The sequence below is a fragment of the Hutsoniella sourekii ATCC 700629 genome, from assembly GCF_000518205.1.
GTDB lineage: Bacteria > Bacillota > Bacilli > Lactobacillales > Aerococcaceae > Hutsoniella > Hutsoniella sourekii.
Window position 1 is genome coordinate 57,672 of record NZ_JADD01000005.1, and the last position, 52,620, is coordinate 110,291.

Below are 52,620 nucleotides of genomic sequence, written 5' to 3' on the forward strand. Positions count from 1 at the left end.
AAATTCCCCTGACATCAGCCCAGAAGCCACCGCTTTCGCCTCGTTGGTTTAAATCTACCATATCTTGCATTAATTGGTCGCGGTCTGCCTGAGAGATATTTGCCAGAGCTTGATTGATAACAGGTGTAAGAGGAGATCCCTTACGTAAGCCCACAGAGATATCAGTTGTCACATCTTCTAAGACAAAGCCTGATCCTTCAGGGAACTCAACAAAGCTTAAGTCACTGTTAGCTGCTACAGCAGCCATGGCCCCGGGCTTTTCGGAGACATAGGCATCACTCTTGTCAGAGAGAACACTAGAAATCATGGTTGGAAAACTATCCATGGCTGTTTGTTGTTGGGCATTAGGAATTTGCGGAATCAGGTCATAGTGGAAAGTGTTTAATTGACCGGTTACTCGCGCTCCGGCCATATCCTCCAAGGACTTGGCATCAGCATAGGGACCATCTGCCCGGACTACTAGGACAATATTAGAAGCATAATAGCTGTCAGAGAAGTCGATTTGTTGTCTACGCTCAGGAGTCGGAGACATACCCGCAATGATCGCATCAATTTTTCCTGATTGAAGAGCTAGTGGCAAGCCGTCCCACTCTAATTTGACGACTTCTAGTTGCAGGCCTAGCTCATCAGCTAGTTTCTTAGCTATTTGCAGGTCATAGCCATTGGCATACTCCCCATTGGAGTTAGTAATCGGTTCGGCCCCATCACTATGACTAGCTTGAGTCCAATTGTAAGGGGCGTAATTGGCTTCCATCCCAACTCTTAAGACGCCAGGACTTTCGATACCTGCTTGAATCGCTTCTTGATTATAACTTGTTTCTTGAGCAAGACCAGTTCCTGCAGGACTGATCATCAAGAGGGCCAGCAGGATAAAAATTATTTTTTTAATGTGTGATAACATCGTTAAACCTCCTTTAGTAACTTCTTCATTCTACTGGAATTAGGGTCAGCATTCAACAGCAAAACTCAGTTGATGAGAAAATGATGAGATAGCGACTTTACTTAATTACAGATTGCTTTTAAAAGGGGAACAGGCTATAATGAATGAGAGTGTAGATCAGTAAATTGTTCTTCCTGTTTTAGAGAGTATTCGGTAGCTGAAAGAATATACAGGAGCCAGTTGAACCTGCTACAGAAACCAGTGGAGTAGCTTCCTTAACAGCTAAGAGTTGGCCGAGCTAAGTGGCAGGCAATCAAGGTGGTACCGCGGAGTAGACTGTTCTTCGTCCTTATGGATGAGAACAGTCTATTATTTTTTGGAGGGATTAGATGACAACTCGTAAGGAAAACTTTTCTAAGTGGTACTTAGAAACAATTCAAAAGGCAGACTTGATGGATTATGCGCCAGTTCGTGGGAATATTATCTTCAAGCCTGATGGCTTTGCAATCTGGGAGCAGATTCAAGATGCAATGGACCAACGGTTCAAGGAAGAAGGAGTTAGAAATGCCTACTTCCCAATGTTGATTCCAGAGTCCTTTTTTACCAAGGAAAAAGACCATATCGAAGGCTTTGCTCCTGAGCTACCATGGGTAACGGAAGCAGCTGGCGAGAAATTAGAAGAAAGATTGGCGCTGCGCCCAACTTCTGAAACAGTTATTGGGGATGCTTATTCAAGATGGATTAATTCTTATCGTGATTTACCACTTATGCTGAACCAATGGGCTAACGTCTTTCGTTGGGAAAAAAGAACCCTACCTTTCCTAAGAACTTCCGAGTTCTTGTGGCAAGAAGGACATACCGCTCACTCGACTGCCCAAGAGGCCCAAGAGAGAACTCAGACGATGTTAAGAATTTACCGGGATGTCGTCGAAAACACTTTGGCTATGCCGGTCTTCATGGGTGAAAAGACCCCATCTGAACGATTTGCCGGTGCGGAACGCACTTATTCAATTGAATCGATGATGCAGGATGGTAAGGCTGTTCAAGCGGGAACCTCTCATTATATGGGAACAAAATTTGCTGAAGCCTTTGATATCAAATTCTTGAATGAAGACAATGAACACGTCTACGCTTATACGACTTCTTGGGGAACCTCTACTCGTTTAATAGGGGCTTTAATTATGACACATGGGGATGACCAAGGATTGGTTCTACCACCAGCTGTTGCTGCCACTCAAGTGATCTTCATTCCAGTTGGCCCATGGCAAAAGAATCCTGAAATCATGGAGAAAATCAAAGAACTTCAAGATCAACTGCATGCTAAGGGCATTCGTACAACAATTGATGATACAGATAACCGTCCAGGCTTCAAATTTGCTGAAGCAGAATTACGCGGGGTACCTCTTCGGGTTGAAGTGGGACCACGAGACTTAGAAAATGGGCAAGCTATGTACAAGTTACGTGATCTAGATGACAAAGATAGCGTGGGATTTGAAGATTTTGCGGCAAGGATCCAAGATGAGTTACAAGCCATGCAAAGTCGCTTGTTAGAAACGGCTCGTGCCCGTCAAGCTGAGCATATTTACACAGATATTAATACGCTAGATGAATTAGAAGCTCATATTGAAGCCAAGACTGAAGCAGGAGAAATACCTGGCTGGGTATTAGCCGGTTGGGATGGAACTGAAGAATCAGAAGCTTTAATTAAGGAACGGACTGGCTTTACCACCCGTAATATTCCGTTTGAAGGAATGGTTGAGCCTAAGACAACTTGTATTGTCACTGGTAAACCAGCCAAAGAAACCGTATGGTTGGCTCGCGCCTACTAAGAAAAATTCAAAAAGGACATCCAACTGGGTGTCCTTTTTTTGCTGTTGAGGAGTAAATACTAGCATTTGAGGATGGAATCAGTCATGAAAGTGGGATTAAGTGATAAGATATTATAGAAAATAAGATCAGATGAGCTGGCCAACAGCTGGATCGCTTTATAAAGGAGTATAAATATGAATAAACATAAGTTACATCAAGGTCTAATAAGGATTCAGAAGAAAGTCTGGCAAATGATTGAGGAAGAATGTCTCAAGACACAAGTCTTGAAACCTCTGGGCATTGCTTCCTGTGTATCTTTAGCTTCTATTGTACTAATGAATATTTCAGGGGTAGAGGGTTCAACCGTTGAAGCCTTTTTTACTCCAAAGGTTGCTCAAGCGGAAGAAACCTGGAATAACCTGTCTAATGATCCTAATCTTCCTGGTCCTCTTTCTATAAATGACCCGTTGTTTGATACTTATTGGTATGAACTTCTCTCTAACCTTCCTGAAGATCCTAAAGAATTAGGACTAAATGACGAGAATGTTCAGGAAGCATTGAATGATTTAATCCAAAATCCTCAGATCAATCCAATTATTCCAAGGATGGCCACAGCCGTGCAACAAGCCGACACTAATTTTAATAAATTAGCTACTATATATGATCATACTTTTTTGTTAGTGGATCAATATGATTTAACTGAACAGGATCAACGGGCGCGGGAGTATCTTAGAGTTCTGATGTACTTCTTGATGGATGAAGCGATTAAGCTAGAGCCAGGTATTTCGAGAGGAAGCACCGTAAAACAAGAATGGATTCAGGCTATGAATATCTATGAAGATTGTTATTCTAGAGGAAATCTATGGTCGACAGGAATGGATGCGGTCAAGAAGTATACTGGCTTTAGTTTGTATGCAGCTAATCCAGACCGTGTAAATATATACACTGAAGCAGTAGTTTTAAAAGTTGATAATCCTTACCCTGTCTTTCAACAGGCAGGTCAAGCGGTATCCTACACTTATGACGGGGAATATGGTCATGTCGTGAAGACTGTACCGGGTAGTTCGGGGTATGAAATTATAGACCAGCCATTCTATTTAGAAGATGTCTATTAGCAAACGATGATCTTTTCTAATTGCTAAAGTATGACCAAATGATGTATTATCTGCTATAATTATCTTGTTAGTATATCATCAGGAGGAAATGTTTATGCGAGAAGTGAAGACTTGTGCTAATTCTAGAGTAGTGCATACCCGTTTAATCATGCCAAGCGAGTGTAATTCTCATGGCAATTTATTTGGAGGCCACTTGATGGCAGAGATTGACAAGGCGGCGGCTATTTCATTTATCCGTCATGGTAATGCGGTTGGGATGACGGCTTCAATGGATAGTTTGAATTTCTTGAAGCCCTTGCCTCAAGGACATTCTGTGACTATTGAAACGATTGTTTCAGGTGTGGGTTCCACTTCAGCAGAAGTATTTGCCGAGGTTGTTGGGGAAGATTTGAAGACAGGCGAACGTTATCTGGCTGCGACTGCTTTCTTGACTTTTGTATCAACAGAATTTGTGGATGGCGAACGAGTTCAAATGCCGGCCCTGCTTCCTGAAACAGAAGAGGAACTATATATTCATGCGGGTTATCCTAACCGTAAGAAGGCGCGTCTTAAAGAGCGAGAAATTCGTGAAGAATTTAATAACAAACTTATTAGTAAGCATCATATGTAATTAACTTTTAGGATGGCTAGGGCCATCCTTTTTTGGTGTGGAGATGATTGAAATAACTAGCCAGTTTATGCTACTATTGGAACATTGTAAGGAGGGGTTTGCATGCGTGTTCTAGGAGTTGACACTTCAGCAGAATACCTATCTATTTACTTGGGTCAAGGCTCGGCTCTTGACCAATTCAACCTAGTCAAACAAGTTCACAGCAAGGAAGGTCGCCAGCACGGTGTGAGCTTATTGCCAAATGTAGCCCAACTATTAGAAGAAGTAGCCTGGACCAGAGATTCAATTACTGACATAGTTGTGGGTGTAGGTCCTGGTTCTTATACGGGCTTGCGTATTGGGGTAACGATGGCTAAGGTATGGGCAGATACGGCCAGTATTTGTCTATATGGGATTTCAAGTTTGGGTCTAATGGCGGCTAATGGACCTGTTGATGAACCAGCTAAGACAGCTATTATTCCAATCATGGATGCGCGTCGCTTAAGTGCTTATTTAGGCGTTTATCAGTGGCAAAATGGGCGCTTGGTAAACTTATTAGCTGATTGCCATGTTGATTGGTTGGCCTTTCAAGATTCACTTGATCATCTTCTGACCAAAGCAGGGATTGAACGCCTTATCTTTGTCGGAGAAGGTATTGAAGATTTTATTGATTGCTTTGATTTGAACTATAGCTATGAGTACCTAAGTGGTAATCAATCGCTGGCTAATTTTGACCAAGGCTTAGCAAGCGGACTCGCTCAACTGGCTGATCAACCTGGTTACTTGAATCCGAATTATGCCCATGCGACATTAGCCGAACAAGAATGGGCCCAAAAACACAACAAAGAAATAGCGGACGATAAGACTAATGAAGCATTTATTGACAGACATTCTTAATCTACTCAGTCAACCGGCTTTGAAGGAAGAAGGTATCACTTCCCGACAAGCCATTATTAGACAATTAACTGATTTTGCCCTACCCACGATTCCCCTTGATGACTATGGTATATCTTACGCTTCTTTTGAAGATATTGAAGCCATTATGGCCCTCCAGGAGCTTGCCTACGAAGGTTTTATTGCCTGGTATCAAAAAGATTTCGAACGAGATTTCCAGCGCAATCCATATGGTGTCTACATTATCGTGAGGCATCAGGATCAGCTCATTGCCATGATTAGTGGACGGTGCCGGGCTAAGGGAAGTCATATCAGTCATCTGCTAGTTCATCCTAACTATCAAGGGCAAGGTCTAGGCAGCTTGCTTTTAAATACCTGGCTTGCTTTGAATGGTTACTTACGGATTCCTAAAGTGACCTTAGAAGTTCGACAATCCAACCTAAAAGCTCAAGCCCTATACCGTGCACACCAATTTATTAAGATTAAGACCAAGTATCATTACTATGACGATAATCTAGAGAATGCTTATGAAATGATTCATTATATTAGGGAAGGTCATGATTATCTTGCAAGTTAAGTACCGGCCAGCTATTCAATTAAGTGACTCAGAGCAAGAGACGATACTCTCCTGGCAGGCCTTGAATTGGAGTAAGAAGGTTCAAGTGGCAGATTTTGAAAATGCTAATGCTCATTATCTACTTCTGACTCATTCCACACAGATGATTGGATTTGTCTCCTACCACAATCTATTTGGAGATTGGAGCGTGAATCAAGTATTTCTATTACCTGCATTTCGCGGTCAGTCCTTGAGTTATTATTTGTTGGAAGCGTTAATTGAGCGCTTTAATGAAGAAGCTGGGGAACAAATTTATTTGGAAGTGAGAGAGTCTAATATGCCAGCCGTTCGATTGTATGAACGGTCAGGCTTTAGAGTTATATCAAGACGGCCGAATTATTATAAGGAGCCCTTGGAGGATGCCTTGGTAATGATCTATAAGAGAGGAGTTCAGTGATGGCAATTAATGAATCAAGTTTAATTCTAGCGATTGAATCGTCTTGTGATGAGACAAGTGTTGCTGTAATTGAGAATGGATCAATCATCCGCTCCAATATTGTGGCTTCACAAATTAAGAGCCACCAGCGTTTCGGTGGCGTAGTTCCAGAAGTGGCCAGTCGTCACCATGTCGAACAGATTAGTCAAGTCCTCGACTTAGCCTTAGATGAAGCGGAACTGAGTATAGAGGCTGTTGATGCGATTGCGGTGACTCAAGGACCTGGTTTGGTTGGAGCACTTCTGGTTGGTATCACAGCTGCTAAGACCTTAGCTTTTGTACACCAAAAGCCTCTCATTGGCGTCAATCACTTAGCAGGACATATCTATGCGAGTCAATTAGTCACCCCCCTCCGCTTTCCCTTGATTGCCTTGGTGGTCAGTGGTGGCCATACGGAATTAGTCTATATGCCTAAGGATGGCTGCTTTGAAGTGATTGGTGAGACCCAGGATGATGCAGTAGGGGAGGCCTATGATAAGGTGGGACGTATTCTTGACCTTCCTTATCCAGCTGGTAAATATCTAGATCAACTAGCTCAAGAAGGGCAAGATACCTATTCTATACCACGGGCTATGATCCATGAAGAGAATCTGGACTTTAGTTTTAGTGGGATGAAGTCAGCTGTCATGAATTTGGTCCATAATGCTAATCAACGAGGCGAAACGGTTAACCAGGCGGATCTTGCCACTAGCTTTCAATCAGCAGCGGTCGAAGTTCTAACGGATAAGGCGCGCCGGGCTCTGGAAGCTCATCCGGAAGTACAACAATTTATTCTTGCTGGGGGTGTAGCAGCTAACTCCGGTTTAAGAGGGAGTCTGACCGATTTATTGGCCCGCTTCCCTAAAGTTGAATTGACAATTCCTCCTCTATCCTTGTGTGGGGATAATGCAGCCATGATTGGTGCAGCTGCTGACTACTTGTACCGAGAAGGTCAGTTTAGTGATCTGGCCATGAATGCTCATCCAGGGCAAGCGATTGATGAACCCTTCAGATCTTAAAAATATCAACAAATAAGAAACCGTCTTAAGTCTACGAGAGACTTGAGACGGTTTTACTGTATATCATGATTGATTAAGATGAGGATACATATCGAGGAAAGATTCTAATTCTAGACTGGCCTCTTCCCAATCATTCAAAGCTAGTTCCTGTTGCTCCTGGGCTTTAAGTAGGTCTTGGTGATGTTTAGAAATTCCGGCCATATCATTAGTGTTTGAAGCTTCTAGTAAGGCTTGGTTTAATTGTTCAATAGTTTCTTCCAGTTGATCATTGTCCTGGAGAGCTTGATCAACCCTTTTTTGTAGTTGTTTGAAGCGCCGGTTGACTTGTTTATTTTCTTCATAGGAGAGCTGGTTGGCGGATTTTTCCTTGTCAGGGGTTGGGCTAGTAGGAAGCTCATCTACTAGGTCATTATTGGCTTGCATTTCAGCGAGTTCAGCTTTCTTGCTCGTGTAATAGTCATAATCCCCCAGATAGAGAGTCGAGCCTGTTGGGCCAATTTCTAATACGTGAGTAGCAATTCGATTGATGAAATACCGGTCGTGTGAGACAAAAAGTAAGGTACCGTTGAAGTCAATCAGAGCATCTTCAAGTACTTCCTTACTGGAGATGTCTAAGTGGTTGGTCGGCTCATCCAGAAGTAAGGTGTTGTCATGCTCTGTTGCCAGTAAAGCTAGAGCTAGACGGGCCTTCTCGCCACCGGATAACATGGATACTTTTTTCTCAACGGTCTCCCCGCTAAATAGAAAGCTTCCCAAGATAGAACGGACCTTCCATTCATCCGTTGTATCTTGTGCTTGCCATAAAGTCTCAAGCACCGTTAGATTCTCATTTAAGTGGTTGACATTTTGATCATAGTAACCAATAGAGACATTTGTTCCAATATGCACTTCACCAGCTAGCGGGGTTAGCTGACCGATTAAGGTCTTCAAAAAGGTTGATTTCCCCACACCATTGGGCCCAACAATAGCTACTGCTTGCTGCCGTCTTAAGTCCAAGTTCAAATGGCAGGCAATAGGATCTAAGTTACTTGAATAGCCGACGGCCAAGTCGTCAGCTGCAATCACTTGATCGCCAGAATCAAGCTCAGCGGAGAATTGGATACGAGGTGCTTTGTCGTCTTGGCGCGGCTTTTCAATCTTATCCATGCGTTCCAATTGTTTGCGTCGACTTTGGGCGCGCTTGGTTGTGGAAGCTCTAGCCAAGTTCCGATCAACAAAGTCTTGTAATTTATGGATTTCAACTTGTTGCTTCTCATAGGCTTGCCATTCTTGCTGCAATCGAAGGTCCCTTTCTTTTAAGAAGAAATCATAGTTGCCCTTGTAGATGTGAGAGGTTTGATTGCGTAGTTCGATGACTTGGTTGGCTACTCGGTTAAGGAAGTAGCGGTCGTGAGAGACAATTAATAGAGCTCCGCGGTAGCCTTGAAGATAACCTTCCAGCCAAGTTAAGGTCTCCATATCTAAGTGGTTAGTGGGCTCATCTAAGATTAATAAGTCATAGTCCATCAACAAGATTCGAGCTAAGGCTAGGCGGGTCTTTTGGCCACCTGATAAAGATTGGACGGGAGTATCATAATCCTCTTCATAGAAGCGGAAACCATGGAGAACCGTGCGGATATCTGATTCAACCGCATAGGCATTCCGGCGATTAAGCTCTTCTTGTAGTTGATCATAGCGGTCTAAGGCTTCTTGATAAGCCTTTGATTCAGGATCCACTGATAGATCGGCCACAGTTTGAGCGGCCTCTTCTGTTTGTTCTCTAAGGGTTAGTGCCTCTTGGAAAACTGCCAGCATCTCCTCCCAAATGGTTAGGTCAGAGTCAATGGCTACGTGTTGTTCCAAATAACCAATGCGGATGTCTTTGGCTAAGGTAATTTCTCCTTTTGAGATGGGTTCGGTCTTCATAATTTGGCTAATTAAGGTTGATTTACCGGCGCCATTACGACCGACAAGAGCAATTCGGTCATGGGTTTGAATATTGAAATTAACGTCCTGGTATAAGACTTGCTCACCAAACAAGCGAGCTAAATTATTTGCTTGCAGTAAAATCATTTACTTGCTCCTATTCTAAATCGTGCTGGTATCATTATAACATGAATCACTGAACTGCCTAGTCATTAGTAGATCTTATCAGAAGGAAATCAGGTATAATAAAAAAAGAACGGAGGGATGACATGGATCAGCTTAAGTTTCACGATATGTTAATTAGTTTCTTGCCTGCTACGCGCTTTAAAGTGGATGCTGGGTCTACATTCGGTCCAGTAGCTAAAGCGGTTTGGTCCAAATTGGTCGAAGTGGATGACCTGGACCGAATGGATTCGGTGACCAGCCCGATGCTCATCCAGTATCAAGCGGTGAATTATTTAATAGATACTGGCCATGGAACCAGTAAAATGAGTGAAAAAAGTAAAAATATTACTGGCTTAAAAGAAGAAACCCAATTATTTAATTCACTAAAGGCTTTAAACTTACAAGCTGAAGATATTGATTATATATTAATGACTCATATGCACGATGATCACGCGGGTGGCCTAACCAAGAGAGAAGGGGAACACATTGTCTCTAGCTTCCCTAATGCCAAAATTATAGTTAGTCAAAAAGAGTGGGAGGCGGTCCAGCATCCTAATTTGCGGACTAGGGGAACCTATCTAGAAGATAATTGGCGTCCTGTAAGAGACCAAGTTCATACCTTCAATGAAACAATGGAACTCGCTCCCGGTCTCAAAATGATTTGCACCGGAGGTCATTCGCCTGGACATTCTATTATTCTACTTGAGCAAGCAGGTGAGACCTTGATTCACTTGGCTGATCACCTTCAATCGCCACTTCAAGCTAAACCCCAATGGGTCACCGGCTTCGATGATTATCCTATGGATGTCCTAGAGTCCAAGAAGTATTGGTTAGACCAAGCCTTACCCAATGGGTGGGGGTGCCTTCTCTATCATGATCCAAATTACACAATGGTAAAGCTGGACCCTGATAGTTTGGCAGTGATTGATCATCAAGCCAGAACACTCAAATCGTGATGTATTCACCAATTAATTGATTTGAACATATATTTGTCTAGTTTAGCTTGTGAAATTGTGCTATAATCTACTAGATTAATAAATTAATTCTAAATAAGGAGCTAAACTATGGATAAATCGAGAGAAATACCACGCGCGACAGCCTTGCGTCTTCCGATTTACCGTCGTTATTTAAGTTATTTGCAGAACGCAGGCAAGAAGCGCGTTTCTTCAACCGAATTGAGTGATGCGGTAAAGGTGGACAGTGCAACCATTAGGCGTGACTTTTCTTATTTTGGTGCCCTAGGTAAACGGGGCTATGGTTACGATGTGGACTATTTATTGGATTTCTTAACTAAAATTCTCAATCAAGACCGTCTGACATCAGTTGGATTGATCGGGGTAGGTAATTTAGGACATGCGCTTCTCAATTACAACTTTCGCAAGAATAGTAATGTAAGAATAGGTGCAGCTTTTGACGTTAATCCTGAAATTGCAGGGACCATTCAATCTGGTATTCCTGTGTATTCGATGGATGAATTGGAAGAACAGATGGAACAACAGGCCATCGAAATTATGATTTTAACCATTCCAGAACAACATGCTGATGATGTCGTTGACCGACTCATTCAAGCAGGAATTAAAGGAATCTTGAATTTTACTCCTCTTCGATTTGAAGTTCCTCACGGCGTTCGCGTCCAAAACGTGGATTTGACCAATGAGCTTCAAACCTTAATTTATTTTATCGATTCCAACATTGATGGTGGAGATAACTAATTTTAAGCAGCTTCGGCTGCTTTTTTTGTTGGTTATTAGCGTTATCTCGCTGTTTTTTTAATCTTTTTATCAAAAGCGAGCAAAAACTCTTGCATTTTTGACCAATTTAGACTATTATAATAATCAAGGTTAGCACTCATTGAATAAGAGTGCTAATTTATAACAAATACAATAACTTTTTTAGATTATGATGGAGGGATATCATGTTAAAACCATTAGGTAAACGTGTTGTAATCAAAGTTGCTGAAGCAGAAGAAACAACAGCTAGCGGCTTTGTCTTACCAAGCTCAGCGCAAGAAAAGGAACAATTAGGAGAAATTGTTGCGGTAGGTCCAGATATTGAACCTAAAGACGGCGTTGCAGTTGGCGATACTGTTTATTATAAGTCTTATGCTGGAACAACTATTGAATACGAAGGACAAGAGTATTTAATCTCAGAGCACAAGGACTTGCTAGCAGTTGTTGAATAGTTAAATCCTGATCATCTGTTATCGACTATTATTGAAGTAAGAAGGAGAAGATAAATATATGGCTAAAGATTTAAAATTTTCTGAAGATGCTCGTGCTGCTTTATTGCGTGGGGTTGACATTCTAGCGGATACAGTTAAGACAACTATTGGTCCAAAAGGACGCAATGTCGTATTAGATCAACAATTTGGATCACCAACTATTACTAACGACGGGGTAACCATTGCGCGTGAAATTGAACTTGAAGATCGTTTCGAGAACATGGGAGCTCAATTGGTCTTAGAGGTTGCTTCTAAGACGAATGATGTGGCTGGGGACGGTACAACAACAGCAACAGTACTAACTCAAGCGATTGCTCGTGAAGGAATGAAGAACGTAACAGCAGGAGCTAATCCAGTTGGTATCCGTCGCGGGATTGAAAAGGCAACCCAAGCTGCAGTTGATGCACTTCAAGAACAGTCGCAACCTGTTGCTTCAAAAGAAGCGATTGCTCAAGTAGCAGCTGTATCATCTGGTGATGAAAATATTGGACAACTGATTGCTGATGCAATGGAAAAAGTAGGTCAAGATGGTGTAATCACAATTGAAGAGTCTCAATCCATTGAAACAGATATGTCTGTAGTAGAAGGAATGCAATTTGACCGTGGTTACTTGTCTCAATATATGGTAACTGATAATGAAAAAATGGTGGCTGAATTAGAAAATCCATTAATTTTCATTACGGATCGTAAGATCTCTAACATTCAAGATATTCTACCATTGCTTGAAAATGTCATGCAGTCTAGTCGCCCATTACTAATCATCGCTGAAGACCTAGAAGGTGAAGCCTTACCAACCTTAGTCTTGAATAAACTACGCGGAACTTTAAATGTTGTCGCTGTTAAAGCGCCTGGGTTTGGTGACCGTCGTAAAGCCATGTTAGAAGATATCGCAACTCTAACTGGTGCAACTGTTATTTCTGAAGAATTAGGCTTCGAATTAGCAGACGCTACACCTGATCATTTAGGTACTGCTGGTAAGGTAACCATTACTAAGGATGATACAACGATCATTGAAGGTGGTGGCGATAAAGAGGCGATCGATAACCGTGTGAAATTGATTCGCGCTCAAGCGGAAGATACAACTTCTGATTATGACCGTGAAAAATTACAAGAACGCTTAGCTAAATTAGCAGGTGGAGTTGCGGTGATCCGCGTTGGTGCAGCAACTGAAACTGAGCAAAAAGAGCGTCAACTACGCATTGAAGATGCCCTTAACGCGACTCGCGCTGCCGTTGAAGAAGGAATTGTACCAGGTGGTGGTACGGCTCTTGTTAATGTTCAAAAAGCAGTGGATGCTATTGAAACTGAAACAGATGATGAAGCGACAGGTGTGAAAATTGTTGTCCGTGCTTTAGAAGAGCCGGTTCGTCAAATTGCAGCCAATGCTGGTAAAGAACCTTCAGTGATTGTAGATAAATTAAGAAATTCAGGGGCTGGATTAGGATATAACGCAGCAACGGATGAATTTGAAGACATGATTGAGTCAGGTATCGTTGATCCTACTAAGGTAACACGTACTGCCTTACAAAATGCCTCATCAGTAGCTTCCCTACTCTTAACAACAGAAGCAGTGGTTGCTAATATTCCTGAAAAAGAACCTGCCATGGATCCAACCGGTGGCATGGGCGGAATGGGTATGATGTAATAAGCCAAGAAAGCACCTTCGGGTGCTTTTTTATTTAGTCAATGCCCCCTTGCTTTTCTATTCGATATGAGCTATAATCATCTTTGTAGTCTTAAGGGGGCGTAGCTCAGTTGGGAGAGCGCTACACTGGCAGTGTAGAGGTCGTCGGTTCAAGCCCGATCGTCTCCATAATTGAATCAAGCTTAATAAACGATCGCATTTAGCGATCGTTTTTTTATTTATCATTCTCTATAAAAAACGTGCCAGCAACTGAAGTGCTGGCACGTTGGAGATAAAAGATCATCATTATTTAAGATAAAATTTATCGTTTTTGTTTCCTTTATTGAAGTAGCTAAATCCTTGACCGGTGACATCTTGAATATCCATAATACTTACAAAGGCGCGTTCGTCAATCTTGTCAATCACTCGCCGGATGGCAATGACTTGGTAACGGTTGACTACACAGTAAAGGACATCAGACTGTTTTTTAGAATAATAGCCGTGAGCATGAAGAACAGTTACGCCCCGACCGATTTCATTGACAACAGCATGAGCAATTTCTTCATGTTTGCTGGAAATAATAAAGATAGCCTTACGCCGGTTTAATCCTTCAGTAAAGATATTGATGACGTTAGCTGAGACGAAGATCATCATGATGGTTACAATGGTTAATTCAACAGTTAAAGTATATAAAGAGGCAAGAATAACGAGACAGTTCAATAGGAAGACAGCTGCTGAAAAGTTCATTCCTAAGTATTTCTGCATCAACATTGCGATAATGTCACTACCAGCGGTTGTGCCATGCCCTCTTAAAACGAGTCCCATTCCAATTCCTGTTAAGACACCCCCAGCAACGGCAGTAATGATTAAATTATCTGAGTGGAAAACAGGCGGATGAACAATATCAAGGAAAAGTGATATCCAAAAAAGACTGACGATGGTTAGGATAATGGTCCGCTTATCGATAAAACGTAAGCCGATAATTAATAATACCAAGTTGATACCCAAGTTCATAATAGAAACAGGTATCTGGAAGACATAGTAGAGTAGTACTGAAATCCCGGTTACTCCACCCGTTGTGAATGAGTTTGGCAGTATAAAAGCGTTCATTCCTACACAATAAATGAGACTGCCTATTGTAATTAGGAACAAAGAGAACAGGGCCTCCTGCCAGGTCATATCCAATGCTTTAAGCAATTAATTTTACCTCTTTTCTGTTGTTTAAAAATTGATGTTGCCATTACGACTCATATTCTATTACTAACAATAAGCCTTTTCAAGAAGAATCAGTGTATTTTTTAAAGGACAATATTAAGGCTATTGACTTTTAAAATTCGTCTTGACATTCACGATCAATCAGCTATAATACAGATAATTTCAAGCAATTGTTTTAATTATGTTCCGTGAAGCATAGAAGCAATTCCAGTCGGTGGCCCTAGTAAATAATGGGGTCTATCTTGGTGTGGATTCAAGCCTTTCACGGAATGTGAGAGGCTTTTTTTGAGGGGAGAGTTTATGGATCAATCAAAACCAATCGTTGCCTTAGACTTTGAAACGGTGGATGAAGTAGTTGAATTTATGGCGAAGTTTCAAGGACAATCCTTGAATGTAAAGGTGGGGATGGAACTTTACTATCTGGCAGGTCAGACTGTGGTCGATCAATTGATCCAAGCAGGTCATGACGTCTTCCTGGATTTGAAGTTACATGATATTCCCAATACGGTGAAGCGAGCTATGACTCAATTAGCCAAGAAAAACGTAGGCATGGTGAATGTCCATGCTAATGGTGGCCATATAATGATGGAAGCCGCATTAGAAGGCTTGCAGGCGGGCGTCGAACCAGGAGAAGATCGGCCCTTGTTAATTGCAGTTACCCAATTAACATCAACCAGCCCAGCCATACTGGAGCAGGATCAGCAAGTCAAGGTAGCTTTGGCAGAGAATGTGGTCCATCTTGCTAGACTAGCCCAACAATCAGGTCTAGATGGGGTGGTCTGTTCAGCTCAAGAAGTACCAATGATTAAGGCCGCCTGTGGCAAGGACTTCCTAACAGTGACTCCCGGTATTCGACCAGCTGACAGCCAGCCTGATGATCAAGTTCGGATTACGACTCCTGGTCAAGCTAGAGAGCTCGGAAGCGACTATATTGTTGTGGGTAGACCAATCACTCAAGCTAAAGATTCAAAAAGTGCCTATCGATCAATCAACCAAGAATGGAATCAGAAAGGATAATAACCATGGATATGAAAGCAAAAGTAGCCCAAACCTTATTAGATATTCAAGCTGTAAGCTTAAGCCCAGAAAAGCCCTTTACTTGGACCAGTGGACTTAGATCGCCAATTTATTGTGACAATCGGATGATTATGTCCTTCCCCAAAGAGAGACGGACTATTGAAGAAGGACTAGCTGACTTAATCAAGCAAGAATTCCCAGATGTTGAAGTGATTGCTGGAACGGCAACAGCTGGTATTCCTCATGCCGCTTATGTCTCTGATATCCTAGGTTTGCCGATGATTTATGTTCGGTCAAGTGCCAAGGCTCACGGCAAGCAATCAGCTATTGAAGGTAAGTTAGATTCTGGAGCTAAGGTTGTGATGATTGAGGACTTAATCTCTACTGGAGGAAGTGTTATTCATGCGGCGGATCTTGTAGAGGCAGCAGGAGGGCAGGTCCTAGGTTGTGTAGCCATTTTTAATTATTTGCTTCAAGTAGGTAAGGATAACTTCGAGCGATCTGGCTACAAGTTAGCTACCTTAACAGATTACCAAGCGCTCGTAAGCTATGCCGTTGGTTTAGATGAATATAAGGCTCACCAAGAAGCCTTGGAACAGTGGCACCATGATCCTCAAGCTTGGAGCCAAGCACACGGCCAATAAGAACAAAGATCAATTAAATGAAGGCAAAAATCCTATACTCGTCAAGAGAAAAGTATTTCCAGCTTGATGAGTATAGGATTTTATTATCTATGGATAGTAACAATTATTAGCGAATAAGTTGGAAATAAGCGGTAAGGTTAGGCGTGTGGTAGACTTGATCTTGGTGGTCGATGACAATGGCTTCAATACCTGGCGTTTTGTCAGCTATCACTAGCGCTTCTTTTAATGGCTTAGCAAAAAGGATTGTAGTCCAAAGCTCACCATCGATAGACTTGTCACTAACAATGGTAATAGAGCTCATCTCGCTTTGCATAGGATAGCCTGTGTTTGAATCAAAAATATGATGATAGGTCTGACCGTCGATAGTGAGTGAGCGCTCATAAATGCCTGAAGTAACTACGGATTGGTCTTGAGTGGCTAGGACACCTACCAGGCCCCCTCTGGATTGGTCGGGGTCTTGAATCCCCACTCGCCACCAACCATCTGGACGTGTGACCGATTGGCCGATTGTTAAGACATTACCGCCTAAATCGATAATCCCACTTTGAACGCCGTGCTCTTGTAAGTACGTCTTCAGCTTATCTGCAAAGAAACCCTTGGCTACAGCTCCTAAATCAATTTCCATGCCAGCTTTTGGTAAGTAAACAGTCTTGGCCTCTGAATCCAATAATATATCATTAGGGTTAATAAGGGGTAGCTTAGCTTGAATTTCTTCTGGGCTAGGTACACGAGCATCCTTGAAACCGATCTTCCACAGTTTGATCAAGGGCCCTATGGCAATATTTAAGGCAAGCTTGGAGACAATACTGTAAGTTTTACCAAGTTCGATTAACTCGAAGAGATCATCATCTACCTTGACCTCTTCATGTCCGGCATGGTGGGCGATCTTCATCAATTGTGAATCAGGTCGATTAGCACTGAAACGATAATTATAATCTTCTAGCAGATAGCCGGCTTGTTCCAGTAGATTATCTGCCTCAGGATGGTCGATTTGTAAGGTGATGATTGTCCCCATTAAGTGATATTGTCGCTGGGTAAGAGCCATTTTTTCATTCCTTTCAATTTGCTTTAATTATTATAGCTTATCTTGAAGGCAAGAGCGAATTTGAGCGTTTACTATAGAAAAGCTCTATTGAAAGCAACGATGTTTTTACTGTTTAGTGAAAGGTGTGTATGTTATAATGGTTTATATGTTTATGCTTAGGAGGTGAACAAATGGCGATTGCAACGATGAAAAAATTGTCGGTGCTTTCACAAAAAGATCAACAATATTCTTTGATTCAATTGCTACAAGGTCTTCAAAATACGGAGATTATCGATTTGAGTCAATATGATCACTCAGATTTAGCGGATTATTTCACCCACTCGTCTAATCAAGAGCTGATTGCTAAGCTCAATCAAAAGATTAAACAAATTGAAGAAGCAATAACTTTTCTTGATCAATATCAAGTATCTTTAAATTTCTGGCAAAAATTGACTCATAAGCGTGAAGTATTTACTTTGAGTCAACTAGAGGCTAGCATTGAGCAAATCGATTATGATGAGCTCGTTAATCAGACACTAGCTAATAAGAAACGCTTGGCTGATATGGCTGGCGAAAGGTCAGATTTAGAAAGTCAAGAAGCCTTTCTTAGACGATGGTTGAAGTTGGAGATTCGTCCTCAAGATACGGGGCAGTTCCATCTATTTAAGATCGCTATTGGAAGTATTGAGACCCAACGTCAAGAAGCTTTTGAAGAAGCAGTCCATCAAATCGAAGGAGCACATCTAGATGAGCTTTATTATTCAGCCGATCAGATCAATTATATGATAACCGTTGCCAAGTCCAACCAGGAACAGCTGGATGAAGTCTTGAGAGACTATGCTTTTCAAGCTTTGTCTTATCCATATAATCTTCTACCAGAAGAGGAATTAGTCAAGAATAAAGAAGCCACCCAGTCCTTATTGGCTGAGCGACAATCCTTAATTGACCGGTTAGAATCAGATGATTTAACGATACGCTTCCTAAAGCTAGCTAAGGAATATCATTATGCTCTCATGGAACGCCATAAGGCACAGGAATTAATTGCCCAAAGTGATAACTTGAGTTTACTGACCGGTTGGATTCCTGAATCCGAGCTAGATGATACAAGGTCTTTACTGGCCGATCGTTATTCGGGGTCAGTAGCTGTCTTCACTGATGAAGTAGAACCTGAGGAAATAGAACAAGTTCCAGTTAAATTAGAAAATGCTGCTATTGTTCAGCCTTTCGAAATCTTAACAGAACAGTATGGCTTGCCACACTATTCAGGGCTGGATCCAACCCCTTATTTTTATCCTTTCCATATCGTCTTTTTTGGCTTTATGAGTGCGGATTTGGGTTATGGTTTGCTCTTATGGCTTGGCACCTTTATTCCATTAAAGTTAGCTGATTTGAATCCAGCGATGCGCAAAAATTTAAGAATGTTTAACCAAATGGCTCTCGGGACGATGGCCTTTGGCCTTATGTTTGGGTCCTTCTTTGGCTTTAATCTGCCTTTTAAGGTGATCGACCTAACTGGGCAAGTCATTAATGTCCTTATTTTATCGATTGTCCTAGGGATTATCCATTTATTATTAGCCCTAGTCTTAAAGGTCTATCTAAGTTACCGTGATAAAGATTATGCCTCACTTTACTTAGATGGTCTTCAATGGATCCTTATTTTGCTAGGAGTCGTTATCTATGGTGTGAATATGGCTTTTATCAACCAAGCTTGGTTAAGTCAGTTAGCTGTCGGTTTAATTTTAGCCAATATTGTAGGCATGTTTTTAGTAAATATTTTAGCTAGCGAAAACAAGTTTGCGGGTCTAGGAAAGGGTCTGTTTGGCTTGATGGATTTGGCCTCTTATCTAGGAGACGTCGTTTCCTATTCTCGCTTGATGGCCCTTGCCTTGTCTGGGGCGAATATTGGAATGGCTTTTAACTTGATTATTAGTCTCTTTCCACCTGTGGCTCGCTTTAGTATAGGTATCTTACTATTTATTGCCTTACATGCCTTAAATATCTTTATCACCTACCTTGGAGCCTATGTTCATGGTATGCGTTTAGAATATGTTGAATTTTTTGGAAAGTTCTATGAAGCGGGGGGCCGTCCATTTAAACCGATGGCACCACTACAAGAATACATTTGGATTGCAAAAGAAAAGAGGGAGTAGAAGAAATATGTTAGAAAATATCTTTGGACCACAGACTGGTTTGATTCTAGGTGCTCTTGGAGCAGCGATAGCTGTATTTGTCTCAGGGATTGGATCTTCTCGTGGAGTGGGCGTTGCCGGTGAAGGAGCCCAAGCCTTGATCAAGGAGAAGCCTGAACTATTTGGTTCGGCCCTAGTCATGCAACTATTACCAGCCACACAAGGTTTGTATGGGTTCGTAATTGGACTAATTATTGTCTTACGTCTAGAAGCAGGAATGCCTGCTGGAGATGGCTGGTTCTTATTGATGGCATCATTGCCAGTAGCGATTGCTGGGATGACTTCAGGTCCCTACCAGGGTCGAGTTTCACTAGCGGGAATGCAAGTATTGGCTCAACGTCCGGAGAATATGACCCAAGCCATTGCCTTTTCAGCCATGGTTGAAACCTATGCTATCTTAGGCTTTGTTGGCTCAATCTTGATGCTCTTCTTAGTCTAGAAAGGACCGGTGAAGTTCATGACACATCCAGTTGACTATGGGATGGTGAACATCACCATTCGTTACCGGGAGGCTAACTTGCTTAAGTTAGCTGATTATCAGCAATTATTGCATGCAGCTAACTTAGAAGAAGCCTTAGATATTCTAGCGAGTAAGGGCAATTACGCTCAATTCGTTGAGTTGATTCGCCAAGGCCATTCTGTAACCCAAGCTTTAATGAAGGCTTTAATTAGTGAATACAATTGGGCCTTAACAAGTGCTCCGGATCCATTCCCTGTGGAGTTATTAGCCCTGAAGTATGTCTATCACAATTTGAAATTGCTCTTCAAGGAACGTGTTACCGGTAATTCTTGGCCAGACTTATATATACCGCTGGACTTGTATCGTCGAACGGCATTGGAACAGGCCATTCAATTGCTGACCTCAGATGAATTGCCTGAACACTACCTTGAAAGCATTCGAGCGGTTAGTCGTCATTACCAAGAATATCAAAACCCGCAAATGATTGATATTATCTTTGATCAAGGCTACTATCAGCATTTGCATTACTTGGCTCAGCTGATTGATGATACGAATTTGATGAAATTTGTTGAAATTGAAATCGATCTAGAGAACTTGAAGGTCGTTGGTCGATTTATCCATCAAGAAAAGCCAGCCAACCTATTGCTTGCGATGTTAACCGAGGGTGGAAGCTTGAAACCATCTGAAATTGTTAGAGCTTACCGCCAAGGAGCACAAGGGGTAGTTAACTTCTATCAAAATACTGAATATCATAGCTTAGTTCCTCAGGTCGATGTCTTTAGTCAGCCGTTTCAATTAGAACAAGCGATTGACGATTATCAGATGAAGCAATTACAAACGATTAAGATTGTACCCTTTGGGCCAGCTCCACTCGTATCTTATCTCTTAGCTAAAGAAACAGAGAATCAGAACTTAAGGATTGTCCTACAAGGGATTGAGAATGGCTTAAATCGAGAGCTATTAGCGAACACCCTTCGTTTGACCTTTGTAGATGAAAATAAGTAAGATGAATTCCCCGTCAGAAACTATTTCTGGCGGGATTTTTGTTTCTATAGCGAATTAGGAAATATTTTACTTTTTTTCATCGTTGTATTGAAAAGTTTTGATTCAATTGAGATAATCGGTTTAAACAGTTCAGGGAGAAAAGGATGTCTGACTTTATTTCGGCTAATTTTTACGATGTGGTTTTTTCTTGTGTTTTTGTAATGATTGTATTTATTCAAGCTAAAACCTATCAAGAACGTTATTTAAATTTTTTTGAGTTAATAGCTATTTATGTTTTTATTTTTTTGGGACGTTTGAATCCACTTACTTTCTTATCAAATACCCTCAATATCATTAACCTATTTATTTTAACCTGTCTAGTTTGTCTTTACTTAACTAGACGAATTGATCAAGTGTTGATCTATTTAGCTGGTATCTATTTAGGCCTTTTTAGCCATGAGCTCTGGTATTTTTATCTCATGCCTCACTTATCGCTTGGTAAGCCTAGCTGGCGTTTAATCATCTGGTTAGTAGGCAGTCTAGTTATTAGCTGGAGTGTAGCTAAAATTTACTATTTAGTGATTGGTAAAGTGAGCAGGCAATCAGCTAGAATTCGACGTTATTTCTTTTGTGGCCTAGGTCTTTTTTTGTTGACTTTGTTAGGTCCGGCTATTTATCAAGATACTTTGATTTTGACTCAGGATCAGTTTAGCTTTATTTATTTGATTAGTCTGTACTTAATACTGTTAACAATATTCGTCTTAGCGGTAGCCATTTATTATCTGGGTCAAGAGCAAGTCCGCCAAGCTCAAGAAGAACGGAGCCAACTGCAAATGGACCAGGCTTATTATCAAATGATTCAACAACAATATTTGGAATTAAGACGGTTTAAGCATGACCATGATAACTTAATGTATGATTTAAGTAGATTGCTCCAAGCTGGAGATCTTCAAGCAGCTAAGTATTTCCTCCAAGAAGAACTTCCTGATCAATATCACTTGGAAGCTAAAGAAGACTCCCTGGGCTCTTTGTCGCGTTTGAGCTTAGTGGGGATACGACAATTATGCTATGCAAAACTCAGCTATGCTAGTAGTTTGGGCATTGTAACCACCCTGGAGATAACGGACGACTTGGCGAATTTGCAAGTATCTTCAGCGAGTCTAACGCGAATGTTAGGAATTATAATCGATAATGCAATTGAAGCTTGTCAGAGCTTATCTGAAGCGAAACTAGACTTATTAATCTGGGGCGATAGTGAAAATGCCACAATCTTGGTTGGCAATAAAGCCCATTTATCTATCACAGAATTTATTCAACGTGATCAGTTGAACTATTCAAGCAAGGGGTCCGATCACCAAGGCTTGGGATTAAGTAATTTGAATCTATTAGTTGAACGTAGCCACTGCTTACTCTATACGGGTATGCGTGAGGGAATGTTTTATCAAGAGCTTGTTATTAACAGGAAGGTTGAGGAGTAAGAATTTATGATTCCAATAATAATTTGTGAAGACAAGGAAAGTCAGCTTCAGAAAATTTCAAACTTTGTTGAAAATATTTTACTCATTGAAGACCTTCCCATGACCATTAGTCTTAAGGCCCAAACGTCTCAAGAAGTTAAAGATTATCTTGACCAGCGAGATCCAAAATTCTCAATATTTATATTAGATATTGAGCTTGAGGAAGTAGAAGGTGGATTAAAGTTAGCCAGGTATATTCGGCAACGAGATGACCAAAGTAAAATTATCTTTGTGACCGCTTATTCAGAATATTTACCTTTAACTTATCAATATCATATTGAAGCTTTCGGTTATATCGTTAAGACCCAACCAGAATTAATGAAGGAAATGTTGGCTGAGGCATTAATAACGGCTCACCAACGCAATAATAGTTATCATTACAAGCGGAATTTATTTACGATCAAGCAACAAAATCGGATCCAAACCTTCGATCTAGATGATATTTTTTATTTTACAACAGCGCCTATCTCTCATAAGGTAGTTATGGTAGCTAAAACAGGAATCTTTGAGTTTTATGATAGTTTGTCCAAGGTAGAGCAGGCCAACCATTCATTAATTCGTGTCCATAAATCTTATGTAGTGAACAGTCAACATATTCGGTCCTTAGACCGAAATACGATGACTATCATCTTGAGCGATGACCACCAAATTCCGGTCTCACGTCAATGTGTTTCAGTGGTCGAAACGATTCTTGACCACCAAAAATAATCGTTTTGAAAGGAAAAAGTATGTCAATCAAAAAAATACAATCCTTAATTAGTATAGGGCTTATTACGCAATTACTGATGCCAATCCATTTAATTCTAGCTCAAGAATCAGCTAATATTGACTCAGATTCACCCAGTAGCCTAGAAGTGGCGGAAGAAAAGGTGACAGTAGAGAGTGAAAGTCATGTTCCAGTTAGTGAAACAAGCAAAATGGAAGACTCACAGGAAAACACTGAAACGCCCCTGGCTCTAGCCAATGAGGATAAAGGAGTTAACGATAGCTCTTCAGAAGCGGTCGAAGCTTCTAATCCAGATCACTTGCCTGTTCCTGATCAGGAATCAGAGGAAGATAGTAAACTCCTTGATCCGAAATTACGGGATCAACTAGCGGATATTCACCGTCAAATTGTGGATTCTCAGTCCTCACCTGCTGATAAGTGGCGCTTGACAAGAGAAAGTTTAGCAGCCATCAAAAGGGCTCAAGCGGACCCAGTTCTCACCGGTCAATACTTAAATCGAGTCTACCCTGACTGGTATAAATCAGCTGATCTTAGACAAAGTAGCCATTATTTGATGCTGAATTGGATGAATCAAGCAGTAGCTCCCTACCGATACCAAGAAGACCATAATTTGAACGATAAATTCCATCAAACACAACTAGCAAGTGATCAATTGTTAGCTTTCTTTGAGAGTGTAGAACAAAGAAGAAAATCCTATCGCTTTGAATTAGCCAGTCAATTGTTGAGCCGAGCTAGTCAAGGGACTAGTTCCCCCTTCATTCGTCAAGAGCTAGCTTCGCAATTAATTGATGAGATTATAAAGTCTCCCGTCGATTTATCGATCAAGAATGACTATTTGAGACAAGCTAATCTTTACGGTTGGTTAGCGGATAAGGATCTGAGTCAGCAACTCAGGTTTGCAGCATTCGAAAGTTTCAGGCAAAATCAAGCAGAATCCAAGGAATATCCTGCTTCTCTTTGGTTGGCAGGTTTGGATCAATTAATCAATAGGCGGGATCTGCCCCAAGGATGGGTATCAGATTTGCCCAAGTTCTTATCGATTTACCATCCGGAAGACTTAGAAGCCCTGGAGGATTATTACAAGGACAGAGAAGCGATAGATGGTGATTCTATTCGGTCCCAACCAAATCTCGCTCAGGATCCTTGGGGTGATTTGCGTCGCAAGCTGAGGGCTGACTTGAGTCTGGATCGACTTAATCGACAATTAGAAGAAGTGGGTTACAGACAACAAGTAAGCCAATTTTCATTCAAGGAACGCTGGGATTACTTGAGTCAGCTTCCAATTTGGAAGTTAGAGGGAGTTTATGACGTTAGAGAAGGAAACTACCCGCAATTTATATTAGCCCACTTACAGAATATCGATTCAAACCTAATACCATCGAATCTGGAAGAGTTTCGTTATCTGATTGATGTGATCAATCAAATAGCAACGGAAGAAGTCAAGTATTTACAGGCAGCTATGAGTGATAGAGATTATGCCAGCCAAGTTGCCTTGAATCGATTATTAGCGGATGTTGAATCGGATTGGAATCGTTTTGGGGAAGGGGATACTAAAGACCGTCTGCAGTTTTTGCTAGGATTATTTCGTTTAAAAGATGCGCCTGGAATGAGTCAGAATGGAAGCTTCTATTCTTTAGCACAGCTATTAGCTAGAATTCAAGAAAAATTTCCCCATTTTCTCCCTTCTATTGATCGAGAGCATGTTTCTCCGGAATTAATTCTTGAATTTGCAAACAAACAAGCAACCAGTGATCAATTTAAGGTTAGAGGCTTGCTTGAGGCCCTAGATCTTCAAGTAATCAAACGTCCGCATCCTAAATTCTTGTTTGATTTCTTAAAAGACCAAAGCCATGCCCAACTTGAACAGCCAGAAGATGACTGGCAACGATTAATTGAGATCGGACAAGTGGCACAAGCCAATCAATTAAATATGTCGAACTTGGGGCAATTAATTAGTCGGCACTTTCCCGAATTATTGCCAAATGACCGTAGTCGACAGATCCTCTATGACAGGCTCCAAGCAAATAGGAATTTAATTGGCTTGCTCTATAATGCAAATTTTCTAACCACGGAAGATCTCGCCTATTACTCATCTTTACCAGTCCTAAAGATGCGTTGGCTAAAAGATCAGGAAAACTTTCCATTGACCACTCAAAATGGAGAAGAACAGCTGGCCTATTTCTACCAGCTTATTAGCCAAGGACGATTCAATATGCAGGCTGCCTTAATGAATTATTTACGTTTCATTGAAGATGCCAACCCCCAAATCTTTGTTAAAGGACATAAGCTAGAGCCTAATCAAGTTCAAGCCTACTGGGACCAGTTAGGCCAAGTTAAGTTCAGACAGCTCTTCCTGACTTATCTCCAGACAGTCGGAGCTATTGATGAAGATCAATATTGGACCTATTATGATGATTTAGAGCGTCAGCAATTAGAGCCCTTACGACAAGAATACTTGGCTTTAAAAGCGGAAGCAGCTGAAGAAGATCAGGTCTTTCAGTGGTGGTCAGGGATCGCCAATCCTAAGACACAGAACCGATTGGTGACGAGTGGCTTGTTGGACGATGAGTTATCATGGTTGTTGCCCCACGCTCTAAAAGCTCGCATTCGCTCAAGTTTCCCCTTAGGAAACATTTCAAGCGGGGGAGGTATTGCAGGTCGTGAAAATTTACGGGGAGAGCGCCGACTCTTTAATCAAGAAGTTCAAATACCAGCAAAGCCAGACCACCAAGATCGCCCCGAACTCTTACCGGAGCCACCCTCTACTGAAATCGAGGCAAAGAAACCTCAGGGAGATGAAGCTAAACCTAATCCGCCCGAAGTTCAGCCTGAAACTAATCAGCCGACTCCTGATCCTGAGCCCTATCCACCATCACTGACTCTAAAGGATACAGAAGAGACAATTATTTCGTCTACTAATAGGGATCTAGGGAATAAAGAAGGTCAGCTACCCTCTGATGGTTTATTATCTAATAGGGGTGGTTCAGAAGTTATGAACCGGAATATAGATAGTTTAGAGCCATCTTCAGCTACTGACCAACTAAGTTCTGATCGAGTAGATCCTAACCTATCATTAAGAGCTGTGACCGGTGAACGGAGTAACAGAGTAGAAGCTCGAGAGACAGATCGACAAGAAGCTAGTAAGGATAATGGGGAGTCAGCGAGTGATGCGACCCATTCACAGAAGTCAAAACTTCAATCTTCTCAAAAGAAAGATAAAGGGCGTTCGAGCGTAGAGAGTCCCTATAGTCCTTCTGGACTTCTTCTTGTTGTTTCACTTATCTTGCTATGTTTAGGGATCTATTCTTACACTAAGCGTCACCATTAATTAGCACAGGGATTTTACTATAGATATAGTGAAATCCCTTTTAGTTATGATAAATATAAAAACAATCGCGCCAGTCATGCGAATCTTTTGGGGAGATTGTCTGGCTGAGCTGAAAAGGAGTGTGTTGTTCTAAAAAATTAAGATAGTCTGGGTGTGGATAATAAAGGATTAAGTATACGGTAAGAGAATTATTATTCGAAAACCGCAAAATATCAAAGACTATTGGCCGAAATAATAGTATACTGAAAGGGTTAAAAAAGTAAAATATTCGATGATTTTGATGAAGCTGAAAAAGACGACCGTCTTGGTGATGAAGTTTGATGGGGGCATGGTGAGGAAATCGCTTGTGGTAGCTATGATAATTAGCTTCAAGTTCCTTAAAGGTTTGCTCATGGAATTCAATTCCATCTACAGGTATTTGCCAGATATGATTCAAGTAGAAGAGCACTCGACCAGAGCCGGCGCCATAATCTACAAGCTGACTTCCGGGAACTGGTCTAAAATGTTGGCTCAAGAGTTCTAAACGATCATAGGCAGTGGATTCTAAGCGATTGAAATTGTAGGCTAATTTATTGGGCCAATTTCTTAGATTGCCAGTTTCGATGCCCAGACTCTTATCATTAATCATTGCAAACCTCCCAGGGATAATTTTGATGTTTCCTACAGAATATTTTACCATTGATGTTTGATAAATAATAAGAATGGAGAATTAGATGTTACACCCAAATACCAATCAACTTATTTGGCGATTCAAGGACCAGCACTATAGCTATACGGGTGAGCTAGGCCCGGTGTTACATAGTAATGGGACTGCCTTTTTAAGACTATGGGCGCCGAGCGCTGAGTCCGTTGATGTTATATTATATGATAAGGATGACTCACAGACAGCACTGGGTCAGATACCAATGAACTACAGCGAAAAGGGTACTTGGCATGTGGATTTAAATGCCGATAATGCCTTCGGTATTGAAAATTTAGATGGTTATTATTACCATTACGAGATTCAAAGAGGAGACGAAAAGGTCTTGGCCTTGGATCCATATGCTAAGTCCATGGCTGCTTGGAATAGTCACGATAAATCACAAAAAATTGGTAAGGCTGCTATTGTTGATCCTGGAGCTAACGGTACGGTATCAGATTTTGCCAATATTCCTGGCTACACTGACCGTCAGGATGCGGTTATTTATGAACTCCACGTGCGAGATTTTACTGTGGATCCCCAGATAGCTGACGAGCTCACCCAGCCTTTTGGGACCTTTGAAGCGATGATTGAGCGCTTAGATTACATTCAAGAATTAGGAGTTACTCATATTCAGCTCTTGCCCGTACTCAACTATTACCATGCCAATGAATTGGCTAAGAATGAGCGTTGGCTAGACTATCAATCCTCCTGGACGAATTACAATTGGGGCTATGATCCGCATCACTATTTTGCCCTCACTGGTATGTATTCCAAGGATCCCGAAGATGCAGGTTCGCGTATTCGCGAATTCAAAGCCCTCGTTGAAGCCATTCATGAGCGGGGAATGGGCGTTATCCTAGATGTCGTCTATAATCATACTGCTCAAACTCATATTCTTGAAGATTTAGAGCCTAATTATTATCATTTCATGAATATTGATGGCTCTTCCAGAGAGAATTTTGGTGGCGGTAGATTGGGGACTACTCATTATATGACCCGCCGCTTGATGATTGATTCTTTGGTTTATTTGTTAGATGAATACAAGGTGGATGGTTTCCGCTTTGATATGATGGGGGATTTGGATGCTGAATCAATCCAAATGGCTTATGATGAATTGGCAGGTATCAACCCTAAGGTCTTGTTATTGGGGGAAGGTTGGTCAACTTATTGTGGGGATGAACTAGATCCAAAAGTTAGACCCGCCGACCAGTTTTGGATGCAGTATACTGAAGATGTAGGGGTCTTTAGTGATGACATTCGCAATTATCTCAAGTCTGGATTTGGCGATGAGGGCAGTCCACGCTTTTTAACTGGAGGACCTCAACATATTGCTTCAATCTTCAAAAACTTAAAGGCCCAACCGACCAACTTTATTGCCGATCAGCCCAAGGATGTGGTTCAATATATCGAAGCCCATGATAACCTGACACTTCATGATATTATTGCCCTTTCGATTGGTAAGGATCCTAAGTTTTATACACCTGAAATCCACCAACGCATTCGTTTGGGCGCTCTCTTACTGCTTACAGCTCAGGGGACAGCCTTTATCCATTCGGGTCAGGAATATGGTCGAACTAAGCAGTTCCGTCATCCAAATTTCCGTCAACCGGCTGCAGATCCTAGTCAAGCCCCCGATTCGTCAACTCTGATGCTGACTGTTAACCAGGAGCCTTTTGATTATCCTTACTTTATTCATGATTCTTATAATTCTTCTGATGCGATCAACCGCTTTGAATGGGAGAAGGTCAGAAATAAAGAGCAATATCCTGAAGAAACCCAAACAGTAGCTTATACAAAAGGACTAATTCAATTGCGCCGCTCCAGTGACGCTTTTCGCCGAGAAACGGTAGGGGAAGTTGAGGAGAGTATGATACTCTTAGATGTCCCGGAAATCGGTGAATTCGACTTGGCCATTATCTATTCCTTAGAAGCTAGCAATGGTGATCGTTTCCTTGTTGTCTACAATGGATCAGATACAGAGCGAAGCTTCACCCTCCCTTATTCATTGGACGATTGGCAAGTCATTGTCGATGGACAAAAAGCAGGAGTCGAACCGATTCAAAAACCCAAGAATTTCCAATTAGCTGATCATCAAATCAAGGTGGATAGCTTAACAGGACTAGTATTTAAGATGGAAGCCTAACTTTTCCTAATAAAAAGTAAAAGCGAGCCAATTGTATGGCTCGCTTTTTATTTGTATTTAATTAGTCTTGGGGTCTTAAGAGGCGTAAGCGTACGACTCCTTCAACTTGTTCGAGAATCTCTAAGGTCTCGCGGTCAATATCACTATCGATATCAATCATCGTATAGGCCCAGTCGCCGCGGTGGTTATTAGCAAGGGTTGCGATGTTGATGTCTCGGTCTCTCAAGAAGTCAACCAACTGTCCTAGCATATTAGGAATATTGCGGTGGTTAACGGTAATTCGAGCCTTGGCTTTTAGTTTACCTAAGTGAACATCTGGATAATTGACGGAGTTGGTGATATTACCATTTTCTAGGTAGTCTTCGAGTTGGTTGGCGACCATCTTAGCAGCGTTGATCTGACTTTCAGGTGTAGAAGCACCAAGATGCGGAATATTAATAGTATTTGGCATATTTAAGGTGGCTTCTTCAGGGAAGTCAACAACGTAGGTAGCGACCCGACCATCTTCAATGGCTGTTTTTAGTGCTTGTAGATCCACCAAGCCATCACGGGCCATATTGATTAATTTAAGTCCTGGTTTAGCATGCATGAGTAGATTCTCATTGACAAAATGATGGTTTTCTTCGGTATAAGGAATGTTTAAAGAGATAAAGTCACATTCTCTAAAGAGAGTCTCTACATCATCAGAGTAAATAACCTGACTGTTAACCCCCCAAGCACTTCTCAAGGTAACATAAGGATCATATCCATAGACAGTCATACCGAAATCCACACACATGTTGGCAATTCGTCCCCCTACAGAGCCTAAGCCAACGACACCAATTTTTTTGTTTTGTAGTTCGTGGCCGACAAACTGTTTCTTGCCTTGTTCGACCTTCTCAGTGATCTGATCTTGTCCTCGTAGCGATTCTGTCCATTGGAGAGCTTGAAAGACGTTACGTGAAGCCATAACAAGAGCCATCAAGACGAGTTCCTTAACGCCATTGGCATTAGCTCCAGGTGCGTTACAGACAACAATTCCTTGTTCACTACAGCGGTCAATCGGAATATTGTTAGTTCCAGCTCCAGCACGTCCAATATACTTCACATTTTTGTCAAATGTTGCATCATGTAGCTTAGCGCTTCGAACTAGAATAGCATCCGGTTGGTCAAAGTTTTGTCCCATATTAAAATGTTTAGGGAGGTCTTTGAGGGCTTTAGGGTCAATATTATTTAAAATTTGAATGTTTCTTTGTTTAGTCACAGTTATACTCCTCTATTTATTGTCTTTAGCGAATTGGGCCATATAATCAATCAGAGTATCGATCCCTTCGATTGGCATGGCGTTGTAGATACTGGCGCGGATACCGCCGACACTGCGGTGGCCTTTAAGATTCTCAAGGCCTCGTTTCTTAGCTCCTTCAATGAATTTAGCATCTAGTTCAGGACTAGGCGTTAAGAAGGGAACGTTCATTAGGGATCGGTCTTCCGGTCGGGCCGTTCCCTTGTAGAAGGGACTCTCGTCAATATATTGGTAAAGCTTCTGGGCTTTTTCTTTATTGATCGCTTCCATAGCTGGGATTCCTCCCAGTTCTTCCAGCCATTCCAGTACTAATTTAAGCATATAAATATTATAGGTTGGTGGTGTGTTGTATAAGGAATTACTATCAACGTGAGTTTTGTATTGTAACATGATCGGTGTTTTGTCCTGAGCCGGTCCGATTAGATCCTTACGGATAATGGCCACAGTTAGACCAGCAGGGGCCATATTTTTTTGAGTTCCAGCATAGATTAGACCAAATTTATTTACATCATATTCTTCAGATAGAATATTAGACGACATATCAGCTACCAAAGGAACGCCATCTACTTGTGGGACTTGATCCGGTTTAATACGAGTTCCATAGATCGTATTGTTGGTACAAATATGGATATAGTCGGCCTCCTTTCGGTAGTCAGCGGCGGTTGTTTTAGGGATATAGGTGAAGTTTTGGTCTTTACTACTAGCTACAATTCTAACGTCACCATATTCCTTAGCCTGCTGATAGGCCTTATTAGCCCATGAACCGGTGATGAGATAATCTGCCTTATGGTTTTTAGTCATTAAGTTTAATGGGACCATCGCAAATTGGGTAGAAGCCCCTCCTGTTAAGAAGAGTACTTCATAGTTATCAGGAATATTCATTAATTTGCGTAGGAGTGCGATCGCTTCTTGATGGATCTCATCATAGGCAGCCGACCGGTGACTCATCTCCATTACTGATAGTCCTTGATCTTGGTAGTTTACAAGTTCATTTGCAGCCTTTTCTAAGACACTCACTGGCAAGACAGATGGTCCAGCTGAAAAGTTATAAATTCGATTCATCATTCATTCCTCCAATAATCTTTACTTAAGACAAAAACACCCAGTTACTAAAGTAACTGGGCGTTTAAACGCGGTTCCACCAATTTTCGTTGACAAGTCAACCTCATCTTGCATAACGGGCAGGTCCGGACTAGCATTTCCTCTAGTCGATTAGAAAAGTAGAACGTCAGGTCTTCCAATATGCTGTTGCAGCAAACCAGCACTCTCTGAGATCGTAAATTCCAGACGCATGTCTTTTCTTAGATAAAATCTCATTAATCTTATCTCTTTCTTATCGTATCTTAAGTTAAATCAATTTAAGCACAGTTTATTACAAATTGCAAGTTAAAATGTGAAAAATATATTTGAGTACTTAAAATATAAAGTGAATCTTAATCCAATTGATAAAAATACCAGTGAATCGTATAATGGGTAGAATAAGTAGAGGAGGAATGGAAATGAAAAAACTTTCATCAACTTTATTGGCTCTTAGCCTGAGTTTTACGGCCCTACCCTTAACAAGTTTTGCTCAAGAAGCAAATCAAGCAGAAGATTTCAAGGCAGTGATTGTGACTGATGTAGGTGGAATTGATGATAAGTCTTTCAATCAAGGTGCTTGGGAGGGCTTAGTCTCTTGGGGACAAGAGCATAATAAAGAAGAAGGAGAGGGCTATAATTATTTACATTCCCAATCAGACTCAGATTATGTGACTAATTTAACAACAGCTGCTCAATCCGATTTTGACATTGTGTTTGCCATTGGTTACAAGCTGCAACCTTCGCTGGAACAAGTGGCTAAGCAATTTCCTGACCAGAACTTTGCGATTGTCGATGGTTTAATCGAAGCTGAGAATGTGGCTTCTTTGAATTTTAATGATGAGGAAGCTGCTTTTCTAGCTGGAGTAGCTGCTGCTAATTCCACTGACAAAGATAAAATTGGCTTTATTGGTGGTGTTGAAGGAGTGGTGATTGATAAGTTTGAAGCAGGATTTGTGGCGGGAGTCCAAGCAGTAGCGCCAGATAAGGAAGTGGTCGTTGAGTATGCAGGGTCTTTCGTAGATCCAACAAAAGGACGCACACTAGCCTCGACCATGTACGCTCAAGGAATTGACTTAATTTTCCATGCTTCAGGACCCACTGGAAATGGTGTCTTCGCTGAGGCCAAGGATTTAATCACTGCTGATCCCAGTCGTCAGTTATGGGTGATTGGGGTAGACCGAGATCAAACGGATGAGGGAGCCTTCAAGGTAAATGGTGAGGATCGCAATGTGACCTTAACCTCTACTCTCAAGAATACGGGAAATGTGGTTAGAAACTTTGCCAATCAGATGATGACTGAAGGATTCCAATCTGGAAATATCCAATCTAATTTAGCTAATGATGGTGTTGGATTGGCTAATGGCCAACTAGACCAAGAGACCTTGAAATTAGTGGCAGAATTTAAAGATAAGATTATCTCAGGTGAAATAACCGTCCCAGATAAACCTGGACAATAATGATGAGGGTCTCTAACTGCAAATTGAATGGATTAGTGCTATCATAAAGGTATAAATTATAAGGGGGAATAATAATGACTAAAGTTGCTGTAATGTTGGCAGATGGTTTTGAAACGATTGAAGCGCTAGCACCAGTAGATATTCTAAGACGTGCTGAGATTCCTGTAGAGACAGTGGGTCTAGCCCCTTCAGTCAAAAGCGCCCAAGGAATTGTAGTCAAAGCCGACCTTGTAATAGACAAAGACTTTGATGGCAGTGGCTATGACGCTATTGTCATACCGGGAGGAATCCCAGGAGCGCCTAACTTGAAGGCCAACGACCAAGTGGTTACTGCAGTTAAAAAAGCTTACCAAGAAGATCGCATTGTCGCAGCTAACTGTGCGGGACCAATTGTGTTAGCTGAAGCCGGTATTATGTCGGATGTTGATTTTACATGTGCCCCTAATTTTGAAGATCAGGTAGCTGATGGTAATCATCAAGCGGAAGCGACGGTTGTTGTGGATGGCAAGGTCTTGACTGGTCGAGGAGCTGCAGTATCCTTAGAATTTGGCTACCAATTGCTTGATATGCTGGGAGGAGACTCTCAGCCGATCAGAGAAGCGATGCAGTATCCTTATTTATTTAAATAATTTGACTCTTTATAAATAGAATAAGTGAGTCCAGAGCGCCTGAGGGCGCTCTTTTTTTCATTTAATTTTAATAAATACTATCTATAGCAAGAATATGGTACAATATCGATTATAGAGACAAAAAATGAGGTGTAGCATGGTAAGATCATTTATGAAAGACTTTAAACGAATCGTCATCAAAGTGGGAACTAACTCCATTATGAACACTGAAGATGGGAAGATGGAAGTGAATTTCCGCCAATTAGACCGACTAGCTTTTGCTATTTCTACCTTGCAACAAGAAGGTAAGGAAGTGGTGCTCGTTTCTTCTGGGGCCGTAGGTGTGGGAGCAGCGAGTCTAGGAATGGATGCCTATCCGGATGAATTAGTTGAAAAGCAAGCCTTAGCTGCTATAGGTCAAGGCATCTTGATGGGGCACTATGGCCGTTTCTTTGACCATTATAATCAAGTGGTTGCCCAAGTTCTGTTGACTCGTGATGTGATCGATTTCCCGACCTCCTTAGAAAATGTTGAACGCTCCATGGAGTCTTTAATTAACAAAGGGGTGGTGCCGATTATCAACGAGAATGATACGGTAGCGGTTGAGGAGTTGGATCATTTAACCAAGTTTGGAGATAATGATACCTTATCAGCCATTGTTGCCAGTATTGTTAAGGCAGACGTTCTAGTGATTCTATCGGATGTGGAGGGCTTATATGACAAGAATCCCCATGAATATGAGGATGCCCAACTCTTATCCTATATTCCTGAAATTACTGATCAAGTTATTGCCATGGCTGGTGGTAAGGGATCCGAATTTGCTATGGGGGGTATGGCAACCAAGTTAAGTGCGGCCAAGATCATGTTAGATCACGATGCAGCAATGGTTATAACCGATGCTAGCGAGCCTACGGTATTATTTAGAATATTTGATGGAGACCAAGTAGGTACTTTATTTATGAAGGAGGATAATTAAGATGGATCAACGCTTAATTGACTGGGGAAGTAAGGCTAAACAAGCAGCTAATCAATTACGAAAGTTAGATCGGGCAAGTAAAGACCAGGCATTGGAGGCGATTGCCAGTCATTTAGAAGCCAATATTGACCGCATATTATCTGAAAACAAAAAAGATCTTCAAGCGGCGCGTGAGGCCGGTTTATCAGAGTTCTATATTGACCGTTTGATCCTCGATGAAGATCGGATTAAAGGCATGGTTGGGAGCGTTCACCAGGTTGTGAACTTTCCTGATCCGGTAGCTAAGACCGATGCGGAATGGATCAATCAAAATGGTCTAAGAATCAGTAAGCGACGGGTTCCTTTGGGAGTTATTGGAATTATTTATGAATCTCGGCCAAATGTAACGGTTGATGCGACTGCCTTAGCTCTTAAATCTGGTAATGCGGTTATTTTAAGAGGTGGAAAGGAAGCCTTGCATTCCAATCAGGTCCTAGTAGAAGTGATGAAGGAAGCTTTGGCTCAGACATCAGTCTCACCAGAAGCTGTTCAATTCATTAATGATCCATCTAGAGAATTATCAGCTGAATTTATGCAACTGAATGATTATGTCGACACACTGATTCCTCGTGGTAGTGCAGGCTTGATTCAGGCGGTTCTTCGTCAAGCAACCATCCCAGTTATTGAAACTGGAACTGGTAATTGCCACCTCTATATTCATCAAGATGCAGATTTGGCCAAGGCCAAGGCAATCCTGTTGAACGGGAAGACGCAACGAAATTCAGTGTGTAATGCTCTGGAATCTTTAATTATTGATCAAGCGGTTGCTCAAGAAGCCTTACCTGAACTCGTGACAGCTTTGGCTTTAGAGGGGGTTGAAGTTAGAGGAGATGACTCAGCTCAAGCTATTGATGAACGCATCGTTCCAGCTTCAGAGGAAGATTATGCAACTGAGTTCTTAGATAAGGTTATTTCAGTGCAAGTTGCCCCATCTTATGATCAGGCGGTGGCCTTGATTCAAAAATATTCAACAGGACACTCAGATGCTATTGTGACGGAATCTTATTCGGTGGCTCAAGACTTTATGAATGATATTGATTCTGCGTGTGTTTATGTGAATGCCTCTACTCGTTTCTCTGATGGAGAAGTTTTTGGTTTTGGAGGAGAGATTGGTATCTCTACACAAAAACTCCACGCCAGAGGACCAATGGGTATTGATGCTCTGACGTCTTATAAATATACTATTCAAGGTAATGGACAAGTTAGACAGTAGCATCTAACAGAAAAAATATAGCTAACAAATATCCCCTCAGCTTTGAACTGACCCCCTAAAGTTGGACCAAGAAAAATCCAACTTTAGGGGTCAGTTCAGACTGGCTGAGGGGATATTATATTTTCTTAGTTAATCATCCCAGTTAATTTACCAACTTAATCGATTAGATAAAATACTGGTAGTATAACTCCTTCAAGGAATCATTCAAACTTGTAGCTGGGATCGCAAAGAACATTGAAATTTCTGAGGCCCCTTGGTTGATCATTTGCAAACTGACATCAGCATCCCTAAAGGCTTTGGTGGCTCGATTAGCTAATCCGATATAATCCCGCATTCCTTCTCCTACAATCGCCACAATAGCTAAGTCTTCTTGGACATGAATCCACTCAGGATCGAGTTGAGCCTGAATATCTTCTAGGATGAGGTCCAGCTTGTTGTTACCTTCCAATTGATCAGATCTTAGAATAACAGAAATATCGTCAATACCAGTCGGCATATGTTCAATATTAACCTGATGGTCTTCAAAAATTTGTAATAGTCTGCGAGCGTAACCAATCTCGCGGTTCAATAAATAACGTTTTAACGTGACGGACATGAAGCCATCATCACCGGCAATCCCAATAACAGGTAGGGTGTCAATATCATCACGGTCATTGACGATCATTGTGCCGCCAGATTGGGGGTCGTTGGTATTTTTAATCATGACGGGAATTTTTACCTGATATAAGGGTTCCAACGCTTCGTCGTGAAAGACACTAAAACCTGAATAAGATAACTCTCGCATTTCACGGTAAGTTAACTGCTTAATAGGATTAGGACGCTTGACGATGCCAGGATGAGCGGAGTAAATATAACTAACATCGGTGTAATTCTCATATAGGTCTGCATTAATTCCGCGAGCGATGATGGCGCCAGTAATATCAGATCCTCCTCGAGAAAAAGTGACGATTTGATCGTCATTGGTGACGCCAAAAAATCCTGGGATAATAATCGTTTCTTCCATATTTCTAATATTAGCGATCTTTAGGTAAGATTCTTCTAATAATCGCGCATTGCCTGGTTGATCACTCACGATGATTCCAGCATCCTTAGGGGATAGGTACTTAGAAGGAATGCCAATCTTGGTGAAATATTGGCTAATTAATTGGGCATTAAAGTCCTCACCCCTTGACTTCAAAGCGTCAGACAAATGGTCAGGGTCTGACACATGTTCCAAATAATAGTCTAATGAAGCTTCAAATTGTTCCAGTAAGGAATGATCTAACTCTAAGTCATCAATGATTGATTGATAGCGTTTAAGAATTGCCTGCTTATTGTCACTGGTGTCGATTCCTGCAATATGGTCAGTATATAAGGCAATCAATAGGTCAGTAACCTTGGTATCTTCTTCATAACGTTTACCAGGCGCAGAAACAACTACCGCTTTAATGTCAGGATTATCCTTAATGATAGTTGCTACAGCTTGAATTTGTTTGGCATCGCATAAGGAAGAACCGCCGAATTTTGCTACTTTCATTTAATCACCTCTAATTAGTCTCTACTTTTTATTTAACAACTATGATACAATAAATTCTGACAAAATAGTAGTCATTATGGCAAAATGATGAAATATTCATGAAAAACATTAGGAGGACTGAAGGATGAAAGTAGCAATCTTAGGAATGGGAACGGTAGGAAGTGGTGTGGCTAAATTATTAATGGACAATCAAGAAAAAATTGCCCGTCATGCCGGAGAACCCATTGAACTCAGCTATATCTTTAGCCGTTCTATTCATAATCGTCACAATATAGACTTAACAGGGATTAAGATCAGCCAAGATATCGATGAGATTTTAGCAAGCGATGTCGGTATTATTATTGAAACCATGGGTGGTGTGGATCTAACTTATGAAATCCACAAAAAAGCACTTCAAGCGGGCAAACATGTGGTGAGTGCTAATAAAGATATGTTAGCGCTCCACGTTGATGAGTTAAGTGAATTAGCTAATGCAAAGGAGCGCCAACTAAATTACGAAGCTTCTTGTGCAGGAGGCATTCCGATTGTTGATGGTATTCAATATGGCCTAAATGCTAATAATATACTCGGTATTATGGGAATTCTAAACGGAACGACTAATTACATCCTGTCAAAGATGTCTCAGGAAGGTTGGACTTATCAAGAGGCCTTGGATAAGGCGACTGAATTAGGCTACGCTGAGGCAGATCCGACCAATGATGTAGAAGGCCTGGATGCCCGCCGCAAAATCTGTCTATTATCACGGTTGGCCTATGAGCAAAAAATTGATGTCGAAGCTATTAGTGTTCGTGGTATCAGCCAGGTTGACTTAAAGGATATTCAAGCGGGGCAAGCTAATGGTTACACCCTTAAGTTGGTTGGACAAAGTCACTTGCTTGAAGATGGTCGCCTCTCCATTAGTGTGGAGCCTGTCTTCTTACCAGCTAATCATCAAATGGCTTACGTGGGAGAGGCTTATAATGCAGTTTATGTCATCGGAGATGCTGTAGGTGAAACTATGTTTTATGGTCCCGGAGCAGGGTCACTTGAAACTGCTTCAGCCATTATGGCAGATGTTATCTCAGCTACTCGTTATGGCTATATCGGCAATACAACCCCTGATACAGAGGCACGAGTTCACTCTGGACGCTTGGTAGCAGATTATTATCTTCGTTTTAATGAATCTGCTGATAATGTGTCACAAGTATTTGATCGATTAGGCGTTTCTTATACTTACCTTGATCAAGATCAATCCATTGTAGTAGCTAAGCAGTTAGAGCCTAGTGATTTTAAAGTGCTCAATCAAGAGTTAGATCTATTAGCAGATTATCGAATGATGAATTAGGAGGAAATTATGGTCAAACAAGCCGTCCAATTTAAAATACCTGCAACAAGTGCTAATTTAGGTTTGGGATTTGATTCCATGGGGATTGCTTTGGATAAATTTTTAACAGTAGAAGTTGAAGCACACACGGATTGGCTAGTTGAATTCCTTGATGATGAGTTAACTTGCCTGCCTAATGATGAATCTAATCTGGTGATAAAGACGGCTCGTCAGGTAGCCAAACGCTTTGGCCATGACTTGGATCCAGTGAAGGTCACAATGTCTAGTCAAATTCCTTTAACACATGGCCAAGGTTCTTCTTCTAGTGCGATTGTAGCTGGTATAGAAATTGCCAATTATTTTGCTGATTTGAATTTGGATCCAGCCACTAAGATTATGATTGGTAGTGAGTTGGAAGGACATCCAGATAATATTGGGCCATGTGTGACCGGATCTGTGTTTGTGGGAGCTTATGTAGAGGGTGAACTCTATTATCATGTTGTTGAGGTTGATGATCTGGGTTTGGTTTTATCTGTTCCTCCTTATGAGATTGCCACAGAAGAAGCTAGAAAGGCGATTCCTCAGACTTATGCTAAGCAAGTGGCAATTAATCAAAATGCGCTTAATAATGTTCTAGTCCTTAAACTACTAGCCAAGGATTATGAGCAAGTCGGTCAATTGATGATGAAAGACCAGTTCCATGAACCTTACCGACAAAATTTGATCCAAGAGTTTCAAGCAGTTAAAGAGACTGCCCTGACAGCGGGTGCTTATGCTACAGTTATTAGCGGAGCGGGCCCTAGTATTCTCACTATAGCCAGCCAAGAGCAGGTAGCTCAGGTTTATCAGGCGCTTCAAACAGCCTTTCCTGGGCTCAACCATGAAAGGGTATCGATCTATGCGGGTGAAAGCAAAACTTAAGGGTTTTGCTTTTTCTATTGGTCTCAGTGATGCATGTAAAGGAGGAATTTGAATGAAATGGTTAAAAGACTTATTCAAGGTTCGGCCAACAGACCAACCCTTAGCTAAATTTATTGGAGCAGGATTAGCAACTGCTTTGCCCTTGTTAATTGGTTATTTTATAGATAATCCAGTGCTTGGGTCTATGGGAGCGATTGGTGGCTTTGTTTATTTGTCTATTGAGAATAGAGAACTATCTTATTTGGCTAAAAAGCTGACGGTAGTGGCTGTGATTCAAGTCCTTGTGGTGGGCTTAGGTCTTTTAGTGGCTCACCATGCTTGGTTTATTCCTCTCTTAATTAGTTTGGTAGCCTTTTTAGCCCTGCTCACCGCTAGAGTCTTAGAAGTTCCTAATCCGGGTGCCTTCTTTATCATTATGACCTGTTCCATGGCTTGTGGTATGAAGGTGTCGTTTGATGAGATTCCCCTACGTTTATTCTATTTGGCGATTGGTGGTTGTATTTCAGTGATAATGGCCCTGCTGGTGACCAAATACATGCAAGACCAATTGAAGATGCCCCCATTTATTGATTCTTTAACCGCTAGAGACCACATTCGTTTGAGTATTCAGAATGATCCAATTGTTTTTGTTAACACCATTCTTCATGCTTCGATTATCTTTCTCATTACCTACATTGCTATGGGAGTTGGCCTTTTTAATCCTTTTTGGGCGACAATTTCAGCCTTAGCTGTCCTTTCTCCTAGAGACGTCAAGCTCGTCTTGATTAGAAGTAGTCAACGCATCATTGGGTCCTTGGTAGGAGTAGTTGCCGGTTCGATCTTTTTGAGTATTGATGTTCCTGATATTGTAACGATTTTAACGATTGGTATATTGACTTTCTTTGTTGAGTATTTTATGGTCCGCAATTATGCCTTAGCCAATTTCTTCACCAATCCTACCGCTATTTTATTAGCTCATATGGGCGGAACAACGACAGCCTATACCTTATTATCAACGCGGATTTTGGCCATTATCTTAGGATCTAGCTTAGCTTTTGTGAGTCTATTCCTGATGACAGCCGCCTTTGATTATTACCGCAATCATATACCGGATACGACAGCTTTGGAAAATCATGAGATTAATCATGAAAATGATGATCTCTAAACAAAAAATCCGCCAATTCTCTTAGACAGAGAATAGACGGAAATTGATAGCAGGCTAGCTTAGCTAGTCTGTTTTTTATTTGTGGATTACTTTTTGGTATTTATCAGCTACGCCTGTTGCACGGAAGATAAACTTGATGATTTCAACGAGTACAACTAGAGAAAAGGCAGCAACAATACAGATTAATAATTGTTGTCCGTTAGGAACAGTGATATCAAAGAACTGGTTGATTCCAGGAATGAAAACCACTCCAAACAACATAATACCAGAAACAATAAAGGCTAGGTTTAGCCACTTGTTATCAAGTGGATTGCCTCTAAATAGAGAACCAAAGGTTGATTTCACGTTGTAAGCATGGAAGAGCTGAATGAGACCTAGGGTAATAAAGGCCATTGTTTCAGCTAAGTTAAGCTCCAAGCCTAATTGGAAACGAGCGAACCAGTATACGAATAGGGTAATACCACCTTCAAAAATACCTTGATACAAGATAGACGGTAGAACACCAAAGGATAAGAAGGAATCCTTCTTGGTACGTGGTGCGTGATTCATCACATCAGGTTCTGATTTTTCCATACCTAGTGCAATGGCTGGGAAAACGTCTGTTACTAAGTTAATCCAAAGAATATGGACAGGTTCTAGAATTTGCCATCCAAATAAGGTCGCTAAAAAGAGTGTCATTACTTCCCCTAGGTTAGCAGATAGCAGGAATTGAACAGCTTTTTGGATGTTGGCAAAGACTTTACGTCCTTCTTCAACAGCAACAACAATTGTTTGGAAGTTATCATCTGCAAGAACCATATCCGAAGCACCTTTAGATACTTCTGTACCTGTAATACCCATACCGACCCCAATGTCAGCTTGTTTAAGTGATGGAGCATCGTTAACCCCGTCTCCTGTCATCGATACAGTCTTGTCATTAGCTTGCCAAGCCCGGATGATACGAACCTTATGCTCAGGTGAAACGCGTGCATAGACCGAGTAGTTGCCAACAGTACGAGCGAGTTCTTCATCACTCGTCTGATCTAATTCAGCTCCAGTCATGACATGTTCTTCATTGTTAGCTTCATTAGGATTTAAGATGGTTAGTCGCTCAGCAATCGCTTGTGCTGTGACCGCATGGTCACCAGTAATCATAACAGTGCGAATGCCAGCTTGACGAGCCGTTTGGATAGCGTCTTTGGCTTCGGAACGTTCAGGGTCAATCATTCCCACAAGGCCAGCAAAAATTAGATCTTGTTCAACCGTATCAGTCGTAATTTCAGCCGGTAATTGGTCAACAATCTTATAAGCTCCTGCTAGGACCCGTAGGGCATCTTTAGCCATATTAGTATTAGCTTCTAAAATAGCTGTTTTTTCTTGAGCGCTTAGGCTTTGAATCTGTCCATTGTGATTAACTTGTGTACAACGTTCTACTAATTGGTCAGGTGCCCCTTTAACCGCGATAAAATAACGATTATCAGGTAATTGATGAACAGTTGACATTAATTTACGAGTTGAGTCAAACGGTACTTCATCAATTCGTGGATAATCAGTTAATTCGCCATCCAAGTTGAAGTTATGGTCTAGGGCATACTTAATCATTGCCGCTTCAGTCGGATCACCAACCACTTCACCACTTGCATCCACAGAGGCATCATTTGCATAAGTAATCGAACGTAGAAGTGGGGAGTCTAAGGCAATCGCTTCGCTAGCCTCGTGAACTTGACCGTCATAATAGACTTTCTCAATCGTCATTTGATTAAGGGTCAAGGTACCTGTTTTGTCTGAACAAATTACTTGGGTAGAACCTAATGTTTCCACCGCAGGTAGAGTACGAACTAGGGCGTTACGATCAGCCATTGTTTGAGTTCCCAATGAGAGAATAATAGTAGAGATAGCAGGTAGGCCTTCCGGAATAGCCGCCACTGCAAGAGAAATTGAAATCAAGAGCATATCAATAGCTGAGAAATCACGGAAGAAGTAACCAACCAGGAAGGTTACAACAGCGATGAAAATAATAGCATAAGTTAAGGTACGACCTAATTCTTCTTGGTCACGTTGAAGAGGGGTCATTTGTGATTCAGTGTTAGCTAACATACTGGCGATGTGACCCACTTCGGTGTTCATCCCTGTACCAGTAACCACACCTAAACCTCGACCATAAGTAACGTTAGTAGAAGAAAAGGCCATATTGGAACGGTCACCAATACCAACTTCCTCATCTGTAATTAGGCCAATCTCTTTTTCAGTTGGGACAGATTCACCTGTCAAGGCCGCTTCTTCAATTTGAAGGGAGTTAGTCTCTAATAATCTTAAGTCAGCAGGAACAACATCTCCGGCTTCCAGTAAGACAATATCACCAGGGACTAATTCAGTGGATTTGATGCGGGTGGTTGTTCCATCACGTCTGACACGTGCTTCAGGAGAAGACATATCCTTAAGAGCATCAATCGCTTCCTCTGCCTTAGCTTCTTGGAAGACCCCCATGATAGCATTCAAGATAACAACCAATAGAATAATAATGGAATCGGAAATTCCCTCACCTTCGGCAATTCCCACAATAGCTGATACTAAGGCAGCTATTAGAAGAACTACAATCATGAAGTCTTTGAACTGGTCAATAAACTTCTGCAATAAGCTTCTGTGTTCTTCTGTTTGGATTTGGTTTTCACCGTATTGATCCAAGCGAGCCTTGGCATCACTCGAGCTGAGACCTTGAGCTAGGTCTGTATTAAGTTCCACTAGGACTTCTTCTTCAGAAAGTCGGTAAGGAACGAACTCTTTTGATGACATACAACAAATACCTCCTTATAATATTCGCCATAGGTCCTACTATCAAAAAAAGACTTATGCCCAAGTCAAAGAAACTTGAGCATAAGTCTCACTATTTAAGCCAGTACCAGCATTCGGTTACATTCCCCGACTACTTATCGTTGTTGATACTGACGAGGCGAGTGCCTCTAGTTACTCCCTTATGACATTGAATTAAGTATATCGAATCCTTTCTTGAATTGCAATTAAAATACGAGAAGAATGATTAATAGGTGAAAATTTTGAGTAGATCGGAAGGGATTGTGATTTTTTTTTGAAATTCAATTCCTTGGTAGCAATTAATTACTTGAACATGTTATACTACTATAGATATCAAATAGGAGGGATTATCAATGACTCGCAAACGTCCATCACGCAGTGACTTACACCAATCTAGAAAACGTCACCGTCCAAGAAAGCGTAAATCTAGCGGACTCAGAACTTTTTTTGCTATTTTACTTATCTTTATCGGGGTAGGCCTTCTAGCCTTAGATCCACTAAAAAATAAATTTATTGAACAAGGAACCCAACAAAATACAGTCGGAAATCTAACCCGTGAACAAATTGAATCTAATAAGCAAGCGGATGTTACCTATAATTTTGACGACATTGAACAGTTAGATACTGTTGGCGTCTTAAGAGATCGAGTTCAGGGTAATGCAGATGCTTCTGACTTACCGGTTATCGGGGGGATTGCGATTCCAGATGTTGGAATGAATTTGCCAATCCATAAAGGAGTTTCTAATGCCGGAATGTACCTAGGAGCGGGTACCTTGGATCCTAATCAAAAGATGGGAGAATCTAATTATCCATTAGCGAGTCACCACTCCATTGATAAAGACTTACTATTTGCTCCCCTGTTAAGAGTTGAAATGGGTAGCATGATTTACTTAACGGATCTAGATAAGGTCTATCAATATGAAATTGACTATATTGAGCGAGTGGCTCCAACAAGAGTAGACCTACTTGATCCAACGGATAAACCAGTTGTTACCTTGATTACGTGTGATTATGGCCTTGTTGACCGTTTTGTGGTTCGTGGCACCTTGGTAGATGAACGTCCGATTCAAGAAGCTAGTCAGGAAGTACTAGACGCTTTTGAGATTCCACAAACCACTGCTGGATAAGCATCTGACCTCGCCTTTTAGGTGAGGTTTTTACTTTGTTTAATGCTGGCAATCATAGACATTAAGAGGCCTCTTTGATAGAATAAGGAGGCTTTAGTGGCTTAGTTCCACATGAATCGATGAATCACAGGAGGACATATGAATAACAAAGAATTATTTATCCAAGCGCTTTATCCGCTTGTGAGTGACCATTTGAGTCAAGAAGAAATCAACCAACTCATTGAAGTTCCCAAGAATCCAGAGCATGGAGATCTCGCTTTTCCAGTCTTCACCTTAGCCAAGATTTTCCGCAAGGCGCCTCAACAAATTGCTCAAGACTTAGTGCAAGAGATGGATCAGTCTAACTTTCACCAGGTGGAGGCTATGGGGCCTTACATTAACGTCAGCTTAAAGCGAGCTCCTGTTGGTCAAGGGGTCGTCTCAGCTATTCTGCAAGCAGGTAGTGATTATGGCCAGCTAGATCTTGGACAGGGTGAAACCTTAGTTATTGATTTTTCTTCACCTAATATAGCAAAGCCTATGTCCATGGGGCATTTACGTTCGACGGTAATCGGAAACGCTATTAGTCATTTGGCTACCAAGGTCAATTATCAGCCGGTACGTATTAACCACTTAGGGGACTGGGGTACCCAGTTTGGTAAGTTAATTGTGGCCTATAAGAAGTGGGGCGACGAAGAAACTGTTCGAGCTAATCCGGTAACCGAACTTGTGAAGTTATATGTTGAATTTCATGAGCGAGTAGAAGATGATCCAAGTCTTGAAGATGAAGGTCGAGCTGCTTTCAAAGCCTTGGAAGAAGGCGATCCAGAAATGCTTGAATTATGGGAATGGTTCAAGGAGGAATCCTTAAAGGAATTCCAAAAAGTCTATGATATGTTAGGCATCAGCTTCGATTCTTATAACGGAGAAGCCTTTTATAATGACAAGATGCAGCCTGTTATTGATGAATTAGAAGAAAAAGGATTAACGGAAGAAAATGATGGGGCAACGATTGTTGATTTAGGGCAAGAAGATTTACCACCGGCCTTAATTAAGAAGTCGGATGGAGCGACCTTGTACTTAACGCGAGACTTAGCAGCTGTTAAATACCGTAAAGCCACTTATGACTTTGCTAAATGTGTCTATGTAGTCGGTAACGAACAACGTGTGCATTTCCAACAATTAAAGTTGGTATTGAAGCTTATGGGTTACGATTGGGCAGATGACATTATTCACGTAGCCTTTGGACTAATCACTAAGGACGGTAAGAAATTATCCACTCGTAAAGGTAAGATTGTCCTCTTAGAGGAAGTTCTTAATGAGGCGGTTAGCTTAGCCTACAAACAAATCGAAGAAAAGAATCCAAGTCTAGCTAATAAGGAAGAAGTGGCTCATCAAGTGGGCGTAGGGGCAGTAATCTTCCATGACTTGAAGAATGATCGGATGAATTCATTTGACTTCAACTTGGAAGAAATTGTTCAATTCGAGGGAGAAACAGGTCCTTATGTTCAATATACTTACGCACGTTCCAAGTCAATCCTTCGTAAATATGGTCAAGAAGTGACTTCAGATTTAAGTTTTAATCTAGAGGATGACTATTCTTGGGAGATTATCAAGTTACTGCTTGACTACTCACGCATGGTACAACGAGCGATTGAACGCTTTGAGCCTTCAGTGATCGCTAAGTATGTTGTTGATCTGGCTCAAGCCTTCAATAAGTACTACGCTCATGTTAGAATTCTTGATCAAGATGATCAATTAGAATCTAGAATCGCGTTGATTCAGGCAATGACGATTGTTATTAAAGATGCGCTAGCTCTATTAGGTGTCCAAGCTCCAGAAGAAATGTAAGTTAAAGCACCCAGAGGGTGCTTTTTTGTGAAAAGGCTCTCATTTCACTTGCAAGCAGCTATTTTTAAGATTATGATACAAGTATTAAGTATAGGAGGAAGAAACTTTATGAAATTAAAAGATAAAGTTGCGATTGTTACAGGTGGTACATCAGGTATTGGAGCCGCTACAGCCGTACTATTTGCTCAAGAAGGAGCTAAAGTAGTCGTAGTGGGTCGTAATGAAGAACGCGGGAATGCGGTAGTGGACCAAGTCAAGGAAGCTGGAAGCGAGGGAGTGTTTATCCAAGCGGATGCTTTGAAGACTGAAGACACTGACCGAGTGATTCAAGAAACCGTTGACCAGTTTGGTCAGATCGATATTTTATTTAATAATGCAGGTATGGGTGCTAGTAAGCCAACTGAAGAAGTGACTTTTGAAGAGTATCGCCAGACCGTTGCCGTGGACTTAGATTCTGTCTTTTATTTTGCTCAGCAAGGGATTTTACAAATGTTGAAGCAGGAACAAGGAGGCGTTATCGTTAATACGGCTTCTATGTATGGCTTGATCGGCGTTCCTGGTAGCGCGGCTTATAATGCAGCCAAGGCTGGAGTCATTAACTTAACACGTTCATTAGGAACGGAGTTCGCTGACCGTAAGATTCGTATCAATGCAATTTGCCCGGGCTATATCGATACACCGATCTTACCTGAAGAAAGCAAGCAAATGTTAGCTGATGCAACACCAATGAAGCGTCTGGGTCAATCTGAAGAAATTGCTAAGGCTGTTCTATTCTTAGCGAGTGATGATTCATCCTTTATGACAGGTAGTGCTCTAGTAGTAGACGGTGGTAGAACGGCAGGATAATTGAAGATCAAAAAACCTCGGATTCATTCCGAGGTTTTGTCTTTAAATGAAGACTTGCTGGACCAGAAACATGTAGAGCAAGGTGCCAACAAATATTGAAATCAAGGTGTTTCGCTTCCAAGCCTGACAAAAGACAACAGCAAGCACACTAATGATTTGGGGGATACCATACGGATAGGTCAGTAATCGGGTATCCTTAAGTGCATAAAGAACAATTAAACTAATGGCAGCAGGCGGTAAGACACTTCCTAAATAGGCAATCCACTGAGGTGGTTCCTTGTGAGCGGGGAAGATCCAGAAAACCAAAAAACGCGTCAGTAAAACACCTAAGGCGATGATGATGGCGGTCAGCCATTGTTCTTGGTTAGTCAAGGCCTCCACCTCCTAGACGGTTCATGGCAATCAAGCAACAAATGATCGCAATCATAGCCGGAATCATGAAATTACCCGCTCCAAAAATCAAGAGACTAACTAAAGAGCAAGCGATTCCGATTAGGGCAGGTCGATGGTCACGAGCCTCAATCCACTGGTCAGTAAAGGTTGCTACGAATAAAGCGGTTAAGACGAAATCAATTCCCTCGGTAGATACCGTAATCAACTGGCTAAATAAGACACCAAGAACGGTTCCAATGATCCAATAAGCTTGGTTCAGCCAGGATATATGAAAGTAAGCTTCCTCCTTATTGATACTGGAAGGGGCCTCCAAGGACAAATTGAGCGAGAAAGTTTCATCTGTTAGCGTAAAGATGGTGTAATTCTTGAAGCGCTCCATCCTTGAATAGATGGGAAGCATGGCAATGCCATAGAAGATATGTCTGGCACTAATCATAATAGTAAGTAAGAAGCTTGATAGGGGATCAAAGGATGAAGTTAGTAAGTTAACGCTAGCGAATTGCATCGCACCAGAGTAAACAATCAAGCTCATAATAATCGTTAACCATGCTCCTAAACCTTGGCTAACGGCTCAGATTCCATAGGACATCCCCATGAAAATATAACCAGCCATAATCGGGATGGTTTTAGGGAAAGAAAATTTAAAGGATTCCTTCATCTGCCCACTCCTCTGCAAAATAATAGCTATATCTTAACGAAAGGGAAAAACTTTGTCAATTTTGTCAAAAAAACCTTTATAAAAGCTAATAAATTGGCTATAGTATATTCAATATTAAAAAAAGGAGCGTGTATTATGTCCTATCTTAAAGATAGAATTATAAAAGATGGTATTATTTATCCAAATAATGTATTAAAGATTGATTCCTTTCTCAACCACCAAATTGATCCTAAAGTGATGAAAGAGATCGAAAATGAATTATATGAACACTTCAAGAAGGAGCCGATCACAAAAGTATTAACGATTGAAGCTTCAGGGATAGCGCCGGCTATTATGGTTGCTGCTCATTTTGATGTGCCGATGTTATTTGCTAAGAAGACTAAGCCATCCACGCTCCAAAAAGATGATCGTTATGAAACACAGGTGCATTCCTATACAAAAAACGTTACCTCCAACGTGATGGTATCCAAGCAATACCTATCTGCTGATGATCATGTTTTGATAATTGATGATTTCTTAGCAAATGGTCAAGCTTCATTGGGCTTAATTGACCTTGTTCGTCAAGCAGGAGCAACTGTAGCGGGCGTTGGTATTTGTGTTGAAAAGAGTTTCCAAGACGGGCGTCGACAGCTAGAAGAAGCAGGTGTTGATGTGTATTCAATCGTAAGAATTGAAGCCATCGATAACGATACCCAGACTATCACTTTCGCTGAAGGCCATTAGTAAGGATAGAATAATGGCACGCAAAAATAATAAGAGAAATAAGCTAAAGGCCAAGCAAGAAGATCTAGTAGCTGTTGATATCTACTATTTGCCTAGAGCACAAGCTGAAATGTACCGTGTTCTAAGAGAAGCGGTTGCCAGTGAAGTAGGCGATTGGCTTCAAAAGAGATCTTCAAGAGTTGAACGCTTGGCTGACGAAGAATTGGGTGAAGCCTTGATTGCTTACGATAATCAAGATCAGGAGCTTTACCGCTACTATCTTAACCCAAGTAATATTTCCCAAGCTCAAAAAGCTCGCGATAAAGAAGCTTTGGATGTATACTTGGAACATAAATTTGAGTAGGAGGAACTTTAATGGAAAAAATCGCTAGCTTTACAATTAATCATGAAATTCTGGATCCAGGACTTTACTTATCAAGAGAAGATCAGGTAGGAGACCGGGCCCTTAAATCCTATGATTTAAGAGTGGTAGCCCCTAACCGAGAACTAGTTATGAACACTGGTGAAATGCACACAATTGAGCATCTAGGTGCTACTTATTTAAGAAATAGTCGCATTAAAGATGAAGTGATTTACTTTGGACCAATGGGCTGCCGCACTGGTTTCTACTTGATTGTGACCGATGCAGTTGAACCACAAGAACTATTAGATATTTTACGTGAGACCTTTGAATTTGTTGCTAACTATGAAGGGGATATTCCTGGAGCCAGCGCCCGCGATTGTGGGAATTATTTGGATCATAATCTGCCAATGGCAAATTACTTCGGTAAGAAATATCTTGAAACTTTAACAAATTGGGAAGATTTAACTTTCTCCTATAAAGATTAATCGAATGACAAAGTGGCTTAGGCCACTTTTTTTCATAATTTTAATAAAAGTTAGAAGAAAACGCTTTATATTGCCGAAAATAAGCATATTCTTTGAGTTTTTTGTTAAGAGCGTCTATACTATCAGATAGAGTTAAATGTGTAGTAGTGTTTTATATATAAAATTGGAGGTTACAATTATGAGAGAATATATTGTTCAAGGTTTTAACCCTGAAGAAAAAGCCGGCGCTAACATTTCTTGGCGTGCGATTTTTGCTGGGGTTGTTACCTTTCTAGCATTGAATGTGCTATTTTCACTTATTTCTGCAGCGATTGGTTTAGGTGTGCCAGATTTTACTACAACTAATCCATTCTCTGGCGCGTCTACAGGTCTTATTATTTGGACTGTTATTTCTATTATTTTATCATTAGCTGCTTCAGGTTATATTGCTGGTTTAACAGCTAACCGTGCTGGATTTATCCACGGTTTCTTAACTTGGGCAACTAGTACTGTTGTTGGCGTTCTATTGATTGGTCAATTACTTGGTGCTGTTTTCAACGCTGCAGGCACTGTTATTAGTGCGGGTGGACAAGCAGTTGGCTCTGTTGCTTCAACCGTTGGTAACGTTGCTCAACAAGCGGGTGTTACAGCAGGTAGCTTAACCCAAGATGCTTTCGATAGTATCTCTCAACAAATCAATGTTGATACATCTAATCTTGACGCTGAAGTTGAACAAGTATTGCGCGATACAAATATCGAGCAACTACAACCTGAATACTTCCAAGCTCAAGTTGATGCTACTGTTCAAGACATCTCAGATGCTGCTTATGCGATTGTAGTAGAAGGCAAGGAAGCTGGACCAGTTGTTCAACAAGTAGCTGATAATGTTGAAGCACGTGTACAATCAATTACTTCTGAGATTGACCGCGACGCTCTAACTCAAGCCGTATCTCAAAACTCTGACTTGAGCCAAGCAGAAGTTGACTCAGCTGTTGATAACATCCTAGAAACATACAATAAGACAGCCCAAGAAGCTGAAAAGACATTAAATCAAGCTTCTCAAAAGGTTGAAGAGTTAGCTCAACAAGGACAACAATTACTTGAAGAAGGATCTGTTGCCTTAGAGTCTGGTATTGAAGAAGGTGTTCAAGTTGCTGATGATGTAACTAATGAAACAGCTAAGTATTCAATCTGGATCTTCATCGCTTTACTTGCAGGTCTATTCATTTCATCATTTGCAGGCTATGCAGGTGCTAAGACTACACAAGAAACTAATTCAGCCGCTGTTTAATTAATCTTTTAACTCTAGCTAGGGTCATCCTTGACCCTAGTTTTTTTGTGGTTAGAAGTGGCTCCTGTGTTACAATAGAGAAGACTAAATATTAAGGATGAATTATATGCATTTAAAGAAAAATCAAGTCCATCAAGGCCAAGTTCTAGATCTTAATTCCAAGGGTGCTGGTGTCGTTAAAATCGACCATTATCCGGTCTTTATTGAAGGGATTATTCCCGGTGAAACCGTTGAATTTAAATTAACTAAGGTCAATAAGAAATATGGCTTTGGACGTTTACTTAAGATTCTAGTCGCGAGTCCTCACCGAGTGGAAGTGAAGGATCCTATCGGTCGTCAAATTGGCACCATGACTTTACAACATATGGATTACGCAGCGCAGTTAGAGTATAAACATAGTCAAGTTGAACAAGTCTTTCAACGCATAGGTGGATTCAAGGACATTGAAGTTAGACCAGTAATCGGTATGGATCATCCTTGGGAATATCGAAATAAGGCTCAAGTTCCAGTGAGGGAAGTGAAGGGTCAGCTAGAGACTGGTTTCTATCGACGAGGAAGTCATGAGCTGGTTCCGGTCGAGAACTTCCATATTCAATATGCAAGCATTGACCAGACATTGGTGACCCTGCGAGATATTCTCCGTAAATATCAAATCCAGCCTTATAATGAGGAGAATCAGAGCGGATTGGTTCGCCATATTGTAGTTAAGCAAGGCCATTACACTAAACAAGTCATGGTTGTGCTCGTGGTTAATGGAACCTCTCTTCCAAATGAAGAAGAAGTCATTTCTGAAATTGTTGACCAAGTTCCGAACTTAGTGAGTCTGGTCTTAAATAGTAATCAACGTAATACGAATGTGATCCTAGGTCCAGACAATCGGACCTTATGGGGTCAAGATTACTACCAAGATCAGATGCTTGGTCTAGATTTAATGGTGTCTGTTCATTCCTTCTACCAAGTCAATACGCCGCAAGCGGAACGACTCTATCAGGAAGCGATTCAAGCTGCTGATTTGCAAGGCGAAGAGACGGTTCTGGATGCCTACTGTGGTATTGGATCGATTACGCTAGCACTTGCACGCCATGCCGGAGATGTCTATGGGATGGAAGTTGTACCAGACGCCATTGAAATGGCTAGAAAAAATGCTGAACTCAATCAAATAAATAATGCCCATTTCACTGTCGGTAAAGCTGAAGAGGTCTTACCTAAATGGCAAGAAGCAGGCTTAAAATTTGATGTTGCTGTTGTCGATCCACCAAGAAAGGGATTAGATCCAGATTTTGTTGAGACTTTAATCCAGCTAGATCCCCCGCGTATCGTCTACGTGTCCTGTAACCCAGCAACTTGCGCAAGAGACTGCCAACTATTTGCCCGAGCCGGTTATCAAGTTCAATATGTCCAACCGGTTGACTTGTTTCCGCAAACGGTTCATGT

Annotated in this window: 45 protein-coding genes, 1 tRNA gene and 1 pseudogene (1 of these 47 cut by a window edge); 36 read left to right on the forward strand and 11 right to left on the reverse strand. The window is 41.2% G+C overall.

Annotated elements, in window-relative coordinates; translation table 11 throughout:
• Positions 1–901 carry the 5' portion of an ABC transporter permease subunit gene (locus T408_RS0101545; protein ID WP_028118387.1) on the reverse strand. 725 nt of this gene lie to the left of the window's left edge, so 901 of the gene's 1,626 nt are visible here — the first part of the coding sequence; the start codon lies at positions 899–901; its stop codon lies off the left edge, out of view.
• Between the two features lie 368 nt (positions 902–1,269).
• Between T408_RS0101545 and proS the strand changes: the two genes are divergently transcribed.
• The 7 genes from proS to tsaD all read left to right on the forward strand — a co-directional run bounded on the left by proS (position 1,270) and on the right by tsaD (position 7,337).
• Entirely contained in the window at positions 1,270–2,709 is a 1,440-nt protein-coding gene (proS, locus tag T408_RS0101550; protein WP_028118388.1) for a proline--tRNA ligase, read from the forward strand.
• A 174-nt stretch (positions 2,710–2,883) separates the two neighbouring features.
• On the forward strand, positions 2,884–3,804 hold the full coding sequence (locus tag T408_RS0101555; protein WP_028118389.1) for a hypothetical protein: 921 nt from the start codon (positions 2,884–2,886) through the stop codon (positions 3,802–3,804).
• Between the two features lie 94 nt (positions 3,805–3,898).
• Complete coding sequence (locus tag T408_RS0101560; protein WP_028118390.1) at positions 3,899–4,414, forward strand: acyl-CoA thioesterase; 516 nt, start codon at positions 3,899–3,901, stop codon at positions 4,412–4,414.
• 102 nt (positions 4,415–4,516) lie between these two features.
• A complete protein-coding gene (tsaB, locus tag T408_RS11635; protein ID WP_051444720.1) occupies positions 4,517–5,290 on the forward strand; it encodes a tRNA (adenosine(37)-N6)-threonylcarbamoyltransferase complex dimerization subunit type 1 TsaB in 774 nt (257 codons plus the stop codon).
• Entirely contained in the window at positions 5,262–5,864 is a 603-nt protein-coding gene (rimI, locus tag T408_RS10475) for a ribosomal protein S18-alanine N-acetyltransferase (RefSeq protein WP_051444721.1), read from the forward strand. Before tsaB ends, rimI (T408_RS10475) begins: the two co-directional genes overlap by 29 nt.
• Positions 5,845–6,300: a ribosomal protein S18-alanine N-acetyltransferase gene (gene rimI / locus T408_RS10480; RefSeq protein ID WP_051444722.1), complete on the forward strand. Its 456-nt coding sequence runs from the start codon at positions 5,845–5,847 to the stop codon at positions 6,298–6,300. The genes rimI (T408_RS10475) and rimI (T408_RS10480) overlap by 20 nt, the downstream gene beginning before the upstream one ends.
• On the forward strand, positions 6,300–7,337 hold the full coding sequence (gene tsaD / locus T408_RS0101580; protein ID WP_211230819.1) for a tRNA (adenosine(37)-N6)-threonylcarbamoyltransferase complex transferase subunit TsaD: 1,038 nt from the start codon (positions 6,300–6,302) through the stop codon (positions 7,335–7,337). Before rimI (T408_RS10480) ends, tsaD begins: the two co-directional genes overlap by 1 nt.
• 63 nt (positions 7,338–7,400) lie before the next feature.
• On the opposite strand, the gene T408_RS0101585 is transcribed toward tsaD, so the two are convergent.
• Positions 7,401–9,389 carry an ABC-F family ATP-binding cassette domain-containing protein gene (locus tag T408_RS0101585; protein ID WP_028118392.1) on the reverse strand — a complete coding sequence of 663 codons (1,989 nt, stop codon included), beginning with the start codon at positions 9,387–9,389 and terminating at the stop codon, positions 7,401–7,403.
• A 122-nt stretch (positions 9,390–9,511) separates the two neighbouring features.
• Here T408_RS0101585 and T408_RS0101590 point away from each other — a divergent pair, with 122 nt between their 5' ends.
• The 5 genes from T408_RS0101590 to T408_RS0101610 all read left to right on the forward strand — a co-directional run bounded on the left by T408_RS0101590 (position 9,512) and on the right by T408_RS0101610 (position 13,441).
• Entirely contained in the window at positions 9,512–10,363 is an 852-nt protein-coding gene (locus tag T408_RS0101590) for an MBL fold metallo-hydrolase (RefSeq protein ID WP_028118393.1), read from the forward strand.
• A gap of 108 nt (positions 10,364–10,471) precedes the next feature.
• Positions 10,472–11,119, forward strand: coding sequence for a redox-sensing transcriptional repressor Rex (locus tag T408_RS0101595; RefSeq protein ID WP_028118394.1), 648 nt, complete (start codon positions 10,472–10,474; stop codon positions 11,117–11,119).
• Between the two features lie 203 nt (positions 11,120–11,322).
• Entirely contained in the window at positions 11,323–11,589 is a 267-nt protein-coding gene (locus T408_RS0101600) for a co-chaperone GroES (protein ID WP_028118395.1), read from the forward strand.
• Positions 11,590–11,647: 58 nt separating this feature from the next.
• Positions 11,648–13,273: a chaperonin GroEL gene (groL, locus tag T408_RS0101605; protein WP_028118396.1), complete on the forward strand. Its 1,626-nt coding sequence runs from the start codon at positions 11,648–11,650 to the stop codon at positions 13,271–13,273.
• Between the two features lie 95 nt (positions 13,274–13,368).
• A tRNA-Ala gene (locus T408_RS0101610) sits at positions 13,369–13,441 on the forward strand.
• A gap of 117 nt (positions 13,442–13,558) precedes the next feature.
• On the opposite strand, the gene T408_RS0101615 is transcribed toward T408_RS0101610, so the two are convergent.
• Positions 13,559–14,449, reverse strand: a complete 891-nt coding sequence (locus tag T408_RS0101615; protein WP_084543860.1) for a YitT family protein — start codon at positions 14,447–14,449, stop codon at positions 13,559–13,561.
• Positions 14,450–14,767: 318 nt separating this feature from the next.
• Between T408_RS0101615 and pyrF the strand changes: the two genes are divergently transcribed.
• Both pyrF and pyrE read left to right on the forward strand, forming a co-directional pair.
• Positions 14,768–15,484, forward strand: coding sequence for an orotidine-5'-phosphate decarboxylase (pyrF, locus tag T408_RS0101620; protein WP_028118398.1), 717 nt, complete (start codon positions 14,768–14,770; stop codon positions 15,482–15,484).
• A 5-nt stretch (positions 15,485–15,489) separates the two neighbouring features.
• Positions 15,490–16,128 (forward strand): orotate phosphoribosyltransferase, encoded by a 639-nt coding sequence (gene pyrE / locus T408_RS0101625; protein WP_028118399.1) that lies wholly within the window; start codon positions 15,490–15,492, stop codon positions 16,126–16,128.
• 106 nt (positions 16,129–16,234) lie between these two features.
• On the opposite strand, the gene T408_RS0101630 is transcribed toward pyrE, so the two are convergent.
• The gene (locus T408_RS0101630) at positions 16,235–17,173 is read right to left on the reverse strand and encodes an FAD:protein FMN transferase (RefSeq protein ID WP_035419758.1); all 939 of its coding nucleotides are present in this window, start codon (positions 17,171–17,173) and stop codon (positions 16,235–16,237) included.
• Positions 17,174–17,343: 170 nt separating this feature from the next.
• On the opposite strand from T408_RS0101630, the gene T408_RS0101635 reads away from it, so the two are divergent.
• The 6 genes from T408_RS0101635 to T408_RS0101660 all read left to right on the forward strand — a co-directional run bounded on the left by T408_RS0101635 (position 17,344) and on the right by T408_RS0101660 (position 26,357).
• Positions 17,344–19,302, forward strand: a complete 1,959-nt coding sequence (locus tag T408_RS0101635; protein WP_028118401.1) for a V-type ATP synthase subunit I — start codon at positions 17,344–17,346, stop codon at positions 19,300–19,302.
• A gap of 7 nt (positions 19,303–19,309) precedes the next feature.
• The gene (locus tag T408_RS0101640) at positions 19,310–19,780 is read left to right on the forward strand and encodes a V-type ATP synthase subunit K (RefSeq protein ID WP_028118402.1); all 471 of its coding nucleotides are present in this window, start codon (positions 19,310–19,312) and stop codon (positions 19,778–19,780) included.
• 18 nt (positions 19,781–19,798) lie between these two features.
• On the forward strand, positions 19,799–20,806 hold the full coding sequence (locus T408_RS0101645) for a V-type ATPase subunit (protein WP_028118403.1): 1,008 nt from the start codon (positions 19,799–19,801) through the stop codon (positions 20,804–20,806).
• A 143-nt stretch (positions 20,807–20,949) separates the two neighbouring features.
• Positions 20,950–22,263, forward strand: coding sequence for a GHKL domain-containing protein (locus T408_RS0101650; RefSeq protein WP_028118404.1), 1,314 nt, complete (start codon positions 20,950–20,952; stop codon positions 22,261–22,263).
• A gap of 6 nt (positions 22,264–22,269) precedes the next feature.
• Positions 22,270–23,010, forward strand: coding sequence for a LytR/AlgR family response regulator transcription factor (locus tag T408_RS0101655; RefSeq protein WP_028118405.1), 741 nt, complete (start codon positions 22,270–22,272; stop codon positions 23,008–23,010).
• A gap of 20 nt (positions 23,011–23,030) precedes the next feature.
• Positions 23,031–26,357: a hypothetical protein gene (locus T408_RS0101660; protein WP_028118406.1), complete on the forward strand. Its 3,327-nt coding sequence runs from the start codon at positions 23,031–23,033 to the stop codon at positions 26,355–26,357.
• 40 nt (positions 26,358–26,397) lie between these two features.
• On the opposite strand, the gene T408_RS0101665 is transcribed toward T408_RS0101660, so the two are convergent.
• Positions 26,398–26,985: a class I SAM-dependent methyltransferase gene (locus T408_RS0101665; protein ID WP_028118407.1), complete on the reverse strand. Its 588-nt coding sequence runs from the start codon at positions 26,983–26,985 to the stop codon at positions 26,398–26,400.
• Between the two features lie 85 nt (positions 26,986–27,070).
• Between T408_RS0101665 and T408_RS10485 the strand changes: the two genes are divergently transcribed.
• Positions 27,071–29,182 (forward strand): pullulanase, encoded by a 2,112-nt coding sequence (locus tag T408_RS10485; RefSeq protein ID WP_035419760.1) that lies wholly within the window; start codon positions 27,071–27,073, stop codon positions 29,180–29,182.
• A gap of 61 nt (positions 29,183–29,243) precedes the next feature.
• On the opposite strand, the gene T408_RS0101675 is transcribed toward T408_RS10485, so the two are convergent.
• Both T408_RS0101675 and serC read right to left on the reverse strand, forming a co-directional pair.
• Positions 29,244–30,425: a 3-phosphoglycerate dehydrogenase family protein gene (locus tag T408_RS0101675; RefSeq protein ID WP_211230820.1), complete on the reverse strand. Its 1,182-nt coding sequence runs from the start codon at positions 30,423–30,425 to the stop codon at positions 29,244–29,246.
• 12 nt (positions 30,426–30,437) lie between these two features.
• A complete protein-coding gene (gene serC, locus T408_RS0101680; protein ID WP_028118409.1) occupies positions 30,438–31,526 on the reverse strand; it encodes a 3-phosphoserine/phosphohydroxythreonine transaminase in 1,089 nt (362 codons plus the stop codon).
• A 431-nt stretch (positions 31,527–31,957) separates the two neighbouring features.
• Between serC and T408_RS0101685 the strand changes: the two genes are divergently transcribed.
• From T408_RS0101685 to T408_RS0101700, 4 genes are all read left to right on the forward strand, one after another.
• The gene (locus T408_RS0101685; RefSeq protein WP_455331252.1) at positions 31,958–33,001 is read left to right on the forward strand and encodes a BMP family lipoprotein; all 1,044 of its coding nucleotides are present in this window, start codon (positions 31,958–31,960) and stop codon (positions 32,999–33,001) included.
• Positions 33,002–33,075: 74 nt separating this feature from the next.
• Positions 33,076–33,630: a DJ-1 family glyoxalase III gene (locus T408_RS0101690; protein WP_028118411.1), complete on the forward strand. Its 555-nt coding sequence runs from the start codon at positions 33,076–33,078 to the stop codon at positions 33,628–33,630.
• Positions 33,631–33,766: 136 nt separating this feature from the next.
• A complete protein-coding gene (proB, locus tag T408_RS0101695; RefSeq protein ID WP_028118412.1) occupies positions 33,767–34,585 on the forward strand; it encodes a glutamate 5-kinase in 819 nt (272 codons plus the stop codon).
• 1 nt (position 34,586) lies between these two features.
• Positions 34,587–35,837 (forward strand): glutamate-5-semialdehyde dehydrogenase, encoded by a 1,251-nt coding sequence (locus T408_RS0101700; protein WP_035419763.1) that lies wholly within the window; start codon positions 34,587–34,589, stop codon positions 35,835–35,837.
• Between the two features lie 163 nt (positions 35,838–36,000).
• Here T408_RS0101700 and T408_RS0101705 read toward each other — a convergent pair whose 3' ends face one another.
• A complete protein-coding gene (locus T408_RS0101705; RefSeq protein WP_028118414.1) occupies positions 36,001–37,353 on the reverse strand; it encodes an aspartate kinase in 1,353 nt (450 codons plus the stop codon).
• Positions 37,354–37,477: 124 nt separating this feature from the next.
• Between T408_RS0101705 and T408_RS0101710 the strand changes: the two genes are divergently transcribed.
• Genes T408_RS0101710 through T408_RS0101720 form a run of 3 tightly spaced genes read left to right on the forward strand, consistent with a single transcriptional unit; the run spans position 37,478 to position 40,721 of the window.
• On the forward strand, positions 37,478–38,677 hold the full coding sequence (locus tag T408_RS0101710; protein ID WP_028118415.1) for a homoserine dehydrogenase: 1,200 nt from the start codon (positions 37,478–37,480) through the stop codon (positions 38,675–38,677).
• A 9-nt stretch (positions 38,678–38,686) separates the two neighbouring features.
• The gene (gene thrB / locus T408_RS10490; RefSeq protein ID WP_035419766.1) at positions 38,687–39,577 is read left to right on the forward strand and encodes a homoserine kinase; all 891 of its coding nucleotides are present in this window, start codon (positions 38,687–38,689) and stop codon (positions 39,575–39,577) included.
• Positions 39,578–39,629: 52 nt separating this feature from the next.
• Positions 39,630–40,721, forward strand: a complete 1,092-nt coding sequence (locus T408_RS0101720) for an FUSC family protein (RefSeq protein WP_028118416.1) — start codon at positions 39,630–39,632, stop codon at positions 40,719–40,721.
• Positions 40,722–40,796: 75 nt separating this feature from the next.
• On the opposite strand, the gene T408_RS0101725 is transcribed toward T408_RS0101720, so the two are convergent.
• Positions 40,797–43,493 carry a cation-translocating P-type ATPase gene (locus T408_RS0101725; RefSeq protein WP_028118417.1) on the reverse strand — a complete coding sequence of 899 codons (2,697 nt, stop codon included), beginning with the start codon at positions 43,491–43,493 and terminating at the stop codon, positions 40,797–40,799.
• Positions 43,494–43,864: 371 nt separating this feature from the next.
• Between T408_RS0101725 and T408_RS0101730 the strand changes: the two genes are divergently transcribed.
• The 3 genes from T408_RS0101730 to T408_RS0101740 all read left to right on the forward strand — a co-directional run bounded on the left by T408_RS0101730 (position 43,865) and on the right by T408_RS0101740 (position 47,314).
• Positions 43,865–44,638, forward strand: a complete 774-nt coding sequence (locus tag T408_RS0101730) for a class A sortase (RefSeq protein WP_028118418.1) — start codon at positions 43,865–43,867, stop codon at positions 44,636–44,638.
• Positions 44,639–44,776: 138 nt separating this feature from the next.
• Entirely contained in the window at positions 44,777–46,468 is a 1,692-nt protein-coding gene (argS, locus tag T408_RS0101735; protein ID WP_028118419.1) for an arginine--tRNA ligase, read from the forward strand.
• A 108-nt stretch (positions 46,469–46,576) separates the two neighbouring features.
• Entirely contained in the window at positions 46,577–47,314 is a 738-nt protein-coding gene (locus tag T408_RS0101740; RefSeq protein ID WP_028118420.1) for an SDR family NAD(P)-dependent oxidoreductase, read from the forward strand.
• Between the two features lie 42 nt (positions 47,315–47,356).
• Here T408_RS0101740 and T408_RS0101745 read toward each other — a convergent pair whose 3' ends face one another.
• Together T408_RS0101745 and T408_RS10495 are read right to left on the reverse strand one after the other, a co-directional pair.
• Positions 47,357–47,686 (reverse strand): branched-chain amino acid transporter permease, encoded by a 330-nt coding sequence (locus T408_RS0101745; RefSeq protein ID WP_028118421.1) that lies wholly within the window; start codon positions 47,684–47,686, stop codon positions 47,357–47,359.
• A pseudogene (locus tag T408_RS10495) lies at positions 47,679–48,266 on the reverse strand (AzlC family ABC transporter permease); the annotation flags it as partial. The pseudogene T408_RS10495 and the gene T408_RS0101745, both read right to left, overlap by 8 nt.
• 234 nt (positions 48,267–48,500) lie before the next feature.
• Between T408_RS10495 and T408_RS0101755 the strand changes: the two are divergent.
• The 5 genes from T408_RS0101755 to rlmD form a co-directional block, all read left to right on the forward strand.
• Positions 48,501–49,088 carry a xanthine phosphoribosyltransferase gene (locus tag T408_RS0101755; RefSeq protein WP_028118422.1) on the forward strand — a complete coding sequence of 196 codons (588 nt, stop codon included), beginning with the start codon at positions 48,501–48,503 and terminating at the stop codon, positions 49,086–49,088.
• Positions 49,089–49,101: 13 nt separating this feature from the next.
• Positions 49,102–49,431, forward strand: coding sequence for a hypothetical protein (locus tag T408_RS0101760; protein ID WP_028118423.1), 330 nt, complete (start codon positions 49,102–49,104; stop codon positions 49,429–49,431).
• An 11-nt stretch (positions 49,432–49,442) separates the two neighbouring features.
• Positions 49,443–49,916 (forward strand): S-ribosylhomocysteine lyase, encoded by a 474-nt coding sequence (locus T408_RS0101765; protein WP_028118424.1) that lies wholly within the window; start codon positions 49,443–49,445, stop codon positions 49,914–49,916.
• Between the two features lie 178 nt (positions 49,917–50,094).
• Positions 50,095–51,186: a hypothetical protein gene (locus tag T408_RS0101770; RefSeq protein WP_028118425.1), complete on the forward strand. Its 1,092-nt coding sequence runs from the start codon at positions 50,095–50,097 to the stop codon at positions 51,184–51,186.
• Between the two features lie 106 nt (positions 51,187–51,292).
• A partial coding sequence (gene rlmD, locus T408_RS0101775) for a 23S rRNA (uracil(1939)-C(5))-methyltransferase RlmD (RefSeq protein WP_328285585.1) occupies positions 51,293–52,620 on the forward strand: 1,328 nt, incomplete at its 3' end.

Coding starts and splice junctions, on each gene's coding strand:
- proS (WP_028118388.1), top strand. CDS start 1,270: ATGACAACTCGTAAGGAAAACTTTTCTAAGTGGTACTTAGAAACAATT.
- T408_RS0101555 (WP_028118389.1), top strand. CDS start 2,884: ATGAATAAACATAAGTTACATCAAGGTCTAATAAGGATTCAGAAGAAA.
- T408_RS0101560 (WP_028118390.1), top strand. CDS start 3,899: ATGCGAGAAGTGAAGACTTGTGCTAATTCTAGAGTAGTGCATACCCGT.
- tsaB (WP_051444720.1), top strand. CDS start 4,517: ATGCGTGTTCTAGGAGTTGACACTTCAGCAGAATACCTATCTATTTAC.
- rimI (WP_051444721.1), top strand. CDS start 5,262: ATGAAGCATTTATTGACAGACATTCTTAATCTACTCAGTCAACCGGCT.
- rimI (WP_051444722.1), top strand. CDS start 5,845: ATGATTATCTTGCAAGTTAAGTACCGGCCAGCTATTCAATTAAGTGAC.
- tsaD (WP_211230819.1), top strand. CDS start 6,300: ATGGCAATTAATGAATCAAGTTTAATTCTAGCGATTGAATCGTCTTGT.
- T408_RS0101585 (WP_028118392.1), bottom strand. CDS start 9,389: ATGATTTTACTGCAAGCAAATAATTTAGCTCGCTTGTTTGGTGAGCAA.
- T408_RS0101590 (WP_028118393.1), top strand. CDS start 9,512: ATGGATCAGCTTAAGTTTCACGATATGTTAATTAGTTTCTTGCCTGCT.
- T408_RS0101595 (WP_028118394.1), top strand. CDS start 10,472: ATGGATAAATCGAGAGAAATACCACGCGCGACAGCCTTGCGTCTTCCG.
- T408_RS0101600 (WP_028118395.1), top strand. CDS start 11,323: ATGTTAAAACCATTAGGTAAACGTGTTGTAATCAAAGTTGCTGAAGCA.
- groL (WP_028118396.1), top strand. CDS start 11,648: ATGGCTAAAGATTTAAAATTTTCTGAAGATGCTCGTGCTGCTTTATTG.
- pyrF (WP_028118398.1), top strand. CDS start 14,768: ATGGATCAATCAAAACCAATCGTTGCCTTAGACTTTGAAACGGTGGAT.
- pyrE (WP_028118399.1), top strand. CDS start 15,490: ATGGATATGAAAGCAAAAGTAGCCCAAACCTTATTAGATATTCAAGCT.
- T408_RS0101630 (WP_035419758.1), bottom strand. CDS start 17,173: ATGGCTCTTACCCAGCGACAATATCACTTAATGGGGACAATCATCACC.
- T408_RS0101635 (WP_028118401.1), top strand. CDS start 17,344: ATGGCGATTGCAACGATGAAAAAATTGTCGGTGCTTTCACAAAAAGAT.
- T408_RS0101640 (WP_028118402.1), top strand. CDS start 19,310: ATGTTAGAAAATATCTTTGGACCACAGACTGGTTTGATTCTAGGTGCT.
- T408_RS0101645 (WP_028118403.1), top strand. CDS start 19,799: ATGACACATCCAGTTGACTATGGGATGGTGAACATCACCATTCGTTAC.
- T408_RS0101650 (WP_028118404.1), top strand. CDS start 20,950: ATGTCTGACTTTATTTCGGCTAATTTTTACGATGTGGTTTTTTCTTGT.
- T408_RS0101655 (WP_028118405.1), top strand. CDS start 22,270: ATGATTCCAATAATAATTTGTGAAGACAAGGAAAGTCAGCTTCAGAAA.
- T408_RS0101660 (WP_028118406.1), top strand. CDS start 23,031: ATGTCAATCAAAAAAATACAATCCTTAATTAGTATAGGGCTTATTACG.
- T408_RS0101665 (WP_028118407.1), bottom strand. CDS start 26,985: ATGATTAATGATAAGAGTCTGGGCATCGAAACTGGCAATCTAAGAAAT.
- T408_RS10485 (WP_035419760.1), top strand. CDS start 27,071: ATGTTACACCCAAATACCAATCAACTTATTTGGCGATTCAAGGACCAG.
- serC (WP_028118409.1), bottom strand. CDS start 31,526: ATGAATCGAATTTATAACTTTTCAGCTGGACCATCTGTCTTGCCAGTG.
- T408_RS0101685 (WP_455331252.1), top strand. CDS start 31,958: ATGGAAATGAAAAAACTTTCATCAACTTTATTGGCTCTTAGCCTGAGT.
- T408_RS0101690 (WP_028118411.1), top strand. CDS start 33,076: ATGACTAAAGTTGCTGTAATGTTGGCAGATGGTTTTGAAACGATTGAA.
- proB (WP_028118412.1), top strand. CDS start 33,767: ATGGTAAGATCATTTATGAAAGACTTTAAACGAATCGTCATCAAAGTG.
- T408_RS0101700 (WP_035419763.1), top strand. CDS start 34,587: ATGGATCAACGCTTAATTGACTGGGGAAGTAAGGCTAAACAAGCAGCT.
- T408_RS0101705 (WP_028118414.1), bottom strand. CDS start 37,353: ATGAAAGTAGCAAAATTCGGCGGTTCTTCCTTATGCGATGCCAAACAA.
- T408_RS0101710 (WP_028118415.1), top strand. CDS start 37,478: ATGAAAGTAGCAATCTTAGGAATGGGAACGGTAGGAAGTGGTGTGGCT.
- thrB (WP_035419766.1), top strand. CDS start 38,687: ATGGTCAAACAAGCCGTCCAATTTAAAATACCTGCAACAAGTGCTAAT.
- T408_RS0101720 (WP_028118416.1), top strand. CDS start 39,630: ATGAAATGGTTAAAAGACTTATTCAAGGTTCGGCCAACAGACCAACCC.
- T408_RS0101725 (WP_028118417.1), bottom strand. CDS start 43,493: ATGTCATCAAAAGAGTTCGTTCCTTACCGACTTTCTGAAGAAGAAGTC.
- T408_RS0101730 (WP_028118418.1), top strand. CDS start 43,865: ATGACTCGCAAACGTCCATCACGCAGTGACTTACACCAATCTAGAAAA.
- argS (WP_028118419.1), top strand. CDS start 44,777: ATGAATAACAAAGAATTATTTATCCAAGCGCTTTATCCGCTTGTGAGT.
- T408_RS0101740 (WP_028118420.1), top strand. CDS start 46,577: ATGAAATTAAAAGATAAAGTTGCGATTGTTACAGGTGGTACATCAGGT.
- T408_RS0101755 (WP_028118422.1), top strand. CDS start 48,501: ATGTCCTATCTTAAAGATAGAATTATAAAAGATGGTATTATTTATCCA.
- T408_RS0101760 (WP_028118423.1), top strand. CDS start 49,102: ATGGCACGCAAAAATAATAAGAGAAATAAGCTAAAGGCCAAGCAAGAA.
- T408_RS0101765 (WP_028118424.1), top strand. CDS start 49,443: ATGGAAAAAATCGCTAGCTTTACAATTAATCATGAAATTCTGGATCCA.
- T408_RS0101770 (WP_028118425.1), top strand. CDS start 50,095: ATGAGAGAATATATTGTTCAAGGTTTTAACCCTGAAGAAAAAGCCGGC.